The sequence below is a fragment of the Paraferrimonas sp. SM1919 genome, assembly GCF_010993985.1.
Taxonomy (GTDB): Bacteria; Pseudomonadota; Gammaproteobacteria; order Enterobacterales; family Shewanellaceae; genus SM1919.
The window spans coordinates 57,150-103,932 of sequence record NZ_WINH01000014.1 but is presented as its reverse complement, the minus strand read 5'-3'; the positions used below and the strand labels follow the sequence as shown (position 1 = coordinate 103,932).

At 43.3% G+C, this 46,783-nt stretch carries 39 protein-coding genes, 1 rRNA gene and 1 pseudogene (1 of these 41 running past the window's edge); 28 read left to right on the top strand and 13 right to left on the bottom strand.

Annotated features, from left to right (window positions below):
• Positions 1 to 45: 45 nt before the first annotated feature.
• From rrf to GFB48_RS10255, 3 genes are all read left to right on the top strand, one after another.
• Positions 46 to 161, top strand: a 5S ribosomal RNA gene (gene rrf / locus GFB48_RS10265).
• Positions 162 to 1,117: 956 nt separating this feature from the next.
• Entirely contained in the window at positions 1,118 to 3,496 is a 2,379-nt protein-coding gene (locus GFB48_RS10260) for a TonB-dependent siderophore receptor (protein WP_163934910.1), read from the top strand.
• A 49-nt stretch (positions 3,497 to 3,545) separates the two neighbouring features.
• Positions 3,546 to 4,433: an S-adenosyl-l-methionine hydroxide adenosyltransferase family protein gene (locus GFB48_RS10255; protein ID WP_163934906.1), complete on the top strand. Its 888-nt coding sequence runs from the start codon at positions 3,546 to 3,548 to the stop codon at positions 4,431 to 4,433.
• 64 nt (positions 4,434 to 4,497) lie between these two features.
• On the opposite strand, the gene GFB48_RS10250 is transcribed toward GFB48_RS10255, so the two are convergent.
• From GFB48_RS10250 to GFB48_RS10235, 4 genes and pseudogenes are all read right to left on the bottom strand, one after another.
• Positions 4,498 to 7,023, bottom strand: coding sequence for a DUF4962 domain-containing protein (locus tag GFB48_RS10250; RefSeq protein WP_163934903.1), 2,526 nt, complete (start codon positions 7,021 to 7,023; stop codon positions 4,498 to 4,500).
• Between the two features lie 112 nt (positions 7,024 to 7,135).
• Positions 7,136 to 7,372 carry a DUF6868 family protein gene (locus GFB48_RS10245; protein WP_163934900.1) on the bottom strand — a complete coding sequence of 79 codons (237 nt, stop codon included), beginning with the start codon at positions 7,370 to 7,372 and terminating at the stop codon, positions 7,136 to 7,138.
• A 97-nt stretch (positions 7,373 to 7,469) separates the two neighbouring features.
• The gene (locus GFB48_RS10240; RefSeq protein ID WP_163934898.1) at positions 7,470 to 8,048 is read right to left on the bottom strand and encodes a membrane protein insertase YidC; all 579 of its coding nucleotides are present in this window, start codon (positions 8,046 to 8,048) and stop codon (positions 7,470 to 7,472) included.
• A 365-nt stretch (positions 8,049 to 8,413) separates the two neighbouring features.
• Positions 8,414 to 8,578, bottom strand: a pseudogene (locus GFB48_RS10235) (type II toxin-antitoxin system prevent-host-death family antitoxin); the annotation flags it as partial.
• A gap of 211 nt (positions 8,579 to 8,789) precedes the next feature.
• On the opposite strand from GFB48_RS10235, the gene GFB48_RS10230 reads away from it, so the two are divergent.
• From GFB48_RS10230 to GFB48_RS10205, 6 genes are all read left to right on the top strand, one after another.
• A complete protein-coding gene (locus GFB48_RS10230) occupies positions 8,790 to 9,671 on the top strand; it encodes a hypothetical protein (RefSeq protein WP_163934891.1) in 882 nt (293 codons plus the stop codon).
• Between the two features lie 387 nt (positions 9,672 to 10,058).
• Positions 10,059 to 10,595: a hypothetical protein gene (locus GFB48_RS10225; protein WP_163934888.1), complete on the top strand. Its 537-nt coding sequence runs from the start codon at positions 10,059 to 10,061 to the stop codon at positions 10,593 to 10,595.
• Between the two features lie 279 nt (positions 10,596 to 10,874).
• On the top strand, positions 10,875 to 12,167 hold the full coding sequence (locus tag GFB48_RS10220) for an ImmA/IrrE family metallo-endopeptidase (protein WP_163934886.1): 1,293 nt from the start codon (positions 10,875 to 10,877) through the stop codon (positions 12,165 to 12,167).
• A 619-nt stretch (positions 12,168 to 12,786) separates the two neighbouring features.
• Positions 12,787 to 14,163: a Na+/H+ antiporter NhaC gene (gene nhaC, locus GFB48_RS10215; protein WP_163934883.1), complete on the top strand. Its 1,377-nt coding sequence runs from the start codon at positions 12,787 to 12,789 to the stop codon at positions 14,161 to 14,163.
• 480 nt (positions 14,164 to 14,643) lie between these two features.
• Positions 14,644 to 15,795, top strand: coding sequence for an arginase family protein (locus tag GFB48_RS10210; protein WP_163934880.1), 1,152 nt, complete (start codon positions 14,644 to 14,646; stop codon positions 15,793 to 15,795).
• A gap of 81 nt (positions 15,796 to 15,876) precedes the next feature.
• Positions 15,877 to 17,094: an MFS transporter gene (locus GFB48_RS10205; RefSeq protein ID WP_163934877.1), complete on the top strand. Its 1,218-nt coding sequence runs from the start codon at positions 15,877 to 15,879 to the stop codon at positions 17,092 to 17,094.
• A gap of 203 nt (positions 17,095 to 17,297) precedes the next feature.
• Here GFB48_RS10205 and GFB48_RS10200 read toward each other — a convergent pair whose 3' ends face one another.
• From GFB48_RS10200 to GFB48_RS10175, 6 genes are all read right to left on the bottom strand, one after another.
• Positions 17,298 to 18,914: a FlgO family outer membrane protein gene (locus GFB48_RS10200; RefSeq protein WP_240464856.1), complete on the bottom strand. Its 1,617-nt coding sequence runs from the start codon at positions 18,912 to 18,914 to the stop codon at positions 17,298 to 17,300.
• A 284-nt stretch (positions 18,915 to 19,198) separates the two neighbouring features.
• A complete protein-coding gene (locus GFB48_RS10195) occupies positions 19,199 to 19,570 on the bottom strand; it encodes a hypothetical protein (protein ID WP_163934871.1) in 372 nt (123 codons plus the stop codon).
• A gap of 170 nt (positions 19,571 to 19,740) precedes the next feature.
• Complete coding sequence (locus GFB48_RS10190; RefSeq protein WP_163934868.1) at positions 19,741 to 20,505, bottom strand: SDR family NAD(P)-dependent oxidoreductase; 765 nt, start codon at positions 20,503 to 20,505, stop codon at positions 19,741 to 19,743.
• Between the two features lie 376 nt (positions 20,506 to 20,881).
• On the bottom strand, positions 20,882 to 21,649 hold the full coding sequence (locus GFB48_RS10185; protein WP_163934866.1) for an SDR family NAD(P)-dependent oxidoreductase: 768 nt from the start codon (positions 21,647 to 21,649) through the stop codon (positions 20,882 to 20,884).
• Between the two features lie 210 nt (positions 21,650 to 21,859).
• Positions 21,860 to 25,000 carry an efflux RND transporter permease subunit gene (locus GFB48_RS10180; RefSeq protein WP_240464855.1) on the bottom strand — a complete coding sequence of 1,047 codons (3,141 nt, stop codon included), beginning with the start codon at positions 24,998 to 25,000 and terminating at the stop codon, positions 21,860 to 21,862.
• Between the two features lie 16 nt (positions 25,001 to 25,016).
• Positions 25,017 to 26,135, bottom strand: a complete 1,119-nt coding sequence (locus GFB48_RS10175) for an efflux RND transporter periplasmic adaptor subunit (RefSeq protein ID WP_163934863.1) — start codon at positions 26,133 to 26,135, stop codon at positions 25,017 to 25,019.
• A 407-nt stretch (positions 26,136 to 26,542) separates the two neighbouring features.
• Here GFB48_RS10175 and GFB48_RS10170 point away from each other — a divergent pair, with 407 nt between their 5' ends.
• The 9 genes from GFB48_RS10170 to GFB48_RS10130 all read left to right on the top strand — a co-directional run bounded on the left by GFB48_RS10170 (position 26,543) and on the right by GFB48_RS10130 (position 36,031).
• Positions 26,543 to 27,868, top strand: a complete 1,326-nt coding sequence (locus GFB48_RS10170) for a carbohydrate porin (protein WP_163934860.1) — start codon at positions 26,543 to 26,545, stop codon at positions 27,866 to 27,868.
• Positions 27,869 to 28,122: 254 nt separating this feature from the next.
• Positions 28,123 to 29,271: an arginase family protein gene (locus GFB48_RS10165; protein ID WP_163934857.1), complete on the top strand. Its 1,149-nt coding sequence runs from the start codon at positions 28,123 to 28,125 to the stop codon at positions 29,269 to 29,271.
• Positions 29,272 to 29,340: 69 nt separating this feature from the next.
• On the top strand, positions 29,341 to 30,111 hold the full coding sequence (locus GFB48_RS10160; RefSeq protein WP_163934854.1) for an SDR family NAD(P)-dependent oxidoreductase: 771 nt from the start codon (positions 29,341 to 29,343) through the stop codon (positions 30,109 to 30,111).
• A 28-nt stretch (positions 30,112 to 30,139) separates the two neighbouring features.
• Positions 30,140 to 31,282, top strand: coding sequence for an Ldh family oxidoreductase (locus GFB48_RS10155; protein WP_163934851.1), 1,143 nt, complete (start codon positions 30,140 to 30,142; stop codon positions 31,280 to 31,282).
• Positions 31,282 to 32,085, top strand: a complete 804-nt coding sequence (locus tag GFB48_RS10150) for an SDR family NAD(P)-dependent oxidoreductase (protein ID WP_163934848.1) — start codon at positions 31,282 to 31,284, stop codon at positions 32,083 to 32,085. The genes GFB48_RS10155 and GFB48_RS10150 overlap by 1 nt, the downstream gene beginning before the upstream one ends.
• Before the next feature lie 70 nt (positions 32,086 to 32,155).
• Complete coding sequence (locus GFB48_RS10145; protein ID WP_163934846.1) at positions 32,156 to 33,388, top strand: MFS transporter; 1,233 nt, start codon at positions 32,156 to 32,158, stop codon at positions 33,386 to 33,388.
• A 100-nt stretch (positions 33,389 to 33,488) separates the two neighbouring features.
• Positions 33,489 to 34,247: an NAD kinase gene (locus GFB48_RS10140; RefSeq protein WP_163934844.1), complete on the top strand. Its 759-nt coding sequence runs from the start codon at positions 33,489 to 33,491 to the stop codon at positions 34,245 to 34,247.
• Between the two features lie 2 nt (positions 34,248 to 34,249).
• Entirely contained in the window at positions 34,250 to 34,774 is a 525-nt protein-coding gene (locus GFB48_RS10135) for a hypothetical protein (protein ID WP_163934840.1), read from the top strand.
• Between the two features lie 108 nt (positions 34,775 to 34,882).
• Positions 34,883 to 36,031, top strand: coding sequence for a BamA/TamA family outer membrane protein (locus GFB48_RS10130; RefSeq protein ID WP_163934837.1), 1,149 nt, complete (start codon positions 34,883 to 34,885; stop codon positions 36,029 to 36,031).
• Between the two features lie 42 nt (positions 36,032 to 36,073).
• Here GFB48_RS10130 and degS read toward each other — a convergent pair whose 3' ends face one another.
• The 3 genes from degS to GFB48_RS10115 form a co-directional block, all read right to left on the bottom strand.
• A complete protein-coding gene (degS, locus tag GFB48_RS10125) occupies positions 36,074 to 37,144 on the bottom strand; it encodes an outer membrane-stress sensor serine endopeptidase DegS (protein WP_163934834.1) in 1,071 nt (356 codons plus the stop codon).
• Positions 37,145 to 37,254: 110 nt separating this feature from the next.
• Positions 37,255 to 38,607 (bottom strand): DegQ family serine endoprotease, encoded by a 1,353-nt coding sequence (locus tag GFB48_RS10120; protein ID WP_163934831.1) that lies wholly within the window; start codon positions 38,605 to 38,607, stop codon positions 37,255 to 37,257.
• Positions 38,608 to 38,686: 79 nt separating this feature from the next.
• Complete coding sequence (locus GFB48_RS10115; RefSeq protein ID WP_163934828.1) at positions 38,687 to 39,058, bottom strand: YhcB family protein; 372 nt, start codon at positions 39,056 to 39,058, stop codon at positions 38,687 to 38,689.
• Between the two features lie 177 nt (positions 39,059 to 39,235).
• On the opposite strand from GFB48_RS10115, the gene zapE reads away from it, so the two are divergent.
• The 10 genes from zapE to GFB48_RS10065 form a co-directional block, all read left to right on the top strand.
• Positions 39,236 to 40,315 carry a cell division protein ZapE gene (gene zapE, locus GFB48_RS10110; RefSeq protein ID WP_240464857.1) on the top strand — a complete coding sequence of 360 codons (1,080 nt, stop codon included), beginning with the start codon at positions 39,236 to 39,238 and terminating at the stop codon, positions 40,313 to 40,315.
• Positions 40,316 to 40,562: 247 nt separating this feature from the next.
• On the top strand, positions 40,563 to 40,991 hold the full coding sequence (gene rplM, locus GFB48_RS10105; RefSeq protein ID WP_163934821.1) for a 50S ribosomal protein L13: 429 nt from the start codon (positions 40,563 to 40,565) through the stop codon (positions 40,989 to 40,991).
• 14 nt (positions 40,992 to 41,005) lie between these two features.
• On the top strand, positions 41,006 to 41,398 hold the full coding sequence (gene rpsI, locus GFB48_RS10100; RefSeq protein ID WP_163934818.1) for a 30S ribosomal protein S9: 393 nt from the start codon (positions 41,006 to 41,008) through the stop codon (positions 41,396 to 41,398).
• Positions 41,399 to 41,768: 370 nt separating this feature from the next.
• Entirely contained in the window at positions 41,769 to 42,362 is a 594-nt protein-coding gene (gene petA, locus GFB48_RS10095; RefSeq protein WP_163934816.1) for a ubiquinol-cytochrome c reductase iron-sulfur subunit, read from the top strand.
• Complete coding sequence (locus GFB48_RS10090) at positions 42,359 to 43,573, top strand: cytochrome bc complex cytochrome b subunit (RefSeq protein WP_163934918.1); 1,215 nt, start codon at positions 42,359 to 42,361, stop codon at positions 43,571 to 43,573. Before petA ends, GFB48_RS10090 begins: the two co-directional genes overlap by 4 nt.
• Positions 43,573 to 44,307, top strand: a complete 735-nt coding sequence (locus GFB48_RS10085; protein ID WP_163934813.1) for a cytochrome c1 — start codon at positions 43,573 to 43,575, stop codon at positions 44,305 to 44,307. Before GFB48_RS10090 ends, GFB48_RS10085 begins: the two co-directional genes overlap by 1 nt.
• Positions 44,308 to 44,394: 87 nt before the next feature.
• A complete protein-coding gene (sspA, locus tag GFB48_RS10080; protein ID WP_163934809.1) occupies positions 44,395 to 45,024 on the top strand; it encodes a stringent starvation protein SspA in 630 nt (209 codons plus the stop codon).
• A gap of 4 nt (positions 45,025 to 45,028) precedes the next feature.
• Complete coding sequence (locus tag GFB48_RS10075) at positions 45,029 to 45,445, top strand: ClpXP protease specificity-enhancing factor (protein WP_163934806.1); 417 nt, start codon at positions 45,029 to 45,031, stop codon at positions 45,443 to 45,445.
• 51 nt (positions 45,446 to 45,496) lie between these two features.
• Positions 45,497 to 46,087 carry an aminodeoxychorismate/anthranilate synthase component II gene (locus GFB48_RS10070; protein WP_163934803.1) on the top strand — a complete coding sequence of 197 codons (591 nt, stop codon included), beginning with the start codon at positions 45,497 to 45,499 and terminating at the stop codon, positions 46,085 to 46,087.
• A gap of 26 nt (positions 46,088 to 46,113) precedes the next feature.
• On the top strand, positions 46,114 to 46,783 hold the 5' portion of the coding sequence (locus GFB48_RS10065; RefSeq protein ID WP_163934800.1) for a hypothetical protein. 158 nt of this gene lie beyond the right edge of the window; the window shows 670 of its 828 coding nt (coding positions 1–670); it begins with the start codon at positions 46,114 to 46,116; its stop codon lies off the right edge, out of view.

Below are 46,783 nucleotides of genomic sequence, written 5' to 3'. Positions count from 1 at the left end.
AGATTAGATTAACGCGCTAAAACAGCGAGTTAATAACAAATTATGCTTGGCGACCATAGCATTTTGGACCCACCTGACTCCATTCCGAACTCAGCAGTGAAACGAAATTGCGCCGATGGTAGTGTGGGGTCTCCCCATGTGAGAGTAGGTCATCGCCAGGCTTCAAATAAACAAATAAGGCCTTCCCGAATGGGAAGGCCTTTTTTGTTTGTTTGCATTTTAACGGTTGCTGCTCTCATATGGGGACATAAAAAAGCGCAACGAAGTTGCTTCCTTTCCATGTGATAGTAGGGTGGAGACCGCCCGGAAATGGCGAAGCGATTTCAGGTCTGAACGACAAAATCTATGATTTTGGCTGGGCACCTTTGGACGCGAAGCGGTCGCCAGGCTTTTTTCGTATCTAAACCCGTAATGGCGGTGACCCTGGTGACCCTCAGATGGGGAGTATTGATAGGCCGATGATTACATCCTGCATAATCGTAACGATCGCCATCCATGGCGGGCGTAGGTGAAGACCCCTCGGAAATGGCGATGCGATTTCAGGTCTGAACGACAAAATCTATGATTTTGGCTGGGCACCTTTGGACGCGAAGCGGTCGCCAGGCTTCCAATTTATTTTCACTTTTTTAAAAAGTGAAGACAAAAAATACGAGAAAGCCCCAACCGAAAGGTTGGGGCTTTTTTCGTATTTAAACCCGTGAAGGCGGTGACCCTCAGATGGGGAGATTAAACACAGAATTTGTGTGGTAGCATCATTACCCATCTTATCAATGTGATTGCATCCGGTTGTTACGCTTTTCTGGGGTGCTTACAATATTTGATTTTTATCCTATTTAACAATTTTTTGCTGCTATTACTTGGCATTAACATCTTAGCGATGAATGAGTTTTGCTAGCTTATGTTTTTGTTAGTTTATTGTTTTTATTTTCATCATTATCGTTAGTCTCTGTGGTGCTAATGTCTGCTTATTTGTTTTTTTTAGTGCTTTAACCTGATTTTGTTTGTGTTGCTGGTTTGCGCAATGTGGCCATTCTGTTTTTGCTGTGTATATTGTTTTGTTTGATTGTTATTATTTGATCTGTTTTGTTTTTTATCATTAACTAAAATGGATGCTTAAGTGAATCGATTACCTTCTTGTTTTGCACTGTCTGCTCTGACTTTAGCAATTTCTACACCTCTGACTGTGATAGCTGAAGAGGTAACTATTGAAACCGAAGAGACTCTAGTTGTAGTAGGTTCTCGAGCTAATCCACGTTCAGCGTTGGATAGTGCTGTTCCCGTTGATGTTATCTCTGCTGACGCGTTACAGAATTCAGCATCAATGAATGGTGAAATTGCTCAGCTATTGCATAGCCTATTACCATCTATTAATTTCCCACGACAATCTAACTCAGACACTGCTGATATTGTTCGTCCAGCACAGTTACGTGGGTTAAGTCCTGATCATACTTTAGTATTGGTTAATGGAAAGCGCCGTCATACTACTTCAGTACTCAACACTGGCGGTAAAACTGGTCGTGGAAGTGCGCCAGTAGATTTAAATACCATTCCTTTTAGCGCGATTAAGCGTATTGAAGTACTTCGTGATGGCGCTGCTGCTCAATATGGGTCAGATGCAATTGCTGGTGTGATCAATATTGTTTTAAAAGATGCCGATCAAGGTGGCTCTATCAGTGCTACCTATGGTGCGCACGTCACAGATTTTAAGCCGACTGACTCATCTATTGTAGATGGCCAAACCACGCTAATTACTGCCAATAAAGGCATTAGCCTTGATAATGGTTTTATCAACGTCAGTGCTCAATACCGCGATAGAAAAACCACTAATCGTGCTGGTTTTGATCAGGTGCCATTTTGGGAAGTAGATGCAGGCAACCCAGATGTTGTTGGTAAAGTAAACTACAAAGTGGGTGACCCAGAAGAGCAAGGTTTTGCTTTAATGGTAAATGCTGAAAAGGAAATTTCAGATAACATCTCTCTTTACGGCTTTGCTAACCACTCGAACCGCCAAGCATTGGGTTCGAACTTCTACCGCTATCCCAACGACACTTGGTCGAACGTTGCTGAAATTTATCCTGATGGTTATATCCCAATGACCGATGGTACCACTAAAGATGATGCTGTGGTTATTGGTATTAAAGGCAGCCATGATTGGGATTGGGATTTAAGTGCCAATTATGGTCGTAGTTTCTTCGACCTTAATCTTAAGGACTCTTTAAATGCTTCCATGGGCGCTGCCAGCCCTACTGAATTCCATTTAGGTACTTTTGATTATTCACAGTTAGTGATTAACGCAGATGCCAGCAAGCTGGTTAATCTAATCGGATTTGATGCCACCATCGCTGTGGGTGCTGAATACCGTACAGAGTTCTATAAAACCACCGCAGGTGATGAAGCCAGTTATAGCCTAGGTGCGAATATTGCTGCGCCTGGATCTCAAGGAAGCCAGGGATTACGCCCAGTCGATACTGTAGATGTCAGTCGAAATGCGGCAGCTATTTATGCCGATGTTGAGGTTGAACTGACTTCGGATCTACTAGCCAGTACCGCGCTTCGTTATGAAGACTACAGTGACTTTGGTGATACCTTCAATTCCAAGTTAGCATTAAAATATTCTTTAACGGATTTCGTTAATCTACGTGGTGCTGCGAGCACTGGCTTCAGAGCGCCTTCGTTAGTTCAAAACCACTATCAGGCGAGTACCTCTGATTTTGGTGATAATGGTGCACTAACCACTTTTGCTATTGTGGCACCTACCAGTGAGCTTGCTCAGGCCGTTGGCGCTAAATCACTTAAAGCTGAAACGTCAACGAACTATTCTTTGGGTGTGGTGTTTAATTCAGATTTCGGTCTGTCGGCAACGGTTGATGCTTACCTAATTGATATTAAGGATCGCATTAGTCTCAACCAAGGGGTTTATACTGCACCTGATGGTACGCCAATTAATGAGTTACCAGAAGCGGCAGCTCGCCCTGGTATTCAAGGTGTTCAGTTTTTCACTAACGCTATTGATACCCGTACTCAAGGTGTAGATGTCGTTGTTGATTACAATGTTGACAGCTTAGGTTTGTCGTTAGCCTACAACCATAACACCACTGAAATTACCAATGGTGGCACCAGTAATGTTGAAGAGATTAATACCCTTGAGTCTGCTGCTCCAAAAAACAAGTTGATATTTACTGCTAACCATTCATGGAATGGCCTAAACAGCATGCTACGTGTGACCCGTTATGGTGAAACTGAGCGTGTGTTTGATTTTGGCGGTGGTTACCATCCCCAACAGACTTTCTCCGCGAACGTGAGTGTGGATGTGGATGTTAATTACCAGTTTGCCAATGGATTGAGCATTGCACTTGGTGCGAATAATTTACTTGACCAATATCCGGATTTATCAAGTGATGAAATCAATTACTTCGGTAACTTCCCGTATGACGTTATTCCACCAATTGGTTTAAACGGTCGTTACGTTTACAGCCGTATTAACTATAAATTTTAATTAGTCTTTGAAGTTTGGCTCTGCTCGGCAGAGCTAAAAGGAATAAAAAATGAAAAAATTAGCTCTTGCAGCACTATTAGTATCGCCATTTGCTATGGCTAAAGCTCCGCTTGTTTTCCAATCTGACTTTGGTGTGAAAGATGGCGCCGTTTCAGCAATGAAAGGTGTATCGGTTAAGGTTGATCCTACCTTACCTATTTATGACCTAACTCACGAAGTACCGACGTTTAACACTTGGGAAGCTTCTTATCGATTGTTCCAAACGTCTACGTACTGGCCAGAAGGGACCGTGTTTGTATCTGTGGTTGATCCTGGTGTAGGTACTAAGCGTAAGTCTGTGGTTTTAAAAACCAAGGCTGGTTACTACTACGTTACCCCAGATAACGGCACCCTAACTTTAGTGGCTGAGACCCAAGGTATTGAAGCAGTACGTGAAATTGATGAAGCGGTAAACCGTCTAAAAGGTTCAGGTAAGTCTTACACTTTCCATGGCCGTGATGTTTACGCCTATACAGGCGCTCGTTTAGCTTCAGGTGTTATTAGCTTTGAAGAGGTTGGCCGCAAATTACCAAACGAAGTGATCGCGATTGATTACCAAAAAGCCACAGTGAAAAATGGCGTGATCAAAGGTAACATTCCGGTACTTGATCCACAATTTGGTAACGTGTGGACCAACATTGAAGAAGGTAAGCTAGCCCAAGCTGGCATCAACATGGGTGATACTGTTTGTGTTACCATTAACAATGGTGACAAAAAAGTACTAGATACTAAATTCCCATACGTTGCTTCATTTGGTGAAGTACCAATGGCTTCCGAGCTGGTTTATTCAAACAGCCTATTAAACGTTTCATTTGCACTTAACCAAGCTAACTTTGCTGCTAAGCATGGTATTGCTTCTGGTGCCGCTTGGAATGTTTCATTAAAGCAGTGTAACTAAGCTTTTAGGCGCTGATTGATAAAAAAAGGAAAGCTAAGGCTTTCCTTTTTTTATGTCTTTAATGCTATAACCTTTTCAACTCCGCCAATCCACTGCGTAAGCTTAATTGCTTACCATTGTCTAATTCAACCTGCAGTTGTGCGGGCTGGTTTGGATCAAGGTTAACGCTAATACTTGCGCCATCAATGCTGAATTGGTTGTCAGAGATCTTTTGCACTGCTCTGGCCTTAGTGCCTTTGGCTGCAACATCAATAATAGTCAGTAGGTACTGTTTTTTACCTGAGTTAGCCACATTTAGGTGCCAACCTATGTCTTTATACACTGCAGTGACGCCGTCTTTCTTACGGCCATCGACATTAGTTGGGGTGTGTAGGCTTTTGTCAGTCAGGTCAAACTCTAGCTTATCGCTGGCAAAAAAGTGGCTGTAGGCCCGGCCTTTTTTACCTTTAACCAAACTGCCTGTGCTGGTTAATTGCATTGGCTTTGGTGAGTGGAAGCGCCAATCCCAGTGAGCATGGTTATCTGCGGCCACTTCATCATAGATGATCACCCAGCCACCATTGATATGCACCAGATTACGCTTGTAGGTGTGTAATGATTTGTCTTCGACATGTTTATACCAGTCTACCCCGGCATCGCTAAATCTTTGGTGCCATTGTGGTGAAGGCTCCCCACTGTAGGCTTTAGAGGCATCCCCTTGAACAAACATGAGATCGTTATCATCTAGGTATTGGGTTAGTTGTCCCCAGGCATGGGAACTGACCGGTTGACCTTTGTCATTCACCATTAAGGTATTGTGGGCACGGCTATTGCGGTACCATTCATAGGCGTGTTTTTTACCGCCATGACGATACCCCGTAGGATAAATTAATGGCTCGCCGGCGTATAAAATATTGAAGGCGTTTGATGATGGCAGGTTATGGCCAAAGTTACCCCAAGGAGCACTTCTAAAGGCAACGGCGGTGGTTAATGGTTGCCAGCTTTCGATTGAATTAACAATGCCGGTATCTTTAAATATAAATCGATTTGTTAAGTTGTTTTTATTGCCAGGCTGTTGAAAATCACTGGCAAGGCCTGAAGTCATTCTTTCCCAATGCACTTCTTTAGCGATATCTTTCTGTTGCCACTGCTTTAAATACCAGTTGATGCGAGGATCTTTTAATTCTGCATTCAAGTTATTCAGCCAGTCAACGGTGCCATTTTTAATGCTTTTTTCATCTTCAAAACCATCACCGCCAAAGCCATCAGCCCAAGATTTTGGCGGCATGCGTGCGATTAACCATTCGATCTGATTAGCAAAGAATGGATGTTGATAGTAATCTACACCAGCATAACGACGAAGGTATAACGGAACTAAGGTCCATGTACCAAAGTTAACACCTACATATTTACCGTTCGTCCAGCCACCATCGGTAATAGACTGTACAGGGAAGCGAGCTACCCAAACACCATAGGCATATTCTAAATATTTATCGGCTTTCGGCGTTTCACCAGCAAGAGCAATAGCTGCGCGAAGGAAATCTGAGAAGGTATGCTGCCAGGCATGGTTATCCATGACTCGGGCTTCTAATCGGTTTCTAAAGTATTGATAAAAGCCTTCTGTACGCTCTATTAATACCGCTTTAACTTTCTTCTTTTCCGAAGCTGATAGCTGCGTATAAAAAGTATCATAAGCAACAGCTAATGTTGGCATAAGCACGGCAATATCGAAATCATCTTGGGCAAAGTTGTTCGCTCCGCCTTCGGTGAGTACATCATTAACAGGGAAATTGGCCACTTGCATGCTCCAACGGATCCCTTCCTGTGCGTACTTTTCTTTACCCGTAATTAAATAGGCTTTGGCTAATGTTTTGATCGCTTGATAAAAAACACGTCCCGTTGGTTTTGATTTAGGGTGGCCATCAGGAAACTTTTTATTTTTTAAAATTCGCTGCCCATTTTTAAAGAACTGACCGCCGTACTGTTTATCTGCTAATTGCACATCAAAGTAACTGTCCGCTTTTTTGATGATGGCTTTGGCTTGTTTGTTGGATTCTTTTTTATATTGGGCAATATATTGGTTACTTGCAGGGGTTGCCAGCAAACGAGGACGTTCTGCAGGGATGTTATTAGTTAACTCTGAAGGGTATGGCGTAATGAACCCTGTTTCACCTGCAACCTGCTGTACTGACATAACATCAGAAGTTTCAATCAGTTTACCATCTCTAAAGCGTTTGTATTGCCAGTAATATTTTCCAACTGGTAATACATCGTGAGTATTAACAAATGCCCACTCTAAATTGGTTTTGTGGATGATAGGATGTGAGAGATCGGCTTGCTTAGAAAGAGTAAATTCGTAACTCAGATTCTGCTGATCTTCCGGCTTATTTTTAGCGGGTACAGGCCATGAGAAAGTGATCACTTGTGATGTGTGGCTGCCGTTATAAGGAGATACTCGCTCGCGCCATTCAGGGTGCGGAGTATATTGGTTATCAATCGAGTAGTCAGTCGCAACAGAAATATTGGACGCTACTACGAGTTTTACAAAGCTGATATTAAAGGCCGTGATTAGAACAATAATTATTGTTTTTTTTATGGTGCAAGCAAACATCTTTCATCCTTAATAAAAGGTGGAATCGACAAAATATTACCTTTTATCATTCATGGATGGCAGATGCTTTACAGAAGATTTACATGATTTTAATTTGTTAAATATGCCAAAGCTAACGCGCCAAATTAAGTGCGATATAAGGCACTAGGTTAAATACAGTGATCAGCAACTTATAATTAGCAATATAGTTAAAATACAAGGTGTCCAGTTGTTCGACAGGCACGCGGGTAATACGACTGTGCAGGCCCTTAATGGCATCGTTGAAGCCATAAACGGCTAAAGCGACGAATAAATAAATGGCCACATTGATAACCGTACACCAGCCTAAAACAGTAATTAGATTTTCCATAACTTTCCCTAACTTGTTAATTCCTAATAACTATCTTAAGTCATGGTATAGATGTTGGTAGTCGTTTAGATCAAATTTACCGACCGTTAGGCTTTAGCTAGATATTCACCTTTGCTTTATTTGTGGCGAAACCATGCAAAGTTAAATTCTGCCCAAGGGTGACTAAACTTGAGGTCGCCCAATACACCCCAATAGCCGAAGGTAAGCTAATAAGCACTATGGCTGAAATCACCGCAGGGATCAGCGCTAATAGTAAACTCGATTGTTCTGCGCCCCCAGGCATTGCCAGCATGGCAGTAAAGGTCAGTACACTGACAACAAAGGTTAATAAGATATCGGGTTTCGCAATATTGGCGATCCAGAGAAACTTTGACTGCAAAGCCATGCTTTGTAGCGCTTGAAACATACCAAAACCAAACACCCCTTGGGACGCCATATTAGCTAATAGCCCCTTAGAGAAAAATTGAATATTGTGCTTCTTATAAAACGCCATGGTTTGCTGTTGTAGCTTCATCGGCTCGCCTTTATATTGGATTTTTAGGGCTTCGAGCTCAGGTTTTAAACGCTGTAACGCCATCTTATTATTTTGCATTTGCAGGCTGCTTTTCATCCCAAAGGGCAGCAGTAACAATCGCACCACTAAGGTAAAGGCCACAATTGCCAATGCTTGTGACAAACCAAGCTCGTTGCTAAAGAACAACATCCCTAAATTCAAAATCTCTAACTAACTGCTCCAAACTTCCATTAAAATCCATATAAATTAATTACTTACCAACATAGCTTACCCTGCAAAACAAAAAATGTAACACCCTATTTGTGGGGGTATGCAGCTTAAAATTAACCCTGAGCAATGACTAGTGATTCGAATAAATCTCTATTCGCATCATTTTTTGATTTGATTAACCCCTCTATTCAAATCAAAAAATGATTTGAATAAGAAAAATCTAATGGAAGTTGGGGAGTTTAGAATGTCTATTAAGGAAGTAAATTGAGTTTATAAATCTTCGAGGTTTACAGGATACTTGGCTGATTTTGCCGTTCTTAAATGATTTCAGTTAGCTCTGCATCCTCAAGCTTATCCATAAGTCCTTCATAAAGCTCAGCAGGTACACAGTAGAACGCTGGCGTATTGCTATCTAGCACAGCTATAACATCACCATCAGCACTATTCACCACCTCCATTGGATTGGCTTTGAACTCTGTAACCCTGACCCCATTGGATTGGCTTTGAACTCTGTAACCCTGACCCCATTGATTGACTTGTTGCTAAATCTGAGTTTTATTCAGGTTGCTGAAATAATTGGAAAATCACCAAAAAAGGTGCTTTGAAATGGTCGTGTGAAAAAGGTACTTTAATACCTTCGCTGAAGGGTGCTGGTGACTCTGACACCCACTAATTCTAATAATAAGGAAAACAATGAAGTACTTACTTATCTTACTAAGTTTAACTTTGGCAGGATGTGCGACAACTCCACCGCTTAATAAAACAAAAATGAAAAATGTCGAAAGCGTAGCAATTGTTAGCTTCCCCCATCTTCGTATTCATGCTGTGACTGGCGTCACTACTCTAGCCAGCAGTCACTTTACCCAGAAGCAAGGTTATTATTTTGATACAGGAGAACAAAACAATGCCCTTCAGGTGAGAAGTGCTAATTCGGTTGACACGACTCAATACTATCAAAGCCATGGTGTCGTTGGCGGCGTAACAGCAGGTATTGTAAGTGGTATTATGGCCGGTGCAGAAAAGTCTGCGAACAAGAAAGCGGTAGACTTTCATGAAATCTTCAAAAAGCAAAACCCTAACGTTAACTTTAAAGATGACTTTATTAAAGCTCTAGTAAAGGGCTTTAACGCTAAAGGCATTCGAGCAAGTGTGATTAGTGATCAGGCAAGTAATACCCCAACACTACGCTGGACTGCTCTTGATTCAAAAGGAAAGCAATACCGTGAGAAACTCAGTGCAGATTTGCCAATAGTGGATGCCGACCTTCTTATCCAAATAAGCCCAGTGGCTTTATACAATGCGCCAGGCGCCATGAATGCTTATGCCAAAACAATCAGTATTGAGTTGGCGTTCTTTGATGGCCGCACCAAAGAGTTTTATGGTACCAAGCTATTACACGACGTTGATGGTATTTTATCAGGCTATCACTCGTATAAAGATCTTGTTAAAAACATTGATACAGATGGCCCATTATTACATAGTTTATTTATGGGGTTAGCTCCTAAAGTCACTGCTTTAGTTTCCCCTAAAAAGTCGTCCTCAATAGCGACCAATAAAAAAGATACGAAGCTTTAAACTATAAATGCCAACAACAGTTAATGTTGCAAAGTGACCTTATTAACAAGGCGCTTGTTGTTAAGTTCCATATAAGGTTTGATTTCGGTATTCAACTGGAGTCGGGCCTTTTATCATCATACTGGCTGTGACACTCATAGTTAAAATTTTGTGTCCCTGCCGCTGCTTCACCACCACCAACAACAACTCAGCATCTTCCACCGCCTCATCATCCAAATCATACTCACCTATATCGCCACCTAAACAACAAATTAACGCAAAAAATAACTAAAAACAGTAATTCGACAAAGCCTAATATAATCAGTAAATTAAGATCCATATTTAGGGTAGGCTCAGCTAAAGCATCAAATAAACTTGCCCATTTATTGACAGTTTTAGGTGGTAACTATGGAATCAATAGAGTGGGGAGTTAGGTTTACTTACCTAGATCTTGAGCCTAATTTAGCTATATATATATTTGTAGGTTTGTTTTTTAGCATGCCGTGGATCCTCGCTCTAATCGTAATTTTTGAGTTTAAACTAAGACTTGGTACACCATGGAGAGGTATACTATTAATAACTGTATTATTTATTATTGGTTCGTTAAGTAAATATTTTAAAAACTCTAAAACGTATGACTATATCGATCATATGGCAGATGGACGTAATGTCATTGTAGGGAACTGGCATGTGAAGAATAAAGTTAAAATGGGGACTGATTATGAAACGGTTATAGTAGATGAACAACGTCTAGATGTCTTAGGTAGAGGGGGCCATTGGGGATGTTTAAGTAAGCCTTTTAGCCAGTTGCTACCCAGCCCTCACCACAAAGAGCAATTAATTAAAGTCTCATATATTAAATTGGATAAAACCTTAAAAACAGGTCACCATAGTTCTGAATTCGAGTATTGTATAATTGAGGTTTATAGCGAGAAACAATATTAATACATGTAAGTCATAGTTGATTATTAGCCCCCAGCTTCACCAGTACCAACAACCTACTACCCAAACAAACCACCCTCTTCACCCTAAAAACACACTAGCCCCAAGTATTACCAAATACAGTACTTTGATCTACCCCCAAAACATCAGTAACTTAATACCACTTATAGTGGGAAGGCGTTATCTAACTATCAATAACCCTGACCCCATTGATTTCTAATCAAGAGCGTTCTTATGCGGAACTCAGACACTAATATACTGTTAGGCTCATATGGAGAGTAGATGAACACAGTTGATAAAGGCGATAAGCTCGAAAAAACTATCTTCGATCTCTTTTCCAATGATATAGAAAATGATCTATTTTGGGCTCGTAAAGAATGTTGCAGGATCTTTGCAAAGAAAGGGTATTACTCTAAAGATCGGGAAAAAGATATAGTCTTCGATGTTTCCATTGAAATCTACTTGCCTGGGCAAAAACACTATTCAGTATTAGTATTGATTGAATGTAAAAATTATAACCATAGAGTTCCTGTTGATGATGTTGAAGAGTTTTATGCTAAAACACAGCAGATTTCAGGTGCAAATATTAAAGGTATCTTAGCCTCGACTAATTCATATCAAGATGGAGCTTTCAAGTTTTCTAGGTCTAAGGGCATTGGTCTACTGCGCTATTTTAGTCCAGATAAACGTGAATGGGTTTTAAATCGCTCTCCATCAGTTATCAAAGGAAGAAGTGAAAGTATTATCGAGCGGATGACAGTATCACAAGGTTTGCAAGATCAAGAGTTTAAGAGTAAAGGCTTCGATTTCTACTGCTACTCAAGTGGGACTTATACAAACTCTACTAAGCAACTAATATCGAGTTTGATTTTGCAAAGTGTATCAGAAGAAGATAGTAGCTTTTGGGACTGTGTAAAGAGTAAATCCCCGATAAAATCCTCGCTCGTCAGATATCTTGAACCTGATTTTATCGAAGAGCAGTGTATGGAAGTACTGAAACGAATTAAGTATTTTTCCGGGCCGGTCTCCATGGAAGCTCTGCAACAGTATGTCTTAGACCAACATTCTGTAAAAGTTAATTTTGACGCTAATCTTGATTTCGGTGTCTTGGGGAGTGTCAATTTCGAAGAAGGTGTTATAAATATTGATAATCAGCAATGCGAAACTGAACCAAGGGCTAGATTTACCCTAGCTCATGAGTTGGGGCATCTACTTCTAAAGCACTCAGAGTATATGCTTGGTGAAAGTTGTTTAGACACTCACCTAGTCGGAGCTGACCGCACTGATATTGTACTGAAGGATATTATGCGGATGGAGTGGCAGGCCAATCAATTTGCTGCCAGCCTATTGTTACCCAAAAAGGCATTCATTAAGGCTTTTCTGGTGGAGGTTGAAAAACAAGGGATCGTAGATCGAGGGTTTGGTTTGCTATTCGTAGATGGACAGAGTTGCAATCAATCAACTATGCACTCTATTTCAGTAGCACTAATGAAGCGATTTAACGTGTCGAAGACTGTTGTAATTATCCGAATGAAGCAACTGGGCATTATGCGTGAAGAGGTTGCAAGAGCCTAACTAATGGCTCCAAGCTACAACCGATTCTAGAAACGGATGCCCATTTTCCCCTTCTGTCTGCGCTTAATTTGATTGAGTTAATGGAGCTGCTAGGCATGGATGCCTAGTAAGAACTGTTTGAGGCAGGACGCCGAATCAGTTCGTGCTCGACCATTAACGATTGAAAATTAAGGTCACGCAGACTGCGGGGGCTGCGGAGGGGTTCCACAAAATTGTCTGGAACAATTTTGAACCGCTTTAGCGAGCCCGCAGGGTGGAAGGCAGGATGCCTGGAGTAACGGAGGGCGCAGCCCGCTCTCCCCTTGGGTGCTGTCGCCACCGCGACTCCCAAGCTAGAAAAAATACCCAAATCAAAACAGCCAAGCGCAGCTTAAAAGAACCCCAAACCCAAAGCCATCTGCAAGATAAACCAACAAGCATCGTTAAGTGCCAACTTAACAAAAAATGCCGTCCGCAGGACAAAACCCAACGCAGGTCATAGGATGAAATCCTATAAATAGAGCCAGCTCTCATTAAAACACTCCCAATTCGCCAACCCCCTAGCAAACCAGTAAAGTACGCCACTAACCCTAAAAAGGCGATTTTTATACGCCCGTTAACAAACCAGAGGTTTATTTAGATGCAATCAGCTGTTTTACGTGCACCATCGTTACTGCAGGTAATAGTAGCCCTTGGCCTATTTCTATTAATGGCATTTTCCTTTACTGCCGAGCTTAATTTGCCGATTCAGCTAGCGCTGTACTTTGGTTGGTTTGTGATTATGGGGCTGGGACTTTACCTTGGCCATAAATATAAAGATTTAGAAGCAGCGGCATTGCAAGGGGTAAGCAAAGGCTTACCGGCGGTGTTGATCTTAATGGCGGTCGGTGCCTTAGTGGGCACCTGGATTGCTGGTGGTATTGTACCGACCATTATTTACTATGGCTTAAACGCCATTCACCCGGCGATTTTCTTGCCTGCTACCATGCTGATTTGTTCGTTAACCGCTTTAGGTACGGGCACCTCATGGGGCGCTGCCGGTACGGCGGGTATCGCCATGATGGGCATTGGTTCGGGCCTTGGGGTGCCGCCAGCGGTGACGGCCGGTGCGGTACTGTCGGGGTGTTACTTTGGTGACAAGTTATCACCCTTATCGGATTCGGTGATTCTGGCCTCAAGCATGTCTGAGGTGGAGGTGGTTGAGCATATTAAAGGTATGCTACCGATAGCACTGATCAGTTATGTGATAACCGCACTATTGTTTACCCTATATGGCTTAAACTTTGCTGGTGATGTGGATATGAGTCAGGTTGAGGGTGTGATTGCCGCTATCGATAAGCAGTTTGTGATTACGCCGTTAGCCTTTATTCCAGTTGCTGTGGTTCTGGGCATGCTTGCATTTAGGGTGCCTTCGTTTGTGGCCATTAGCTTTGGTTCATTGTTAGGCGTGGTGTGGGCTGTGCTGCTGCAAGATATGGACTTTATTCATGCCTTAAACACCACTTGGGCACCGTTTGCGATTAATTCGGGGGTGGACTTTATTGACGCCATTTTAAACCGTGGTGGCATGTCGTCTATGCTGGGCTCGGTTGCGGTAATCGTATTTGGCTTAGGCTTTGGTGGCTTACTGGATAAAGTGGGTATTTTAGCCCGTATTGCCCAGGTGTTTGAAAAGCGTGTGCAAAGCGCTGGTGGCTTAGCCTCTAGCACCATTGCCACCGCATTTATGGGTAATGTGTTTGGCTCGGCTATGTATGTATCACTGATCCTTACCCCGAAGATTAGCGCCAAGAACTATGACCGTTTAGGTTATGCCCGTAAGAACCTGTCCCGTAACGCTGAGTTTGGTGGCACCTTAACCTCAGGCATGGTGCCTTGGAGTGATAACGGCATTTATATGGCGAGTATCTTAGGGGTGGCTACCCTGTCATATGCGCCATTTATGTGGTTAAGTTTTGTGTGTATTGCCGTTACTATTGTTACTTCTTACCTAGGTTATTTTGTTGACAGAAAGTAGGTCTTGCAGACCTTTAATGTTTGTTTCTGCAGAGTTTGTTAGCTTTTGTTCTTTAATAGAAAGAAGGCAGTTTAATTGAAGTGGGTTATTAAACGTCGGGTTTCAAGCAAGTAAAATAGCTAACAAACGCTGTCCTTCGGATGAGTTTAAAGGTCAACCTAGCTGCGTTACTCTCATTTTACATAGAGTAACTATGCTTCAATTCGAGTGCCTTGCTATCTTGCCCTTTAATTCCCACATAAAGTAAACAAAAAAGGCCAGCAAGCCCTATAAAACAACTGTTAATTATGAATATTTCAAGGCCCCGCAGAGTAATCTGCGGGGCCTTTTATTTTAGGGTAAAGCCTTGATACTTTTTTGGGGTGCCATGTAACCGTAACAAACTTATATCAAGGTGGTGAGTTTGAGATGATATCGCCAACTAGAAAAGGCGGAGTCCTTTTCATTTTTCGATTGAAACATTTTTAGTTGGAGCAAATCATGACTAAGAAGTACCCACCAATTCCTGCTGAGCGTTTAGCTAAGTACAAAGATCTGTTCGAAAACTCAATGAGCATCGACGGTATCGATCAAGAAGTTATGGATCACCTAGTTCGCATGAGCGAAATGGGCGGCGGCGCTGGTATCGAGGTTGTTGGTAACCTAAACAAAGAATACCTAGGCGCGTTCATGGCTCCTTACGGTCGTAACACTAAAGATGCTGACATCGTTGTTATTGGCCAGCCTCTAGAAAAAGCGGCGCCTATGAACAGCTCTCACAAGTACGGCCCTAAGGCTCTACGTGATCTTTCTAAGAACGCTATGGGTACTATCGAGCCAGGTCCAGATGGCGGTTGGGATATTCCTTTCGATTCTGCACGTATCATGGACTACGGTAACATTGATACTTACGGCCAGTTCGACATGAAAGACGAAGTACAGAAGATTGTTGACGAGTACGACCGTATCGTAAACGAAGACGACTGTGTGACGTTCACTTGGGGTGGTGACCATACGACTTCTTACGCGCCAATCGCGGCACTAGGTAAGAAATTTGGTCCTCTTTCTCTAATTCACTTCGATGCGCACTACGACCTAGTAACATTCGCTGACTTCGAGTACCCGTACCACTCTGGTAACCAGTTCACTCGTAACTTCGCTGAAGGTAACCTAGACCCTGAGCGTATGATCACTATGGGTGTTCGTGGTCGTATGACTGCACTTGTAGGTGGCCACGCTAAGAACTTCGGTGTTGAAGTTTACTCTGCGGACGACGTATTCGATCTAGGTACTAAAGAAATTGCTGAGCGTATTCTTAAGCGTGTTGGCGATGCGCCTTGTTACTTCTCATTCGACCTTGACGCCCTAGACGCGACTGATAACGCTTCTAACTCTGCGATCGAACCATTCGGTCTTAAGTCTCGTCAAGTTTGGGACATCATTCGTTACCTACGTAAACACGGTAACATCAACCTAGTTGGTGCTGACGTTGTTGAGTACACGCCACAGCACGACCTATCTAAGCGTGATGGTTACATTGCTGCAGGTATCAGCTGGAAGCTTCTATGCTGGATGGCTGACTGTGTTGAAAAACGTAACGGCGAAAAGCGTAAAACTGAATGGCCACAGGCGTTCGGTAAAGCTTCGCTGTAATCTGTTGTCACTGACATAGATTGCCAAGGAGGGCAGCAAGTTTTTGCTGCCCTTTTTCAATTTTTAAATAAGGTATTTCTTATGAGCAATAAGAGCTTTATGGGCATCGAACCATGGTTCGCTGCACACTTTGCCTACGGCATCGTGCAAATGGTATTTATTCCAATTTTGGTTCCTACTTACATTCTAGCGATGACTGACAGTGCGTCTTTAGTCGGTATTGTTATGGGTATTCTAGGCTTCTCTGGCCTGTCTGCGCCTATCCTAGGTGGCTTAGCTGACAAGTTTAAAGCGCACCGTTTAGTGCAGCTTATTGGTGTTGCGGCTTATGGTTTAGCGGCGCTTGTTTTCTCTATGTCTGGTGACGTAGTAGCAATGCACATTGCGGGTGCGGTATTACTAGGTGTGGGTTCGGCTTCACTGCTTATGATGAACCCTGCATTCGTGGTTGCTGGCGGTTATAGCCAGGAAGAAGAAGCGGTTAAGCTAACTCGTCTGAACCAACTTGCGATTGTTGGTGCTTTAGTGGGTGGTGTATTACTGGGTGCAGTAATGGACGCTGGCTGGAGCTATGAAGCCTGTTTCTACCTAATGGCCGCCATTTGTGCGGTATCGGTAGTGATCACTGGCCTAACTAACAAAGAAGCGGCGGATCGCGTAGCTAACGCAGGTGAGCAAGCAAGTGAAGAAGCAGGCGAACAAGAGCAAGCTGGCGGCATGGCACAGCTGATTTTCTCTCGTTTTGGTGTATTCCTAGCAGCGGTATTCTTCGTGACTATTGGCCAGGGTGTGATTACCGGTCAGTTCCCTAACTACATGAAAGAAGTCTTTGATATTGAGCCTTCAATGTCTTCTACTGCGCTTTCAGTCTCGGCAGCAGCATCGCTAGTTATCTTAACATTAGCGGGTAACTGGATGGCGAAACTGGGTCCAAATCCAGTATTCATTGGTGCACTAGTGGCTTCTGCGGCTTCAATGATAGCCCTAGTACTAGTCGCAGCCGGCGGTCCAGCCATCTTAGCTTACATTCCACTAGGTCTATACGTGATTTACCTGCAGGGTGTGGCGGTATGTGACATGTCACAGCCTTCAATTGCCGACAAGCAATCAAGCGCGGGTGCTGGTCTGACTCAGGGTCTACTAATGTTCGCTATCGCGATTGCTTACGCAGTAGGTAACGTTGTGGGTGGTTTCGCTGCGGAATCATTCGGCTTTGGTTCTCTAGCCGTGGTGGTTGGTGCCGTATCTGCCGCGTCATTTGTTATCGCATTCTTCGGCCTAATTGGTGGCAAGAAGTAACTAGGGGCTGCTGATCTTTCATGTTTACTTTATGTAAACCTGTGGACAGCGTTTGTTAGTCATTTTTACGGTGTTGGCCCTCATTGGTGTAGAACAACCACACCGCAATCGCTCCGCCTTGTATAAAAGGCTAACAGACCCTAAGCATTACCCATAAAAAAACCGCTCATTTGAGCGGTTTTTTTGTTAACAGGCCTTAGCGCTTAAGCGATTTTCGCTAGGCTTGCTAACAGTTTTTGCTGGATTTCAGGCGACGATACATAGCTGCTAATGCGCTGTTCTTTAGTACTTTCAAAGTCACTGCAACTGGCAATAATTTGTTGGTAAGAAACCTTAGCCGCTTCGATATCGCCCATCTCTACTTCAATCACCGCTTTTAATAGTGGATGCCAGTAAAGCTGCATTAGCGAGAACTGATCTAACTCCTTTAGGGCTTTGCTGTAGTCACTATTCATGTAGTGCTCAAGGATGTAAGCCATTGAAAACCATGCTGGGCGGTAAGGGTTGAGTACCTTAGAGTCATCCAGTAACTGCATACCACGCTCAAAGTCTCCCGCCAGTGCCAGCGCCCAGCCTGCAAGACCAATTTGGTAGGCCGCATTCGGGTTTAGTGATACCACTTTATCGGCGGTGTCTTTGACACCTTGGGCATCGCCACGACTTTGGTAGCCAAGTAATAGCGCCATTTGCGCTTCTTGGTTGGTTGGATCCATTTCTACCGCACGGCGAGCACAGTCGATGCCCTTTTGAATGCTGTCTGCTATGTAAACATTATGCAAACGTTCGGCATCAAAATATAAAATGGCTAACATGGCCCAAGCCATAGTGAAGTTTGGCTCTTTTACCGTGGCGTGCTCTAGGGCTTCTACTGCACGGTGAAAGGTTTCTTTGGATAAGGTCATTAGGTAATGACGGTATCTAAGCGTGGCTTCATAAGTCGTTAACTGCTCAACACTTTTGTGATTTGAGCTTAAGTATAATTGCCTATGGATAATGCCAAAGCTTGAGGCTAATTCTGCTACAATTTCAGCAATAATTTGATCTTGTATATCAAATAAGTCACCTGTGGTTAGGTCACAGTCGTAGCGTTCTGCCCAGACTTGTTGGCCGGTATCGGTGCGGTATAAACGCGCCTGAATACGAGCTTTGTCTTGGTAGGTACGCAGGGTACCTGAAGTGACAAACGAGACATTTAATTCTTGGCCAAGGCGCTTAATGTCGGTGGTCGATGTGGGGTTAATTTCCACATCACCTAGGGCGTACATAGACACCACTTTTAAGGTGTCGAAGCGTGAAAGTTCGGTGGCTAAATCTTCACCAAAACCTTCTGCAAAATAATGCTGTTCTTTATCGTCCGATAACGATAAAAATGGAATAACGGTCAAGGTCGGTGACAGGCCTACAAAAGGTTGTTCTTCTGGGGTTGGCTGCTCTTTTGAGTTCACTTCTGCGGCTTGCGGGCGAGACTGAAATAATGGGCAGTATTTGCCTTTAGGGATCGAGATCAGTATTTGATCATTTACCCCTTCGGTGAGGTAATAGGTCTCCAGAGCGCGGCGAACCCTGCCAGCCTGGATACGCACGATAGGATCTGATTGGTGATCAAACTCCACCCCACGTTCGAATACTTCAGTGGCAATAGTAAATTGCTTTAGGCGATCGCCATTGCCCATGATGGCTTGCTCAACCACAAAGTTAAGTAACTCTTTCATTTTTGGGCTTTGCACGAAAGCTTGGCTTTCTAGGACACGATTGAGTTGCTCTCTGGCGACAACTTGATTGTCGGTATCCTGTATATCTAGTTTTACTAGTTCTGACACGTTAGACCTATTATCGAATAAGTTTTTTTTCATTTTGACACGAAGTTAAATTGAAAAGTAGCATAGCCTACTCAAGTTACTCATTGAGATTGCTAAATTTTGGCTTAGGTCATGTTTTTGCTCTATTTATTGGCTATTTTTTAATCGCAGTAAAGTTACCCAAGCAAAACGTATGATACTTATTACGAGAATCCGCGCTTTTTTGCTTAACGTGATGAAATAATAGATATCGGAGATGTGATACTAAAAAAGCAGGCCTGGCCTGCTTTTCTTAGTAAAGGGGATTAGTAATCGTCGTAGTAAAGTTCTTCTTCGATGATTTCCTCTTCGATGATTTCTTCTGCGATGATTTCTTCTTCGATGATTTCTTCTTCAATGATTTCTTCTTCAATGATTTCTTCTTCAACGATATAGTGCTCAGCTTCACAAGCGCCATCTAGGTATGCACCTTCGTATGAACCATTGATTGCACCTGCAGCGCCACCAATAGCGGCGCCCGCTGCCGCGCCACGTCGACCATCAACAATCGCACCAATAATGGCACCATCTACAGCCCCTTCAACACCTTGAGCGATCATTTCGCCAGCTTCATAGTCACAGTAAGCAAATGAGTTTGCAGAGAAAGCTAAAGCAGCAACTAAAAGTAATTTTTTCATAACGGACTCCGGTTAGCGGTATCAATTTATGAGTCCATAGTAGATAGTTTTTGCTTTAGTGGTAGTAGCTTACGGGATAAGTGTGATCAAGATGTAGAAGTTCAGTTAAGGTTCAGGTGTGACAGTGATCTGGATCACCTGAACCTTACGGGTTAGCCTTAAGTTATTAACTATTGCGCTAGGGTGTTATAAGCATCAATGCTCATGCCGGCAGAAAAACCACCATCCACACCAATAGCTTGGCCGTTAATAAAGGCGCAATCGTCACTGGCTAGGAAGTGGATCATCGAGGCCAGCTCTGATGGCTTGGCGATGCGGCCTAGTGGCACCGCTTTTTGTTCCATACGCAGCTGTGGTTCACCACCTTCGGCGCGGGCCATAGGGGTATCCACCGACGTTGGGCATACCGCATTGACACGAATATTCTTAGCTCCTAGTTCAAGCGCAGCCGTTTTAGTAATACCAATAACGGCCCACTTTGATGATACGTAAGGGGCTAGGTAAGGAACCCCTTGCACGCCAGCTGCCGATGATACGTTAATAATCGAACCACCTTGGTTCATGTATTTAGCGGCGTGTTTAATACCGAACACCACACCCATGGTGTTAATGTTGTAGTTAAAGTCGAAATCGTCTTTTTCACATTCGGTTAGGGTATTGTAGCCACGGTTTACCCCAGCGCAATTTACCACGATATCTAGGCGGCCATGTTCTTCATGGGCTTTTTGCATTAATGCAGCAACTTGCTCTTCTTTAGAAACGTCGGTTGCAACAAATGTGGCATTTAATTCGGATAGAAGCGCATCGTCTGGACGTAGGTCGCCAATAACAATTTTTGCACCTGCTTGTTGAAGTCTTTTTGCTGTGGCTTGACCGATTCCTGACGAGCCTCCAGTGATTACTGCGACCTTGTTGGTAAGATCAAAGAAGTTCATATCTATTACCTGATTTAAATGGTCTGTTGACCTTTGTTGTTTGGATCGAAAGCGGTTTGTTAGTCTATATACAGGCGGAGCGATTGAGCTGTGGTTGTTCCACATCAATGAGCTTCAACGCAGGAGAAATGGCTAACAAGTGCTATCCAAAGGAGGTGCTTAAAGGTCAAACTAGCTGGGTTACTCTCATCAACATAGAATATCTATGCTTCAATTTGAAAGCTTTGCTATTTTGTCTTTTAATTCGCACATAAAGTAAACATGAAAGATCAACGGACCTTACTGTATTTTAGAGGTAATTTTAACCGTTTTAGGAAGGATATAACAGGGGCAATAAAGCTAGTAAGGGTAAACTTACTAGCTTTTTAGGGGTATATTATTCAGCAGCTAAAGTGTTGTAAGCATTAATGCTCATGCCTGCTGAGAAGCCGCCATCAACACCAATTGCTTGACCATTAATGAACTGACAGTCAGGTGCAGATAGGAAGTGGATAGTCGCTGCTAGTTCTTCTGGGTCTGCAATGCGACCTAGTGGAACCGCTTTTTGTTCCATACGCAGTTGTGGCTCACCGCCTTCAGCGCGTGCCATTGGCGTGTCTACAGAAGTAGGGCATACCGCGTTAACACGGATGTTCTTTTCGCCTAGCTCTAGCGCCGCCGTACGAGTGATACCGATAACGGCCCACTTAGAAGATACATATGGTGCTAGGTAAGGAACACCTTGCACGCCTGCTGCAGAAGAAACGTTAGTGATTGCACCACCGTTTTTCATGAAAGGTACCGCGTGCTTGATACCATATACCACGCCCATGGTGTTTACGTTGTAGTTGAAATCGAAGTCTTTCTTCTCAGATTCCATTAGTGTGTTGTAACCTGCGTTTACGCCCGCACAGTTAACAACGATATCGATACCACCGAACTCTGCGTTTGCAGTTTCCATTAGGTTCTTTACTGATTCTTCAGAGCTTACGTCAGTCTTGACGAAGATGCCGCCAGTTTTAGCGGCAACTTCTTCACCGCCTTTACGACCAGCGATAACGACTTTAGCACCCGCTTTAGCTAGACGCTCTGCTGTTGAAGCACCGATACCTGAAGTACCACCAGTAATTACGGCAACTTTGCCTTCTAGATTAAAAAAGTTCATCGTCTTTTCCTCATCAATCGAAAATGCCACGTTAGCTTCTTGCTTTGCAGCGATGGGTAAATAATATGGAAATGACTTAAATTTAGTCAGTTAGACACTGGAAAAAGTGAAGGTAACAAGTTAGGTAACGTGTTACCTAACGAAAGTTACATATGTATTAGGTACAAAAAAGCCAACCCTAAAAGAGTTGGCTTTGTAAAACCGATAGCTTTATTTGGCGTTTGATTCGGCCATTTCAGTAATCGCTGGGTTCGCTTTTTCACGCATACGCTGGAAGATTACGAACAGTACTGGCACGATTAGACAGCCTAGAACCGTTGCCGCTGTCATACCACCAAAGGTTGAGAAACCAATGGCTTGACGAGCACCAGAACCCGCACCGGTGGCAATCACCAGTGGTACCACACCCAAGATGAACGAGAATGCTGTCATTAGTACCGCACGGAAACGAAGTTTAGCGGCGGCTACCCCCGCTTCAACAATGCCCATACCTTTGTTTTCACGCAGTTCTTTGGCGAACTCGACAATCAGAATTGCGTTACGGGACGCCATCCCAACCATTAGTACCAGACCTACTTGGGTGTAAACGTTGATATCACCATTCATTAGCCAAGTATGCAAGAAGGCACCGAACACGGCCGTAGGTACACACAGGATAATCGCCAATGGTGTCATCCAAGATTCGTACTGAGCCACTAGGAATAAGAAGGTAAATAGCATTGCCATACCAAACATCAGTGGCGCTGCGTTACCCGCTTTTTGCTCCTGGTAGGTTAGACCAGACCAATCGTACTTGTAACCTGCTGGCAGGGTTTCATCGGCAATTTTAGCCATCGCCGCTACCGCTTGACCAGAAGAGTAACCCTCTGCTGCAACACCGTTAATCATTAGTGAGTTGTATAGGTTAAACAGCTCTACACCCTCTGGACCAAGAACGTTTTTCACTTCAACTAATGAGCTTAGCGGCACCATGCGACCATCATTCGCACGAACGTGGATTTTAGTAATATCGCTGGCATCCACACGACTATCAGGTGAAGACTGCAAAAATACTTTAAAGTTACGACCAAACTCACTGAAATCGTTCACATACATACCACCTAGGTAGGTTTGTAGTGAGGTGTAGATGGTTTCAATACTGACGTTAGATGCTTTAATTTTGTCACGGTCTAGCTGAACTTCTAACTGAGGTACAGATGAACGGAACATGGTGTAAGTCAGGTCAATCGCAGGATCGGCCATGGCTTTTTCCATTAAGGCATCGGCAACCTGAGATAACTGCTTAGCACTTCGGCCTTGGGTATCTTCAAGACGCATTTCAAAACCGTTGTTCATACCTAGCGCTGGAATTGCTGGTGCGAAGAAGGTAATGATGTCAGCTTCTTGAATGGTGCTCAGCTGGGCTTGAGTCTTAGCCATAATTGCTTTCATACCGAGTTCAGCGTCTTTACGATCTGACCAGTGTTCAAGGTTAACAATCATCATTGCTGAGTTTGACGCTGCCGCGTTGCCTAAGAGCGAGAAACCAGGAGCAGAGACCACTGACGATACACCATCTTGAGCCAGCACCATGTCAATCGCTTCATCAGTGATTTCTTGGGTACGGTTCAATGACGCCGCCATTGGTAATTCGATGTTAACAAAGAAGCTACCAGAGTCTTCATCGGGTAAGAAGCCCTGTGGCATTTTGCCCGCCATAAATACAATCGCTGCAATCATGGCACCAAAAAGTAACAGGGTAACAGTCAGGCGTTTTACCATCAGGCTAACGGTGTTACCTAGTCCGATCGTAGCTTTGTCTAGAACTCGGTTAAAGCCTTGCAGGAACTTGCCAGGTTTTGGGCCACCAGGACGCATAAGAATGGCTGCTAGTGCCGGAGTCAAGGTTAGGGCGTTGATGGTTGATAGCGCTACCGATACCGAAATAGTAATACCAAATTGTTGGTAAAGTTGACCGGTTAGGCCTGGCATCATGGTTACCGGACCAAATACTGCGAATAGAACCAATGCAGACGCAAGGATCGGCGCAGTTACTTCTTTCATGGCTTTTAACGTCGCAGCCATTGGGTCTAAGTGCTCTTCATGCATGATGCGTTCAACGTTTTCTACTACGATAATCGCAGCATCCACGACGACACCAATACTTAGCACCAGGCCTAACAGTGTAAGCATGTTCATTGACATGCCCATCCACTGCATGACCGCAAATGTGGCAATCACCGATACTGGAATGGCAATCACCGGGATAATGGTGGTGCGCCAGTCTTGCAGGAATACGTAAGATACGATGGTTACCAGAATAATAGCGATGATTAGGGTTTCAATTACCTCAGCAATCGATACCTTAACGAATTCAGTTTGGTTGTATGGAATGTCATAAGCCACACCCGCTGGGAAGCGAGCTTCTAACTCAGCCATTTTCTTTTCAATGCCTGCTGAAATATCTAATGCGTTCGCCCCTGGAGATTGGTAAATCGCAAGTAATGCTGCATCAGATTTGTTCATCATGGCTTTTACTAGGTACTGCTGTGAACCAAGCTCAGCTTTACCCACATCAGAAATACGAACAAGCTTACCGTCAGTGTCCGCTTTGATTACGATGTCATTGAACTGCTCAGCACGTTTTAGACGACCTTCAGTACGAACCACCATTTGGAATTGTGGATTACCGTCACCATAAGGCGCAGCGCCCACCATACCCGCTGGACGAATCACGTTTTGCTCGCCAATGGCAGCAGATACGTCTTCTGGGGTAATGCCTAGGCCAGTCATTTTTTCAGGGTCTAGCCAAATACGCATGGCGTAGGCCATATCACCAATGTTACGTACCTTAGAAACACCAGGAATACGAGCAATCTCGTCCTTGATGTTCATGTTGGCGTAGTTATTTAGAAATAGACCATCGCGAGTCAGATCGGGGGAAGACACCATGATCGCCAGCATAATGTTAGTGGCGGTTTTTTCCACCTTAACACCAGAACGCTTCACTTCGTCAGGCAGTTTTGCCATCGCACGGTTTACACGGTTCTGTACTAGGATCTGTGCCTTATCGGCGTTGTAACCTACTTCAAAAGTTACGGTTAGGATGTAGTTACCATCGTTTGAAGACTTTGATTTCATATAAATCATGCCTTCTACACCGTTTACTTCTTTTTCAATCTCTTTCGCTACGGTATCTCTCAGTACCTCGGCGTTGGCGCCGGTGAACTCAGTTGATACTTCAATCTCTGGTGGCGCAACAGCTGGGTATTGCTCGACCGGCGCTTGCAACAGTGCAATCAGACCAATAATGGTCATAATGATGCTTAATACAATTGCAAACTTTGGTCGGCGAATAAAAAACTCTACCATGATAATTCCCCGAAAATTATTCAGTCACTAACTGTGCTTCAACCGTCGCACCTACACGAATACGTTGTAGGCCATCAACCACGATGCGTTCACCTGCTGCCAAGCCATTGCTGACAAGGTATTGCTCACCTACTTGTTGGAATAGGGTGACGTAACGCTGCTCAATTTGGTTGTCTTTGTTGATGATCATTACGAACTGACCGGTTTGGTCATACTGCACAGCGCGTGAAGGGATAACTAGAGTGGTTACTGATTTGTCTTCTACTTCTACGTTAACGTATTGGCCTGGAAGCAATAATTTTTCAGGATTAGGGAAATCGAGACGCACGGTAATGGTGCCTGATTCTGGATCTACCCTGTTATTCACGAAGCCGACTTCACCTTTATATGGGTAACGAGTGCCGTTTGATAATTTTAAGAAAATATCAAAGTCAGAAGCTTTTTGACCTCTGAGCATTTCTGCTTGGAACTCGGCTAAACCCGTTTTCTCATTAACAGAAATATTTACCTGAGAAACATCAAGTTGAACGATAGTGGTTAATGGTTCCCCCTGGGGTGAAACCACATCACCAATGGAGTATTTATGTTCACCTACACGCCCATTAATTGGGCTATGTACTTGAGTCCAACCTAATTCTAATTGAGCTTGGTCAAGGTTTGATTTAGCCAGTTCAAGGTTAGCGGTAGCAGTGGTATAGGCTAATTGACGTTCTTCATAATCAATTTCTGAGAGGGTTTTTGTTTTGTAAAGATCTTTAGCGCGTTCTAAAGTTCGGAAAGCTTGTTTCTTTTCGGCCTCTGCTCTTGCTACTTCAGCTTGGGCGGAAGTTAATTTTACTTGGTAAGGTTTAGAATCAATTTCAAATAATAATTGGCCACGTTCAACATCGGAACCAGCTTCAACCACTTTGGTGACTAATCGTCCACTAACCAGAGGGCGAATATCAGCATCTTCAGGGGCTTTGGTTCGACCTACAAACTCATAAATTGGATGAATAGTGCCGAGGTTAACTTCTATAGCTGAAACGGCGATCGCAGGGGCTTGAATTGGTGCGGCAGCTTCTTCACTTGGGCTACATGCAGACAAGCCTAGCAAGAAGGCTGTAGCAGTGAGCAGTGGGCGGTATATTGTCATTGGGTTCTCCGACTCTTAATCGACCTGAAAGTAATTACTATAAAGCTGCGCCATGAACGATTGTTCTGGTTGGAGCTTTTTTTATTAACTTTAGACTAGACTTTAAAATTTGGCATATAAAGTAAAATACTGGTACAAAACTTAAGGTTATTGTCACTCGATCAAAGAAGTGTGCAATAGCTCCCAGTTTTAGTTTTAAACCTAATTTGCCCCAAGAATTCCCCCAGAAAATAGGTAGAATGAGCTGCAAATTAACACCATAGAGCTATTACTTTTCCAAGGTTTACAATCAATAACTTGAATTAAGTGAATAGTTTATTGTGGGAACAATTGTGCGAACTGCAAAAAATGAACCTACACTATGGATTTACACCCTTTTATACACTTTTTCTTGGACTGGAGATCGTATGAACCTTTCTAAGCTGGTTACTCTATTAACTGGAGTAAGCTTGTTTGCTGGTGGAGCCGTGGCTCAGCAAAAATTTGAAAACAATGCTCAGTATGTTTCACCCAAAGCTCAAAACCCAATTTATGGTTCTTCAACCGCGCCTGATAGCTATCAAGATATGAAGCGTGAGTTTTCTGAAAAGTATGGTATCGACTATATGCTGCAACTTGCACCAATTATGCAAGTGGATAGCGAAGGTAATACTTACCTAGATAATGAAACCGACTTTAATATCTATAAGCGTTTTTGGGAAAACGATGAAGGTTACGGTAAAATCGTATTCTCAGGTGTAATGGTTAATATGCTTAATGATAGCTACACTCGTCAGTTTGCAAACGGTGGTGGCTTAGGTGTCTCTCAGCCGAATGGCGGTATGACCGGAGCAGGTAAAAACGTGACGGCGATTAATGCTCTTTGGTGGGAAGAAAGCATGTGGGATCGCCAGTTTACCTATCGTGTAGGCCAGCTATATACCATTTACCTATTTGCTCAAAACAAGTACCTGCGCAATGACCGCGAAACTTTCCTAGCCTCACCGTTTTCGCTACAGGGCTTGTCATGGGCGGGAGCAAACCGTGCCATTGGTGCCACTTTCTCGCTACAAAATGACTGGGCATATGTGCTAACCGGTTTTCACAATGCTAAGCCGACAGGTTTAGATATTGATGTGGCAAGCTTAAAAGATGGCAAATTCGTTAAGCACTTAGAGTTTGGTTTAACGCCTTCATTTGACTTTGGTGAAGGCTCATACAAGGTGAGCATGGCCCATATTGATGATACGGGCTCGGCGGCGAATAGTAACGATCCAGTCGCATACGAAGCCAACAAAGAGGGGACGACTCTTTCTGTAAGCATGAGCCAAGATTTTGGTTCTGTAGGCTTGTTTGCCCGCTTTAACCGCTCTTACGACCGCTATGCAGCTGATGCTGGTGACTCTAATTACAAAGGCGGTTGTACTAATGCATGTTCAACCGGTTTTGCGACCAAAGCAAGCGCGGTTGGTGGTGTGGTTTTCAATGCGCCTTTCGGTCGTGCTGATGACACCATTGGTATTGGTTATGCGGAAGTGGAACCAACGGCCACCAGTATACAACGTGCAAAAGATGCTGGTCTGGTGGATGACTGGGGTATTGAGAAGTCGATGGAAGTTTATTATGAGTTCGCATTAACACCGCGCCTAAGTGTTGCTCCGGATCTACAATACTACTTTACTCCATCTATTTCTAAGCATACCAGCAAGGCTGGTAACTTTGTTGCTGGATTACGTCTTCGTTATATGCTCTAAATTGCATTATTGTTCATTAAAGGCGCTCTTTTGAGCGCTTTTTTTTCAATTAAATTAAGCACATCTCCAAAAACCTTGATATAGCGGCATTTCAAATTTAATTTACATAAAAATGCAAATTTGCCCTGCATGATGAAAATGTTCTGCTAATGTTTATTTAGGAAATATTGGTAAATAGTCACCACATTGAAGTTTTTTCGGGTGGTCACTTTTTTCCTATGACTTACTAAGTATAAAATTTCTGGAGAGATTAGATGAAAAAGTATCCACCTATTCCTGAAGAGCGTTTGGCAAGATACAGAGACCTTTGGGAAAACTCTATGAGTATCGATGGTATCGATAAAGAGGTTATGGATCACCTAATTCGGATGAGTGAAATGGGCGGTGGCGCTGGTATTGAGGTTGTGGGTAACCTTAACAAAGAATACCTTGGTGCGTTCATGGCTCCGTTTTCTCGTGACACTAAAAATGCCGATATTGTTGTGATTGGTCAGCCACTTGAAAAAGCGGCACCAATGAATAGCTCCCACAAATATGGACCTAAAGCCCTTCGCGACCTTTCGAAAAATGCCATGGGTACCATTGAGCCAGGGCCCAATGGTGGCTGGGATATCCCGTTTGATAATGCGCGTATCGTTGATTACGGCAACATTGATACCTACGGTCAATTTGATATGCGAGATGAAGTACAGAAAATCGTTGATGAGTACGACCGTATTGTCAATGAGGACGAGTGTGTCACCTTCACTTGGGGTGGCGACCATACCACTTCTTATGCTCCAATCGCAGCTCTAGGTAAGCGTTTTGGTCCATTAGCATTAATTCACTTTGATGCGCACTACGACTTAGTAACCTTTGCTGACTTTGAATACCCATACCATTCAGGTAACCAGTTCACCCGTAACTTTGCCGAAGGTAACCTAGACCCTGAGAAAATGATTACTATGGGGATCCGTGGTCGTATGACGGCACTGGTTGGTGGCCATGCCAAAAACTTCGGTGTAGAAACGTACACAGCCGATGACGTATTTGATATCGGTACCGAAGAAATCGCGAAGCGCATTCTTAAGCGTGTTGGTGATGCACCGACTTATTTCTCATTCGACCTTGATGCCCTAGATGCCACCGATAACGCCTCTAACTCGGCCATTGAACCATTTGGTCTTAAGTCACGTCAGGTATGGGACATCATCCGTTACCTACGTAAGCATGGCGACATCAACCTAGTGGGTGCTGACGTGGTGGAATACACCCCACAGCATGATTTATCCAAGCGTGATGGCTACATTGCCGCCGGCCTTTCTTGGAAACTTCTCTGCTGGTTAGCCGATTGTGAAGCCAAACGTAATGGCGAGAAACGTTTAACTCAGTGGCCACAAGCCTTTGGTAAAGCCAGTCTGTAAGAGAGCATTATCATCATGGGAGGCATTTCTCCTCCCATTTCTTTCTTAATTGACTTCTAGAGAGTAGATATGAGCTTTTTTAATTTAGATGGCAAGGTAGCGGTCATTACAGGCGGTACCTCAGGCATTGGTCTTAGCACCGCAATACGCTTGCATCAAGCGGGCGCAAAAGTGGTCGTTGCTGGCCGCAAAAACGGCGAAGAAGCAGCAAAGGCTTGTAATGGTCACTTTGTGGCAACCAACGTTGGTGATGAAGATAGCGTTAAAAACCTGATCGATGAAACCGTTAAGCTGCATGGCGGTTTAGATATTTTGATTAACTGTGCAGGTGTTAACGCCGGCTATAACGAGTTATTGGACTCAGAGAAAAAAGATTTCGATTTTAACTATGGCATTAACACCATGGGCGTTGTTTATGGCATTAAGCATGCTGCGGCACATATGAAAAATGGTGGTTCCATTGTTAACGTTTCATCTGCTGCTGGGGTGCAAGGGGTTCCTTATCTTGCACCTTATGTAGCGTCAAAATGGGCGGTAATTGGCATTACCCGTACAGCGGCGCTAGAGCTTGGTAGCCGAAATATTCGCGTAAACGCTATTTGTCCAACATCTGTAAACACGCCTATGGCAAATACCCCAGATGGTAAGCCTCAGCTTGATATGGAGCATAAAGCGGTGCCACTTGGTCGTATTGCTGAGCCTGAAGAGGTTGCAGCCATGATTCACTTTTTAGCCAGTGATGATTGTGGTTTTGTGAATGGTCAAACGATTGGTGTTGATGGCGGCTTTACCGCGGGCATGAGCATCGATGCTTATAACACATTAGCTGGTTTAGCTTAAATATAGACAACTTGAGAGGAAACGAAATATGGCAGCACCTGGTAAAACAAAAAAAACCAATGCATCATTTTTGAAGTATGCACTGAAGCGAGTTTGGATGGCAGAGGGTGCCTCTGAAGAGCATGGCGAAGCCGTTGCTGAAGCGCTTATGACGGGTATTCGTCAGGGTAAGCTTAATCAAGGGTTGGGTGTATACGAAGCCATCGATATTATGAATCAGATGGGCTTATTAGACATCAAAGCGGTTCCTGAAATTGTTAAAGAAGGCCCGACATGGGCTGTCTATGACGGAAAAGAATCAACCGGTTATTGGACCTTGACGAAGATGACCAAAACTGCGATTGCAAAAGCAAAAGAGCATGGTATTGCGATCGTATTTGGTTTCAACCATAACGATGGTGGTTCGTTCGGTTCATACACCTGGATGGCCGCTCAGGAAGATTGTGTGGCATTAACCTCGAACAACTCAGTACCAATGTGTTCGCCGTTAGGTGGTATGGGTAACGTAATTTCAGTGCCGCCTCTTGATGCTATTGGTCCTTACGGTGAAAAAGCACCAGTATGGATGTCTACCAAATTGTGTGAATGGTACGACGCTGACACTGCTCAGGCAGTGCTTCAGGGGACTAAGTTGAAAGGTAACTTTGTTATTGATCCTGATACTGGCGAACTTTCAAATGACCTTGCACCTTATGCTCGCCCGATTGAAGGCTACGGTCGTGTATTCGATCAAAGCGCTTTCCAGGCTCTTGGTGAACCGCGTACTTACATGCTTAACCTATGGAATGAGTTGATGACAGCAATCATTAACCCTAATGGCGTGATTGCTCCAGAAGTCCCCTCTCTAACAGAAATCGCAGCGGGTGAAGCCAAATCAACGTCTGTAGGTGGCTCATACATGTTAGTTATTGATCCATCACACTTTGGCCCAATTGAAGAAGTGAAGCGCAAGTCTGATGCGCTTGCCACAGCGATTGAAAATACTAAGCCGTTACCGGGTAGTCGTGGTTGTCGTATGCCTGGCTCAGAGGGTTGGAAATCGTTGCTCAGTGGTGCGGAAGATTGTGAAGTGCTTGATTCTCACTGGGAACCGTTCTTTAAAACTCAAGCTGGTCGTCATGGTTTCACAGAAGAAAGCCTATGGGCTGACTGGGAAAAGGAGAATAAATAATGGGCAAATTAACTGGCAAGGTGGCGGTAGTCACCGGTGCAACTAAAATGAAAGGCTTAGGCCGTGCTATTGCATTAGGTTTGGCTAGAGAGGGCGCGAGTATTGCCCTAACTGGCCGTGCCAGCTCTAAAGCAGGGCTAGATGAAGTGGTTCAATCCATTATTGATGAAACTGGTGCAAAAGCTATTGGTGTGTTAGTGGATGTAGCCGATCAGGCGCAAGTAGACAGCGCTATCGCTGAGGCCGCAGAAAAGCTTGGTGGTGTTGATATTCTTGTGAATAACGCAGGTATTGGTGCGGGTTCTGGTGTATTTCTTGAAAATACAGAACGTGACTGGGATGCAAACTATGGCGTTAACGTAAAAGGTACCTTTGCGATGTGCGCGGGTGCGATACCTCATATGGAAAAACGCGGTGGCGGTGCCATTATTAACGTAGCTTCACTCGCTGGTATCGGTGCTTCTGTGGGGATGCCTTATCCTTACATTGCGACTAAACATGCGCTTGTCGGAGCCACCAAAGCACTAGCGCTTGAGTATGGTTCAAAAGGCATTACTGCAAACGTTGTGGCGCCGGGTGCGATAGCCACAGATATGCTTATGGAGGCTTACAAAGCAATCGCAGAAGCGGAAGGTTGTACTGTCGAAGAAGCAGCGGCATTAGAGAACTCAACTATTCCAGTTGGGCGTCCAGCAGAGCCTTCTGAAATTGCTGCAGCGATTGTGTTCTTAGCAACCCCAGAAGCGAAATACGTTACAGGTATTACCGTACCTGTAGCTGGTGGTATGTCTGCCGGTATCTAATCGAGAGATTGGATGCAACAATTAAAGCCGGCGGTCCATTACTGTCGGCTTTTTACTTGAGAGAAAGCTTATGTTGAAAAAATTAGGTATTGAAGGCTGGTTTGCGGCACATTTTGCCTATGGCATCATTCAGATGATTTTCATTCCTATATTGGTGCCGGTCTTTGTTTTAGCACAAACTAAAGATGCGGCAGTGGTAGGTATTGTCATGGGAATTATTGGCTTTTCAGGCCTATCCGCTCCAATTCTTGGGGGGCTTGCTGATAAATTTAAAGCCCATAGGTGGGTACAGCTGATCGGTGTGGCATCTTATGCGTTAGCGGCTGTGATATTTTCAATGTCAGGAACTACGGTTGCCTTGCATATTCTTGGTGCGATCTTTTTAGGGGTCGGTTCAGCCTCACTATTGATGATGAACCCAGCTTTTGTGGTTGCAGGTGGTTATTCCCAAGATGAAGAGGCGCTAAAGCTCACCCGTCTAAATCAGATTGCAATTGTTGGTGCGCTTGTGGGCGGATTTTTATTGAGTTGGCTTAGCACATCAGCAGATGATGGTGGCTTAGGTTTGTCTCATCAACAGCAATTTTATGTAATGGCGCTTATCGCTATAGCTTCTTTGTTGATTACTGCATTGACTAACAAAGAAGCTGCGGAGCGGGTTGCAAGTGGTGGCGCAGATGAGCAATCTGAGGCCGAAGAGGACGAAGGTGGCAATATTGGCGAATTATTAATGTCACGCTTTGGTCTATTTTTATTGGCAGTATTTTTTATCACCATCGGTCAAGGCGTGATTACTGGCCAATTCCCTAATTACATGGGAGATGTTTTTGGAATCGATGTTGCGCTGTCTTCTAGTGCCCTATCGGTATCCGCTGCGGTATCTTTGATTGTACTGGTTTTAGCAGGTAACTGGATGGCTAAGCTAGGTCCTGCGCCAGTATTTGTTGGGGCGCTGATTGCGTCTGTGGCGTCGATGGTGGCATTAGTTCTAGTGGCTATGGGTGGTCCTGCCATTTTGGCCTATGTTCCGTTAGGCTTATACGTTATTTACCTACAGGGCATTGCAGTTTGTGATATGTCACAGCCTTCGGTTGCTGATAAAAATTCATCAGTCGGTGCTGGTTTAACCCAAGGGTTGTTAATGTTTTCTATCGCCATCGCCTACGCAGTAGGTAATGTGGTCGGTGGGTTTAGCGCTAAGGAATTTGGATTCGAAAGTTTGGCTGTCGTCGTCGCCATTGTAAGTGGACTGTCGGCACTGATTGCATTTATTAGCTTAATAGGAAAAAAACAGTCAAGTTAATTTTCTGCCACTTAAAATGGGGGCTTAGCCCCCATTTTTGTTTAATCAAATGAATTATGATAATTATAAGTAGTCCAGTTAAATAGATTAGGGAAGAACGGTGAAGTTAGCCTGCGTTTATAGTGGTACAGCAAAATCTTTGGAGCATTATCAAAAACTTTCGCAACAGCATAAATGGGTTCCTGCTGAGATTGCGGATGTTATTATCGTGCTTGGTGGCGATGGATTCTTATTGCAAAGCATTCATGATTTTGGCCATTTACCAGCCCCTATTTACGGGATGAACTCTGGTACTGTAGGTTTTTTATTAAATCAATTCCAGCAGGATGACTTATTACAGCGCTTAGCTTTAGCACATACTGAAACCATATCGCCAATCATCACTAAATTAACCACAGTCGATGGTCTCATTCAAGAAGTGAAAGCATTCAATGAGGTCGCATTAATCCGTCAAGGAGGGCAAACGGCTAGCATCAGTGTGACGATTAATGGCAAAGAGCGGATGCCTCGATTAGATGGTGATGGTATTTTGATTGCGACGCCAGTGGGGTCGACCGCATACAACTTATCCGCGGGTGGTCCCATTGTGCCGGTCGGGGCCAATTTGCTCTCTTTAGCTCCCCTTAATCCATTTAGACCAAGGTCTTGGTCTGGGGCATTGCTACCTGATAGCGTGGAAATAGAAATTAGTACCCTACAACAAGAAAAACGGCCCGTTAGCGTTGCCTGCGATGGTAATGAAGTGAGGAATGTCATAAAAGCGCAATGTCGATTAAGTAATGACATCAAAGTTTCATTATTATTTGATCCTGGACATTCATTAGAAGATCGAATCATTCGAGAACAGTTTGAGACTTAATTATGACAACCACTAAATCATCATGGCGCTACACCCTTGGCAAGTTAATGTTTCTCGTGCCATTTCCTTTATTTTTTATTACTCCTATTGTTGTGCCATTTTTGGGCTTTTCTGCAGTAGAAACGGCGGCAATAATTGGTACCGCTTTATTGACCATTGAAATTGTTTGGTTTGCTAGTATTCCCTTGTTAGGTAAGGAAGGGTTTAAATCTCTAAAGGCACAGACATTTAAAGTTGTCGGAGATTTTCTAAAATACCCTGGTAAGCAGAGGTATTATACAGGCTTATTGATGCTCGGCATTGCCATTGGCGCTCAAGGCTTTATTTGGATTTGGTTTATTTTAACTCAATATTTTGGCACTGAAGAGCATGTGGTCTGGCTGGTTGAACATTTTGATCATATGGATGCAATTTTAGCGGGCATACATACTACTGCAATCGTTTGTACCCTAGTTGGTGCGGTGCTTGCCGGTTTAGACATGTTTGCGCGAATAGTGAAAGCTTTAAAATATCCTGAGCCAAAATAAGTTTTGAAACCCTCATGTAGGTTATTTATTTAAATAACCTCATATTAATAGCTATTTCCTACTAGACTGAAGGAGTGATAAATCATTTACTTCTAAAGTAGGAGAGCTATGAAATTCGCAGTGATTACCATCCACTTAACCTTGTTATGTTTTGGTGCCCATAGTGCAAATTTGATGGATCAATTTATCGATCCCAAAGATGGCGCTTTAGATGCTAGTGAATTTATTCTCGAAAATGCGAGTGGCTTTTTACCTGTTCCAATCATTATTACAGAACCTGCAGTAGGTTTTGGTGGTGGTGCTGCACTGTTGTTCTTTCATGAAAATGAACAAGAAAAAAAAATAAGATTAGCCTCAAAAGATAAAATGGTTTATCTGCCTCCTAGTGTTTCTGCGGTAGCCGCAGCCGCTACCTCTAATGGTTCTTGGGTTGCAGGTGGCTTTCATTTCGGTTCTTGGATGAAGGACACCTGGCGTTATCAGGGCGGATTGTTTGGGGGAAAATTTAACCTTAAATACTATGATGACGACCTATTTAAAGAAGCCCCTTTAAATTTCTCGATTAAGGGCACTTACTTTATGCAGGACTTGGACTACCGCCTGCCTAATAGCAATTGGTTTGTAGGAACTAAATATACTTATTTTCAATCAGAGACGGATGTGGAACTTGGTTTGGGGGCAATGCTGCCCCCTGAATTACGCGACCAAAATTTTGAAGATAACGATGGTGCCTTAATGCTTAAAGCAACCTGGGACAGTCGCGATAACCTGTTTACTCCAAATTCTGGACTTAAATTTAAAGTTTCTAGCGATTTTCATGACAAGTTTTTTGGCGGTGACTTTGACTACCGTAAGGACAGAGCTACCCTTCATTATTACAATCATTCATTTGCGCAGTGGGTCATTGGTATGCGAGCAGATTTTGAGCATGCCACTTCTGAAGCTCCTTATTACGCTCGCCCATTTATTAAGATGCGTGGTATTAAAGCCATGCGTTATCAAGACGACTCTACAATACTTGCAGAAATTGAGGCACGTTACGATATTACTCCGCGATGGTCTATGATCGGCTTTGCAGGTACAGGTAAAGCTTATGGAGAGAAAAGCTTTTCAGATGCTAGCTTCCAAACCGCCGGTGGTGCCGGTTTTCGTTACTTGGTGGCACGTTTACTCAATCTTCGAGCGGGTATGGATGTAGCCAAAGGGCCTGAGGAGTGGACTTACTATATTCAGGTAGGCAATGCTTGGAATAATTAATTACCCCTATCAAAAGGGGAATTAACGCTATTGGATGAGTCATTAACGCATTTCAAAAATGGTAATTTCTAATTCGATATTACGTCCATTACGGTAAATCAGTAAACTGGCCGTAGTGCCTGGAACGCTTTCTGCAATGAGATCTTTAAGGTCGGATGGGGTATTAATAATTTGCCCATTAAATTGCAATATAACGTCGTCAACTTCAACTCCTGCCTGTGCCGCTGCACCTTGAGCAAAGACCTGAGTCACCAGCACCCCCTTGGTATCAGGTAGGCGAAGTAACTGCGCTTCCCTTGGGCCAATGTTCGTTCCGTTAAAGCCTATTTCTCCGCGGATAACTCGGCCATATTTAATGAGCTTATTCATGATGTTACTGGCTAATTGTATTGGAATAGCGAAGTTAATTCCTTGGCGAGCATTTTCGCTTCCCAATTCAAACTCAAATCGGAATGTCGCGGTATTAATACCAACTAAATTACCGTTACTATCTATTAAGGCTCCGCCGGAATTCCCTTCATTAATTGCGGCATCTGTTTGCAAGAAGTCTTGTAAACCTGTGACACTCATGCCAACTCTACCGGTTGCCGACACAATGCCCTGGGTAATGGTTTGTCCTAAATTATAAGGATTACCAATTGCTAACACGACATCGCCAACTTGTGATTGATAATTGGAATCTACCGATAGAAAAGGCAAATGGTCTGCGGATATTTTAAGTACTGTTAAGTCTGTCATTGGGTCACTACCAATAACCTGACAGTAATAACTTCGACCATCTTGAAGAGCAACCAGTATCTGGTCAGCGCCACTTATTACATGGTAATTCGTCAGAATGTAGCCGTTAGAGCTCACTATCACCCCAGACCCCAAGCCTTTTAAGCGCGAACTACTAAATGAATTTTGCTGTGAAAGGCTGTAGATATTGACTACCGCCGGAGAAGCTTTTCTAACGGCATCTGAGAAGCTGAGGCGATCGTGGTTGCCAAAAAAATTGATACTTGCTGAATGGTTACTATTGTTCCACGAACGTACAGCAACAATCACTAAGCCAACCAAGAGGCCTAGGCTAATTGCCTTAAGCAGATAACGTGCAATAGGTAGTAACTTCATAAGATGGTTAATATGTTGAATGTTAAGTAAATTGTAACATTGAAACAGAAAATACCAAACCGCTCAATTGAGCGGTTTGGTAAAATAGGCAACAACTAATTTGTGAGAGATTATTTTCTTAAGAAAGTATAAAGCAGTTGCCCATTACGGTTGATAAGTAGGGCTACTCGGTGCTCTTTATCGCTTAATAAACTCCTTAAATCTTTAAGGTTGGTTGTTTTACGACGATCCACTTGTACGATAATATCGCCCTTTTGTAAGCCATTTCTATATGCTGGAGAGCCATTAGTCACTTCGCTAATCTCTACCCCAACGGCTGCATTGGTATCGCTCAAACTGGCGCCTTCGAGTCCGGGATGAATGACCGCGGCTTGCACGTTTTGTTCATTACCTGAACCCAAAAGAACCTCGAATTTAAGCTCTTCACCTTCACGTAATACAGTCAGATTCACTTCTTTACCGGCCCCTAAAGTACCAATCTTAGCCCGTAATGATTGGAAGCTTTTTACTGGACGATCGTTTAAGTGGGTGATGATGTCACCTGGTTTTAAACCTGCTTTAGCGGCGGCGCTGTCTTTGACTACCTGAGTAATAAAGGCACCATGAACGGTATCATAATCAAATTGCTGTGCCAGCTCTTTATCGAGCTCATTACCAATGACGCCGAGCACGCCTCGGCGAACCTCACCATGATCAATAATTTGCTCCACTAAGTTAAAGGCCATATTAGAAGGAATGGCAAAACCAATCCCTACATTGCCGCCATTAGGACCAACGATGGCAGTATTGATACCGATCAGTTCACCTTTAAGGTTGACTAATGCACCACCGGAATTACCACTATTAATGGCGGCGTCGGTTTGAATGAAATTCTCGAGACGCTCAATGCCTAAGCCACTGCGGCCTAGGGCACTGACAATACCTGAAGTCACGGTTTGGCCGAGACCAAATGGGTTACCAATGGCTACAGAAAAGTCACCGACCCTAAGCTGATCAGAGTTGGCTTTTTTTATTGCGGTCAAATTTTTTGCGTCGATTTTTAATAAAGCAATATCAGACTCAGGATCAGAACCAATCAGTTCCGCTTCAAATTCTCGACCATCAGATAAGCCAACAGAGATTTTGTCGGCACCATTAATCACATGATGATTGGTAATGATATGACCTTTATCAGCATCAATAATGACCCCAGATCCTAAGCCTTTAAATGGGCGTTCTTGTACTCGCTGTTGGGGCGCTTGCGGGCCAAAGAAATAACGAAACATTTCAGGGATTCGCTGCGTCGTGACCTGAGTGCCAGCCACGTTAACTGATACAACAGCTGGAGTTGCACGTTCGAGCATAGGGGCTAGTGAAGGTAATTGTTGACCATCTACACTGAATGGCAAAGCGGCCTGAGCGCTATGGGGTAAAAAGGTGCTTAACGATAAGACTAATGCGGCAATTGGGAATGCTTTTTTCATTAAAATAAACTCCTACTAATCCATATTTATTCTATACGGATTAGTAGACTGAGCTTATTTTTAAAAGTTCTTATACAAGTTAACTTTTTTTGGTATTGATGATTTTTTGAGAGCCCTTAACATAATCTTTAGGAGGTAAATCCAACGTTTCATTAGCTGGAGCTGAAGGTGAAAAAGTCACCAGCTTCTTATCGGTTTCATCCCCAAGCATGTTTTGCGCAGATTCATTCCAATGTTCATTAATACGATTAATATGATTAGTCATTGCTTCAAGCATCTCATGTGTACTTGCAAAGTAATCACTTAGCTCCTGCTTTTGTTGCTCAAGCTCAAAGCGTGTGTTCTCGAGTTGCGTTTGAGTTGGGGATTGTTTATTAATTAAGAAAGTGTGACCGATGTAGCCAGCACCCGCGCCAATAATGAAGGTGATCAGAGGTAATACCCAATCCATAATTACTCCGTATTAAAATTGAATTAAATTTTTAAGGCACCCACATTCATTATAGATTCTGTGTGAGCATGTAATGATAAATATACCTGTTGTTTTAATGACATGATACTATCGAAAAAGAATATTTAATGACAAAAGTTGTAGAGGAAAGTTGTGGCTACAAGCTCACCACTAGTTATATATAGGCAGGATATAGCCAATAAGGGGTTTGTTGAAGATGATGCGCAATTGAATGCTGTCAAACATTTGCAGCAGCTATATGAAGAGCTGTGCCAGCCTATCGAGTCTGCTTCATGGTTGCAAAAACTATTTTCCAAACCTGCGTTAAATCAACAACCCAAAGGCTTGTATTTTTGGGGAGGAGTAGGCCGTGGAAAAACTTATCTGGTAGATATGTTTTTTGAGAGCTTGCCTTTTGATAATAAGCTCAGGGCGCATTTTCACCGCTTCATGCAGCAAATCCATGATGATTTACAACGTTTAAAAGGCCAAAGGGATCCTTTGTTAATTATTGCTGATGAAATAGCATCAAAATACAAAGTAATATGTTTTGATGAATTTTTCGTTAGCGACATTACTGATGCCATGTTATTGGGAACCCTATTTCAGGCGTTGTTTAACAAAGGTATCGTATTGGTAGCTACCTCAAACATTGAGCCAAAGCACTTATATAAAAATGGCTTACAACGTTCCCGCTTCTTACCTGCAATTGCAGCGATTGAGGAAAATTGCTTAATCGTTAATGTTGATTCTGGTGTGGATTACCGCTTAAGAACCTTGACACAGGCAGAAATTTTCCACTCCCCACTTGATAAACAAGCAAATGTTCAGCTTAAACAATATTTTCATCAGTTAGCTGACGCTAAGGTCGAGCATAATAAAAGCATTGAAATCAACCACCGCCAAATCAACACAATTTCGGTTACCGAGGGCGTGGTATTGTTTGATTTTAAAGATTTGTGCGACGGTCCAAGAAGTCAGAGTGACTATATTGAGCTGGCTCGCATCTATCACACCGTGCTTTGTGCTAATATACCTCTGATGGGCAAAGAGCATGGTGGGGATGATGTCGCACGCCGGTTTCTTGCGATGATTGATGAGTTCTATGATAGAAACGTCAAATTTATTGCTTCAGGTGCTGCACCAGTAAGTAATATCTATCAAGGTGGGGCATTGGACTTCGAGTACCAGCGCTGCATCTCGCGCTTAACGGAAATGCAATCTCATGAGTATCTCGCTAAGCCTCATTTACCATAAAGGCAAAAATGAGAGCTAAGTTATCAATTTTTTTAAAATAAGTGATGATTTTTAAAGCGAACTTCTCTATAATGCGCGGCCTGCCCACGTTAATTCTCGTTTTCGGACGAGTGTTTGATTAGCTTATGACAAGCTCGAAGGGGCTTTGCAATATAAGCAAATTATTGAGTCGCTAGTCATCTGTTTTAAACAGTAATGATTATGTGGCTTTGTGAAAGCAATTTTTTAAATTTTGGGTTTAAGTTTTATGACAACTTTTACTGCTAAGCCAGAAAACGTTAAACGTGACTGGTTCGTCGTTGATGCAGACGGCAAAACTTTAGGTCGCCTATCTACTGAGATCGCTCGTCGTCTACGTGGTAAGCACAAGCCTGAGTACACTCCTCACGTTGACACTGGCGATTACATCGTTGTTATCAACGCTGACAAAGTGACAGTTACTGGTAACAAAGCGAAAGGTAAAATGTACTACTCGCACTCTGGTTTCCCTGGCGGCATCAAAGAAATTAACTTCGAGAAGTTAATTGAGAAGAAGCCAGAAATGATCATCGAGAAAGCTGTTAAAGGTATGTTGCCAAAAGGTCCTCTAGGCCGTGCAATGTTCCGTAAGCTTAAAGTATACGCTGGCGCTGAGCATAACCATGCTGCACAGCAACCACAAGTTCTTGATATCTAAACGGGATTAAACCAATGGCTGAAACTCAGTACTACGGCACTGGCCGTCGCAAAAGCTCAACAGCTCGCGTATTCTTAAAAGCAGGTTCTGGTAACATTATTGTTAACAACCGTACTCTAGACGTTTACTTTGGTCGTGAGACTGCTCGTATGGTTGTTCGTCAACCACTTGAGCTAGTTGAAATGCTAGAGAAATTTGACCTATACATCACTGTAAAAGGTGGTGGTACTACTGGTCAAGCTGGTGCTATCCGTCACGGTATCACTCGCGCTCTAATGGAATTCGACGAGTCTCTACGTCCTACTCTACGTGCCGCTGGCTTCGTTACTCGTGACGCTCGTCGCGTTGAGCGTAAGAAAGTTGGTCTACGTAAAGCACGTCGTAAGCCTCAATTCTCTAAGCGTTAATATTTCGCTTATACGAATTTCAAAAACCCAGCCTTTTGGCTGGGTTTTTTTATACCTGTAAAAACGGCTACAGTGAAAGGGCTGCTAAGGTAATCCATCGTCATCATTAGCGGCCGAATTCAATTGTGATTGTCACTTCGGCACGCAAGCATTGAAAAAAGCAAGATTGAGGCAACTAGCATATTTAATTCGCAGCTTCATGAATAATACCCCTAAAAAACTTGGCATTATTTGGAATAAAACATGATCGAGGTAGGATTTTTTGGGTATAATGCGGATGGATTTATGTATCTTGTCTTAAATTGGAGACGAGATACCTAAAAACTTTAAAGAACTAAAAAATATCAAGACCCATATGAGGGAGATTTGGATGAGCAATGCGCCTGTTGATACCGGTCGTCGCAAATTCCTGACTGCTACTACTGCCGTTGTAGGTGGTGTTGGTGCGGCGGCTGTTGCCGTACCATTTATCAAGTCATGGAATCCAAGTGCCAAAGCAAAAGCTGCTGGCGCGCCGGTTGAAGTTGATTTAAGTAAAGTGGAGCCGGGTCAATTGATCCGTGTTGAGTGGCGAGGTAAGCCTGTTTGGGTTGTACGTCGTACACAAGAAATTATTGATCAATTAACAACGATTAACGATCAATTACGTGACCCTAGCTCGCAAGAGCCTCAACAGCCTGCATATGCAGCTGGTGAAGAGCGCTCTATCAAGCCAGAGTATTTTATTGCTGTAGGTTTATGTACGCACCTAGGTTGTTCACCAACTTACTTACCAGATTCATTCGGTGAGCAGGTTGAAGGCGTTAAGTCTGGTTTCTTCTGTCCTTGTCACGGTTCTAAGTTTGATATGGCTGGCCGTGTATTCGCAGGTGTACCAGCTCCGTTAAACCTAGTTGTTCCTAAGCATCACTATGTTAACGACACCACTGTGATTATTGGCCTTGATGAAGGAGAGTCAGCATAATGAATAAGCTTATCGAGTGGATCGATGCGCGTATTCCGATGACGGCGACCTACAACAAGCACGTCGGTGAATACCCAGCTCCTAAAAACTTTAACTTTTGGTACTTCTTTGGCTCTCTAGCCATGTTAGTACTAGTTAACCAGCTACTAACTGGTATCTGGCTAACCATGAACTATGTACCAACTGCTGAAGGTGCATTTGCTTCTATCGAATACATCATGCGTGATGTTGAGTACGGTTGGTTACTGCGTTATATGCACTCTACAGGTGCTTCTGCGTTCTTCGTAGTGGTGTACCTGCATATGTTCCGTGGTCTAATGTACGGTTCTTACCAAAAGCCACGTGAACTACTGTGGTTATTCGGTATGCTAATCTTCCTAGTACTGATGGCTGAAGCCTTTATGGGTTACCTACTACCTTGGGGACAAATGTCTTACTGGGGTGCACAGGTAATTATTTCACTATTCGGTGCGATTCCTGTCATTGGTGACGACTTAACACTATGGATCCGTGGTGACTACGTTGTTTCTGGTGCAACGCTAAACCGTTTCTTCGCCCTTCACGTTATCGCATTACCGCTAGTACTTGTGGTTTTAGTTTTCCTACACATTGTTGCTCTGCACGAAGTAGGTTCAAACAACCCAGATGGTATCGATATTAAGAAGAACAAAGACGAAAACGGCTGGCCAAAAGACGCTATCCCATTCCATCCTTACTACACAGTGAAGGACATTCTGGGTGTTGCAGGTTTCCTAATTTTATTCTGCTATGTCATTTTCTTCATGCCAGAAGGTGGTGGTTACTTCCTAGAGAAGCCAAACTTTGAAGCGGCTAACCCTATGAAGACCCCTGAGCATATTGCCCCAGTATGGTACTTTACTTCGTACTACGCGATCCTACGTGCTGTTCCTGACAAGCTACTAGGTGTTATCGCAATGGGCGCGGCAATTGTTGTGCTATTCCTACTACCTTGGATTGACCGTTGTAAAGTACGCTCTATCCGTTACCGTAGTACTCTGCACAAGCTAAACCTTGCTCAATTTACTATCTGTTTCATCATTCTAGGTGTTTTAGGTGCACTACCTTCAACTCCAGCTCTGACTGTACTAGCTCAGGTTACTTCTATAGGTTACTTTGGTTTCTTCGTAGCTCTATGGTTCTACTCTAAGAATGAAAAAACTAAACCTCTGCCAGAAAGGGTAACAGGCTAATGAAAAAGTTATTGATTGGATTATTGACTTTAGTGCCATCCCTAGCGATGGCCGCTGGTGGCGCCCCGGTGCCATACCAAGCAAATATTGACCTAACCGATACTGAGTCACTACAACGTGGTGCTAAAGTGTTTATGGAAAGTTGTTTTGGTTGTCATAGTGCACAATACCAGCGCTATAACCGTGTTGCAGACGATTTAAATATCAGCTACAGCGACATGCTGCAAAACTACATGGTAAATGATGCTAAAATTGGTGAGTTGATGGTGAATTCTGTCGACAATGAGCAAGCTGCTAAATGGTTTGGCGCAGCGCCACCTGATTTAACATTAGTTGCACGTGTACGTGGTGAAGACTGGGTATACAGCTACTTGAAAACGTTTTATGCCGATGAGACTCGTCCATTTGGCGTAAATAACACAGTATTCCCATCAGTAGGCATGCCGCATGTGCTACAACAGTACCAAGGTATTGCAACTGTAGATTCAGTAGATGAAATGGGTCGTGTGACACTTAAAACTGATGAAAACGGTAATGTCATCACTACTGGTGGTAGCATGAATGCTCAAGAGTACGATCAACTAGTTAAAGACCTAACCGGTTTTCTAGTTTACTCAGCGGACCCAGTTAAACTTGAGCGTGAAAGCTTAGGTAAGTGGGTACTAGGCTTCCTATTTATTTTCTTCATTATTAGTTACCTATTGAAGAAAGAATACTGGAAGGACGTGCATTAATTTGCATCAGCGGGTAAAATAGCTCGATACGGTACGGGAAGCTCTGGTTTCTCGTACCTTTTATTTTAGATAAACCAAGGGGGAGTTATGGCGATTGCTGCCAATAAGCGTTCAGTAATGGTGTTATATTCTGGAGCCAATGACTTATACAGTCATCAGACACGTATCGTTCTGGCTGAGAAAGGGGTAACCGCTGATGTCATTCAAGTGGATCCTAACAACCTGCCTGAAGACTTAGCAGAACTAAACCCTTACAACACGGTACCTACTTTAGTAGACCGTGACTTAGTCCTTTATGAGTCACGTATCATCATGGAATATCTTGATGAGCGTTTCCCACATCCACCGTTAATGCCGGTTTATCCTGTTTCTCGTGGTAGCTCTCGTTTGATGATGCACAGAATTGATAAAGACTGGTACAAATTAGTTCATAACATTATGAATGGTGTTAATGCGGATGTATCTCGTAAGCAATTACAAGAAAGCTTATTAGCGTTAGCGCCGTTATTTGCAGAAACGCCATACTTTATGAGCGAAGAGTTCAGCTTAACGGATTGCTACATTGCGCCACTATTATGGCGTTTACCTGTACTTGGAATTTCAATCGATACTCCAGCAGGCAAAGAAATTAAAGCTTATATGACTCGCGTATTTGATCGCGATTCTTTTAAGGCGTCATTAACTGAGGCTGAGCGTGAAATGCGCATGAGCATGTAACAATATGGCTCCTAATAGACCTTATATCCTAAGAGCATATTACGAGTGGTTGACTGATAATCAATTAACCCCTCACTTAGTGGTTGATGCCACTATTGTTGGTACAGTCGTGCCAAGACAGTTTGTTCAAGATGGACAAATTGTGTTAAATATTAGCTCAACCGCAGTACAAGGTTTGCAATTAGGTAATGACGAAATTCGCTTCAGTGCACGTTTTAGTGGTCAACCAATGCAGGTTATCCTGCCACTTGCTGCGGTGATTGCGATATATGCTCGAGAAAATGGAGCCGGTCAGGTGTTTGAGCCAGAAGAAGCTTATGAAAACCAGGCTGATTTAGAGCTAGAACAGGAAGTCGCCATTGATGAAGTTGATGAAAAGCCAAAACCTAAAAAAGGCAATCATCTAACTTTAGTGAAATAACATAATATAAAGAGAGCTTAGGCTCTCTTTTGTTTATAAGTGGTTTGAATTTTGATTTTAGTTATCGATAACTACGATTCATTTACTTTTAATTTAGTCCAATATTTTCAGCAATTAGGGCAGCAACTACGTGTTGTTCGTAATGATGAAATTAGTTTGCTTGAGATAGAGCAATTATGTCCAGATTATATTGTGATCTCTCCAGGTCCTTGTACCCCTAATGAGGCTGGTATCTCTTTGGCAGTAATTGAACGTTTTGCTGGGACAATCCCTATCCTAGGTGTCTGCCTTGGTCATCAGGCCATTGCCCAAGTTTACGGCGCGAAAGTCATTAAAGCCCCAGAGCCGATGCATGGTAAATTAAGTAAAATTAATCACAGCGGACAAGGACTGTTTAGTAATATCCCCAACCCCATCAATGTCGTCCGTTACCACTCATTATTAATTGATAAAATACCCCAAGGTTTTGAAAGAACCGCCTATTTTGATGATCCTCAACATGGTGAATTAATCATGGCCATGAGTAATCCGCAGCTAAAATTATATTCAATGCAATATCACCCAGAATCGATTTTAACGGAGTCAGGGTTACAGATGCTGGAAAACTTTTTGAATTTAGGTAAAGTAGTGGATAAAAAATGACATCAATTAGGTAAGTAGGGGCGAGTTTGTCTATAGAGTTTCAGCGGGATCCATTTTTGAGCATCATGCAGACTTTTTTGCATAGCTCAGCGACAGTCGCTGACAAGCTTCCTCAGTTTAGGCGCCATATAATTAAATTAGATCAAGACTTTCAACAGCCTAGAAATTTAATTAATAAAACCTATCACTTATCTAGTTCCAAGTTAAGGCATTTAGTTGGCTGCAACAGTTTGCAACATCGACATGTCTTATTTGTCAATCAAGGCTGCTTTGGCGTTGACACACCAGAATTAGAGCTTAATTTTATTGAATCCTTGATGGCAACCATGCAGGCGCAAGTATGGCAATCTCAGCCTAGGGTCAATAAAGACTATGGTTATCCTAGTGCTTCAATAGAGCTAATGTCAGCTTATAAAATGATGCGTACATTTGCCATCAAAGCTGAAGATATCACCATTGTCGCTTGCGGTGCGGGTGCTCAAGTTGTTCAAGACTGGCTACAAGCCTGCGCCATTCAAAATATGCAAATTACCAGTCATATCGTTTTCGTCTCTCCATGGTTTAATGACGCATCACAAGCGTCAGAGTTGAATGTCTATCAAAGGGTCTGGCAGCAATTAGCGGCAAATTATGGCGCCAAGCAGAAAGTACAGCACTTCCATTGGCCAGTGACCAAAATAAGCTTATTTGATGCAA

Bases quoted from the DNA above. Each gene is read 5' to 3' on its own strand.
- GFB48_RS10135 (WP_163934840.1), top strand. From the start codon at position 34,250: ATGACAACCACTAAATCATCATGGCGCTACACCCTTGGCAAGTTAATG.
- sspA (WP_163934809.1), top strand. From the start codon at position 44,395: ATGGCGATTGCTGCCAATAAGCGTTCAGTAATGGTGTTATATTCTGGA.
- GFB48_RS10195 (WP_163934871.1), bottom strand. From the start codon at position 19,570: ATGAAAAAATTACTTTTAGTTGCTGCTTTAGCTTTCTCTGCAAACTCA.
- GFB48_RS10175 (WP_163934863.1), bottom strand. From the start codon at position 26,135: ATGACAATATACCGCCCACTGCTCACTGCTACAGCCTTCTTGCTAGGC.
- GFB48_RS10250 (WP_163934903.1), bottom strand. From the start codon at position 7,023: ATGTTTGCTTGCACCATAAAAAAAACAATAATTATTGTTCTAATCACG.
- GFB48_RS10155 (WP_163934851.1), top strand. From the start codon at position 30,140: ATGGCAGCACCTGGTAAAACAAAAAAAACCAATGCATCATTTTTGAAG.
- GFB48_RS10190 (WP_163934868.1), bottom strand. From the start codon at position 20,505: ATGAACTTCTTTGATCTTACCAACAAGGTCGCAGTAATCACTGGAGGC.
- rplM (WP_163934821.1), top strand. From the start codon at position 40,563: ATGACAACTTTTACTGCTAAGCCAGAAAACGTTAAACGTGACTGGTTC.
- GFB48_RS10210 (WP_163934880.1), top strand. From the start codon at position 14,644: ATGACTAAGAAGTACCCACCAATTCCTGCTGAGCGTTTAGCTAAGTAC.
- GFB48_RS10130 (WP_163934837.1), top strand. From the start codon at position 34,883: ATGAAATTCGCAGTGATTACCATCCACTTAACCTTGTTATGTTTTGGT.
- GFB48_RS10205 (WP_163934877.1), top strand. From the start codon at position 15,877: ATGAGCAATAAGAGCTTTATGGGCATCGAACCATGGTTCGCTGCACAC.
- GFB48_RS10145 (WP_163934846.1), top strand. From the start codon at position 32,156: ATGTTGAAAAAATTAGGTATTGAAGGCTGGTTTGCGGCACATTTTGCC.
- GFB48_RS10230 (WP_163934891.1), top strand. From the start codon at position 8,790: ATGAAGTACTTACTTATCTTACTAAGTTTAACTTTGGCAGGATGTGCG.
- GFB48_RS10220 (WP_163934886.1), top strand. From the start codon at position 10,875: ATGAACACAGTTGATAAAGGCGATAAGCTCGAAAAAACTATCTTCGAT.
- petA (WP_163934816.1), top strand. From the start codon at position 41,769: ATGAGCAATGCGCCTGTTGATACCGGTCGTCGCAAATTCCTGACTGCT.
- GFB48_RS10115 (WP_163934828.1), bottom strand. From the start codon at position 39,058: ATGGATTGGGTATTACCTCTGATCACCTTCATTATTGGCGCGGGTGCT.
- rpsI (WP_163934818.1), top strand. From the start codon at position 41,006: ATGGCTGAAACTCAGTACTACGGCACTGGCCGTCGCAAAAGCTCAACA.
- GFB48_RS10085 (WP_163934813.1), top strand. From the start codon at position 43,573: ATGAAAAAGTTATTGATTGGATTATTGACTTTAGTGCCATCCCTAGCG.
- degS (WP_163934834.1), bottom strand. From the start codon at position 37,144: ATGAAGTTACTACCTATTGCACGTTATCTGCTTAAGGCAATTAGCCTA.
- GFB48_RS10170 (WP_163934860.1), top strand. From the start codon at position 26,543: ATGAACCTTTCTAAGCTGGTTACTCTATTAACTGGAGTAAGCTTGTTT.
- GFB48_RS10165 (WP_163934857.1), top strand. From the start codon at position 28,123: ATGAAAAAGTATCCACCTATTCCTGAAGAGCGTTTGGCAAGATACAGA.
- GFB48_RS10180 (WP_240464855.1), bottom strand. From the start codon at position 25,000: ATGGTAGAGTTTTTTATTCGCCGACCAAAGTTTGCAATTGTATTAAGC.
- GFB48_RS10075 (WP_163934806.1), top strand. From the start codon at position 45,029: ATGGCTCCTAATAGACCTTATATCCTAAGAGCATATTACGAGTGGTTG.
- GFB48_RS10225 (WP_163934888.1), top strand. From the start codon at position 10,059: ATGGAATCAATAGAGTGGGGAGTTAGGTTTACTTACCTAGATCTTGAG.
- GFB48_RS10160 (WP_163934854.1), top strand. From the start codon at position 29,341: ATGAGCTTTTTTAATTTAGATGGCAAGGTAGCGGTCATTACAGGCGGT.
- GFB48_RS10185 (WP_163934866.1), bottom strand. From the start codon at position 21,649: ATGAACTTTTTTAATCTAGAAGGCAAAGTTGCCGTAATTACTGGTGGT.
- GFB48_RS10120 (WP_163934831.1), bottom strand. From the start codon at position 38,607: ATGAAAAAAGCATTCCCAATTGCCGCATTAGTCTTATCGTTAAGCACC.
- GFB48_RS10150 (WP_163934848.1), top strand. From the start codon at position 31,282: ATGGGCAAATTAACTGGCAAGGTGGCGGTAGTCACCGGTGCAACTAAA.
- nhaC (WP_163934883.1), top strand. From the start codon at position 12,787: ATGCAATCAGCTGTTTTACGTGCACCATCGTTACTGCAGGTAATAGTA.
- GFB48_RS10245 (WP_163934900.1), bottom strand. From the start codon at position 7,372: ATGGAAAATCTAATTACTGTTTTAGGCTGGTGTACGGTTATCAATGTG.
- GFB48_RS10255 (WP_163934906.1), top strand. From the start codon at position 3,546: ATGAAAAAATTAGCTCTTGCAGCACTATTAGTATCGCCATTTGCTATG.